We start from the raw sequence: 56,500 nt of genomic DNA, 5'->3' as shown, positions 1-56,500 counted from the left end.
CGAGGTCGTGCTCGCCACCAAGTTCTGGGGCCCGGTCGACGACGACGTGAACCACCGCGGCGCCTCTCGTCGCTGGATCATGCAGGCGGTCGAGCGCTCGCTCCGCAATCTGCAGACCGACCACATCGACCTGTACCAGCTGCACCGACCCGACCCGGAGACTGACATCGACGAGACGCTGTCCGCGCTCACCGATCTTGTGCGCCAGGGCAAGGTGCGCGCGATCGGAACCTCCTCCATGCGCGGTTCCGAGATCGTCGAAGCCCAGTGGATGTCGGAACGACGCGGCTTCGAAAGGTTCCGCACCGAGCAGCCGAACTATTCAATCCTCGACCGCGAGATTGAGCGGGAGATCCTCCCCGTGGCACAGCGCTACGGCATGGGCACTCTGGTCTACAGCCCGCTCGCCGGAGGCACCCTCACGGGCAGGTATCGTGCGGCCGGCGAGAACGACAATTTCCGCTCCACCAGAACCGGCATGAGCCACTTCCGCGATGAGCGCCGCCTCGCCGCGGTGGAGCAACTCATTGCGCTGTCGGATGAGGTCGGCGTGAAACTGACCCACCTCGCGATGGCCTTCGTGATTGCGCACCCAGGCGTGACCTCCGCCATCGCTGGGCCACGGACGATGGAGCAGCTCGAAGATACGCTCGCGGGAGTCGACGTCTCCCTCTCGGACGAGGTGCTCGACCGGATCGACGCGCTCGTGCCACCCGGGGAGAGTATCGGCGCCATGGACATGGTCTATCGCGGGCCGGAGGTCGCCGAGCCCACCATGCGACGTCGACCGGCGGCGCAGCGTTCCGCCTCGTGAGCCCTCGCGGTCGGTTGGCATGCCGGGATCGGTCTGGTTCCCTTCCAGATCCGGTCCGGGCGGCCCGCTGGCCCTCAGAATGGGGGTTCTACCCCGTAGAAGATGTGCATCTCTCGGACTACCATTAAATTCGGCCATACGACCCGAACCGTGGGCCTCTCATCCCTAACCCGAGGGGAACAACATCATGCTTTCGCATGCCCGAATCGGAACTGACCTGTTCACTGTGTCAGATCTTGAAGAGTCGGTCCGAACATTCGGAGAGCGCTACCTGAACCGCTTGTTCACCCCGATCGAGCTCCGGCAGAGCAACCTCAATCCGCAGCGGCTCGCCGCGCGTTTTGCGGGTAAGGAGGCGGTTGCAAAAGTCTTGCGACTGCCGTCGTCGGCCGCTCTGCCCTACCGCGATATCGAGATCGCTATCGCTCCGACTGGGGCGCCCCTGGTCAGGGTCCATGGCCTCGCCCGAGAGGCAGCGGCGCGTCAGGGTATCGGGAAGATTTCCATCTCGCTCAGTCATGACGCCGATCGCGTGATGGCCACCGCACTCACACTGGTCACCCGAAAGGACCGCAGAACTATGAAGAACACGATTCGCGAGGCGATCGGTGCATACGGCCACCTGATCACCCCCATCAGCGACCTCGGCGACACCGATGACCTCTATGCCGCGGGACTGACGTCGCACGCCACCGTCAATGTCATGCTCGCGATTGAGGACGAACTGGGGGTCGAATTCTCGGACGACCTACTCAGTCGGGACACCTTTAGCTCGGTGGTCTCCATCGAGGCCGCCGTTCGCAGCCTTGTCGACGCAGGGTCGGCGAACAACGGTGAGTGAGGCGGTGACAGACGCTCCCAGCGGCAGCGGTTCGCTCAACGAGCGCGCTGACCGCGTCGCGCGGATCGCGGGCGAGCATGCCGACGACGTGGATGCGAAGGCGCGCTTTCCCCATGAGGCACTCGCCGCATTGCGCGAGACCGGTCTTCTCGCAGCCGCGGTGCCAGAGGCGCTCGGTGGCGAGGGTGTCTCCGTCGCCGAATTGGGCGGCGTGGCGAGCATCCTTGCCGAGGCGTGTTCTTCCAGCGCGATGATTTTCGTGATGCACCAGATCCAGGTTCAGTGCCTGATCCGACACGGTGGCGATTCCCACACGGTGCGCGGGATTCTGGAGCAGCTCGTCACGGACGGCACGCTCTTTGCCTCCGCGACGACCGAGATCAACATCGGTGGCGACACACGCACGAGCGGCTGCGCCGTCGAGTTTGATCAGGACGGTCGGGTCATGCTGTCGAAGACGGCGCCTGTCATCTCCTATGGGGCCCACGCCGACTTTGTGCTTGCGACCGCTCGCCGCGCAGCCGATGCCGCACCGTCTGACCAGGTTCTGGTGATCTGCCCGGCCCCCGACACCACCGTGAAGCAGATCAGCCAGTGGGACACCCTCGGCTTCAGAGGGACGTGTTCGCCCGGCTTTGACCTCCGGGCCTCGGTGACCACGGATCACATTCTCCCCGTCGACTACGCCACCATCTCGGCGCAGACGATGCTGCCGGTTTCGCACTCCCTCTGGGCTGCCGTCTGGCTCGGTATCGCTCACGCTGCTGCCCGTCGCGCGACGGTCGCCACGCAGCGCGCCGCGCGCAAGACCATCGGCACGCTCCCCCCTGCCGCAACACGACTCGCGGAACTGCTGGGCGCCGTATCTGCGTTCGACTCGGTTGTGGCCGACGCCCTCCGCACCTTCGAGGACCGCAAGGATGACCCGCGTGCGCTGAGCTCCATTCCGTCTGCGATCGCCTTCAACTCGCTCAAAATCACTGCCTCGGAGTCCGTCATCGACATCGTCTCGAAGGCAATGCTCGTCGAGGGCATCGCCGGTTATCGTCAGGATTCCGACGTCAGTCTCGGCCGGCTGCTCCGCGACGCCTACGGCACGGCGGTGATGGTTAACAACGACCGCATTCTGGCGAACAACGCGCAGTTGTCGCTGTCGCAACGAAAGTAAGGGCCCTCATGACCGATGCTCACACCATCCCCGCGGAGGCGGGCGACGCTGCCGATGCCGGCGGCGCACTCGAGATCGCTCGCAGGGAGTTCCGTGCCGAGATCCTGGCGTCTGGCATGCTCGTCGACGCGGGCCTACCCGGCCTCTATGGCCGCTCGGGTCTCTTCGAGGACCTGGTCGACGCGGTCGCCGCGCATGTGGTGAGTCTCTATTCCGACCAGAACGCCAGCCGATTGCGCTTTGCCCCGGTCATCGCGCGGCCCGAGTACGAGCGAACGGATTACATCGTGTCGTTCCCGCACCTCAGCGGAACGATCAACGGGTTCTTCGGTTCAGACGCAGAGCACAAGGGCCTCGTTGCCGCTCGTGCGGAGGGGAAGACCTGGGACTCCTGGCTCAGCCCGGCTGAGACCGCCCTGGTGCCGGCCGTCTGCCACCCGCTCTATGAGCGGCTCCGCGGCACGGTGCCGGCGGCCGGTAGCGTCTTCGACCTTCTGGGCTTCTGCTTCAGGCACGAACCCTCTCACGACCCGATGCGCCTGCAGGTGTTCCGCCAGCAGGAGTTCGTCTTCGTCGGAGAGGAGGCGGCGGCAAAGGCGTTCCGCGACGAGATGTGCCAGCGCCAGCTCGAAGGACTTCGCGCGCTCGGGCTCGATGCCGAGTTGGTCCCTGCGAACGACCCCTTTTTTGGGCGAACCGGCCGCTTCCTTGCCCGCAACCAGCTTGCCGATGAGGCGAAGCTCGAAGTCGTGGTGAAGATCTACGGTGATTTGGACGAGGGCACGGCGGTTGCCTCGGGCAACCAGCACGGTGACCACTTCGGAGCCGCCTTCAGCATCCAGACGTCCGACGGGTCCGTCGCACACAGCTCCTGCCTGGGATGGGGACTCGAACGCATAGTGCTTGCCTTGCTGCGCACTCACGGTACCGACCTGGCGACGTGGCCCGACGCGGTCAGATCCGAACTCAGACTCGACCCGCGTAGTAAATAGTGTCTGTGCCGACTTCAGCCGCCCAGTCGACGCCGTCCGTCTCGGTGACGACTGTTGACACCTGGCTCGACGACGGCGCGATCCTCGCAACGCTGCACCTTCCGCACGACGCGGCGTCGGTCGGCGTTGTCGTCTGCCCGCCCATCGGTTACGACTACACGGTCGCCTATCGGACACTTCGCTACCTCGCCGACCGAATCGCGGAATCGGGGATTCCGGTCATCCGTTTCGATTACCCGGGCTTCGGTGACTCGACCGCACCGCTCTCGATGGATGCGTTCGGGCAGGGAGCGGAGCTGGCGGCGGGCGCACTGCGCAGCAGCGGCTGCGATTCCATCGTCTATCTCGGGCTCGGTAGCGGCGCTCTGGTGGCATCTCTCGCGGCAGCGGGAGACCCTGCCCCGGCCGGACTCGTGCTCTGGGATCCCGTTTCATCCGGTCGACAGTGGATGCGGCGGCAGCGCTCCATCTACTCTCTCGCGCTCGGCTCCCTGGCCGAGGAGGCCCCGGACGGTGTGGTCGAGATCGCCGGCGCCGAGATGCCGCAATGGTTCGCGGAGGGTATCGAGGCGCTCAGCTACGACGCGGGCGTCGCCTCGCGGGTGCCCACCCTCGTTGCCGTGCGCGCAGGGAAGGGCGGCGTTGTCCCCCCGTCGCTGCGGCCGGTTCAGGAACGCTGCGATGTGCTGGAGGTGACCGAACACGAGGAGAGCCTCGACGTGTCGAGTGTGGATTCCTGGATTCCTGCGGCAAGCGTGAACGTGGTTACCGGATGGCTCAACTCGCGATTCGCCACGGACCGCAGGCCACTTCCGGTTCCGCTGCCGGTTCCTGTAGACCTCGTGTACTTCAGCTACGAAGGGTCTGCCGTCGAGGAGCGCCTTCGCCGAATCGGCCCGAATGATCTCTTCGGGATCGAGACCCGGCCCGCAGGCGGTGCCGACGACCTCCCCGTGGTGATCCTGCACAACGGTTCGGCCGAGCATCGCACGGGTGCCACGCGGCATCAGGTGGATCTGGCGCGGCGGCTGGCGGTCCTCGGCTTTCGCGCCCTGCGCGTCGACAGGCGGGGGACCGGCGAGACCGGTGAGGTGCACAGCGAAGAGCCGAAGATGCTTTTTGCCAAGGAGTGGCTCGAGGATGGTGCGGACATCATCGCCGATCTGGCGATGCCGCGAGAAAAGATCGGCGTCGCCGGAATGTGTGTCGGGTCGTGGGTGGGACTCGCTGCGGCATCGGATCGCGTAGCGTTCGTTGCCGCCTCCTCGGTCAGCGACTATCGCGTTCGCCCATTGCCACCCACCTCGAAGGCTGCCCCCGTGGCCCCCACTAAATGGCACGCTCTCAGGGAGCGGGCGATTGCGGTCGCCAAGCGCAGGGCACCGTATCGGATCATGCTCGCCCTTGCCACGCGCGGGCTAGTGCAGTTCGTTGAGCCCAGCCTTCGTGGCGCACTCGCTGCGGGCACCGACGTGACGATATTGCTGAGTCCCCGGGACACCGACATCTTTAAAGCGCATCGCGGTGAGACGGCGGCTCGACGCCTCAATCGGACGCTCGGGCGCCTGACCGTGATCGAACATCCGACGGGTGATCATGCCCTGTTCAGCCCGGGAATTCGCGCTCGCGCGATCGAGGAGGCCCTCGCAATGTCGGCGCGATTCTTCAACTCCGCCTCATAGTTCGGACCGCACCGGTGCCATGGCGCGACTACGGTCTTTCGGGGTACAAAACTCGAGGAATGCCAAGGTTGAGGGTGATTCTCGTGAGCGAAACACCCCCAAAACGAGGGAGGTAGTGGCCCACAGGCGCCGCATCAGCTTGCGCCGTCGGTATCGCCCGCATACTGTTACTGACAGTAATGGCCACAGGGCGCGTGATTATCGGGGTACACGTCTGAGGCTTGGGGGTTCGGGGGAACTGTAATGAAGCGCTTCGCATTACTGACGACGATTGTCACAGCGGTGCTGACTCTGGTGCTTCCATTCGTCGGCGGCAGCGGGCCCGCTCTGGGGAACACGGTGGCCGCATACGCGGGCGACGCGACCCTTCCCGCGTTCGCCTCTCCCGCATCCGCGGAGTCCGCGATGGCATCCATCGCCTCGTACACGAACGGCGCGCCGGCGTCGATCGCTCAGAACGATGCCGCGATCAGGGCCGCGGCTTCGGCACCGGTTGTCACAACTGTTGACACTGAACACCTGGCACAGAAGCCGGTGCCGAAGCCCGTCATCGTCGTACCGCCCGCTCCGAACGGCAAGAGCGGCGGCGGTACGGCTGCCCAGCGTCGCGCTGCCTACGCGGCATCCGGTGGCGGATGCCCCGCCAACGTCGGCGGCGCCGTGAACGGCAACGCGGACCTCGCGAGCTTTGCCGCTGCCTACAACGCCATCCGGGTCGCCAACTGCCTGCAGCCGGTGCCGATGAGCCATTTCCGCTATGACACCTGCATGCAGACGCGACTGCAGTGGATGGCGAACGACCCGAGCGCGGACCCGGGCAACACGTGGGGCCACGCGGGTGTGCACAGCATCAACCCCGACCCGAGCACCGGCCTCTACTACTCGGATACGACTCCGAGCGTGGGCTGTGATGGCAACCTGGCCGGCGGCTCGGGCAACACGGGTGCCACCGTTGCCCAGAAGTGGTGGGATTCGCTGGCTCACCGCGCTTCGCTCTATCGTCCGACCTTCACGGGGACCACGGCAAACGTCTGCATCGCCTTCGCGATGACCCACGGTGGCAACGGCGATTCGGCCGGTTTCACCAGGGCCGCGGCTCGCTGGATCGGCTGCTAGCACGGATTCGGATCGCAGGCGTCGCCTGTTAGATTCGCACTGAGGATCGTCGCGCTCGCGGCCGTCCGCAGTGCGGGCGAGGGTCGTCCCGCGGCAGGGAGACGCATCGTGGCAGAGAAGATTCGCTGGGGAATCCTGGGCACCGGCTGGATCGCGCACCAGCAGACGACCGACCTGCTCGGCAACGGGTTCGTCGTGGTCGCGGTGGGCTCGAGAACGCAGGCGTCTGCGGATGCCTTCGCCGCTGAGTTCGGTATCCCCACCGCACACCCGAGCTATGAAGCTCTGGTGGCCGATCCCAACGTCGACGCGATCTACGTCTCCACACCGCATCCGATGCACGCGGCGAACGCCAGGCTCGCGCTGGACGCAGGCAAGCACGTGCTCGTCGAGAAGCCGTTCACGATGACGGCGGCAGACGCCAAGGCGCTCGTGGACCTCGCCGCGGAGAAGCACCTCGTGGTGCTCGAGGCAATGTGGACGAGGTTCCTGCCGCACATGCTGCGCATCCGCGAGATCATCGCCGCGGGCACCATCGGCGAAGTTCGCACCCTCATCGCGGATCACGATCAGAACCTGCCCACCGATCCGGCCCACCGCATCAACGCGCCAGAACTCGGCGGAGGTGCGCTGCTCGACCTCGGCATCTATCCGGTCTCGTTCGCCCACGACGTGTTCGGCGTTCCCGCGAGCATCCTGGCCCACGCCTCGAGAACCGCGACCGGCGTGGACAGGCAGACCGCGATCATCCTCGGCTATGCGGATGGACAACAGGCCGTGCTGCACACCGCGCTCGACACCCTGGGCCCCAACCGCGCCGCGATCATCGGGACGAAGGGCCGCATCGAGATCGAGTCCGTCTGGTACACGCCGACGCCCTTCACGGTCTACGACGCCAGCGGCGCGGCGATCGAGCGATTCGACCAGCCCGTGCAGAATCGCGGGATGCAGTATCAGGCTTGGGAGCTTGAGCGCCTCGTGAACGAGCGCCTGCTCGAGGGGGAGATGCTCCCGGCGATCGAGAGCGTGCGGATCATGGAGACCCTCGACGAGGTGCGCAGGCAGATCGAGCTCGTCTATCCGGGCGAGTAGCGCCCGCAAGCAGGGGTCGGTGCGACTGCTCAGGCCCGCTCGGCTCGCTGCTGCGCCCGGTATCATGACGGGGTGAGTGAGCCGCACGAGCCCCGATCGCCCGACGACGCGTCCATGAATGGAGCATCGCCGGATTCGGCGGCTTCCGGCGCGCAGGACGCGACCCAGCCACTCACTCGACGTGAGGCCCGCGAGGCCGCAGGTGTTGACGGTGCAGTGGATGCGACGCCAGCCGCTCCGCAGGAACCGGCACCGACCGTCGCCATGAACATGGACGCCCTGATCGGGGCGGAGTCGCGCGTGGGCGACGAGGCCCTCCTGAGCGCAGACCCCACCGGCGCCGCGACGGTCGCCTTCGCCGCTACCGCGGTCGGCGATGACGCGGATGGCACCGCCGCAGCGACGCCGACGGCATCGAAGGCCGGCGCGGCGTCGGCCGGCGGCGGAATCGGCGCGCTCATCGCGAAGCATCCGAATGTCTGGTTATTCTCGGCGCTCGGCGTGGCCTTCGTTCTGCTCGGCGCCGGTGCGGTGTTCGCCGGGTCGACATTCGGCCCGACGCCGGTCGCGGCCGTCCTCGCGTCCCCGAGTCCGACCCCGACCGTGGAGCCACCGCGGCCCGTGCCGTCCGCGACGACCGCGGCGACGAGGCTGCGCACCTGTTCCATCGGGGCACTCGCCGCCGATCCGCGACTCGGTACCTTCGAGGGCAGTGTGCTGAACGCCTCGACCGGTGAGGTGCTGTTCGATCGTTCGGCGGGTACACCTGCACCCACCGCGAGCGTGATGAAGACGCTCATCGCCGCCACCGCGCTTAAGGTGCTTGGGCCCGACTACCGGTTGTCGACCAAGGTCTACGCGGGCAGCGAAGACGGAACCGTCGTGCTCGTCGGCGGGGGTGACCCCACGCTGAGCGCGGGTGGCGGAAGCGTCTATCCCGACCCGCCGCAGTTGAGCGACCTCGCAGCGCAGGTGAAGGGCGCGTACGACAAGCCGATCACCGACATCATCCTCGACGCGACGATGTGGAACAACGGCGACGCCTGGGATCCCAGCTGGCCGGAGACCGAGCGAACCCACGGTTACCAGCCGAGGATCGTGCCGCTCATGGTCGACGGCGACCGCGCCAACCCGCGCGCCCAAGACAGCCCGCGCAGCACCGATCCGGTGATGGCCGCGGGCAAGGCCTTCGCCGCGGCGCTCGGCGTGCCGGACGCGAAGCTGACGCTCGGCTCGGCGATCACGACGAATCCGCAGCTCGGCGAGGTGAAATCGCAGCCGGTGAGATCACTCATCGCCAAGATGCTTCCCGTGTCAGATAACACGCTCGCCGAGATGCTCGCGCGCGTTTCCTCGAAGGTCGCGGGCAAGGATGGCTCGGCCGCCTCGCTCACCGGCGTCGTCACGAGCGCTCTCGCGAGCTACGGCGTCGTCGCCCCGAATCTCGCGATCAAGGACGGATCCGGCGAGAGCAAGAACGATGGTGTTCCGCCGCTCGTCGTGGCCCAGCTCATGGCCAAGGTGCTCGCGGGCGCGGACAACCTCAACATCATCTACGACTCGCTGCCCGTCTCCGGCAAGACGGGAACCCTGGCTGGCCGGTTCACCGGCGCGAACGCCGTGGCCAGGGGAGCGGTGAACGCCAAGACCGGCAGCATCGCCAACGTCTACACGCTCGGCGGCATCGTGCACGCGGCCGACGGAACGTCGCTCGCCTTCGCCTTCTACGCGCTCGGCAACGTGCGCAGCAGCGCGATGGCCGCCATCGACACGGTCACCACCGGCGCATTCAAGTGCGGCGATAACCTGTCCAATAACTGACCACGGCCACCCAGGCGGGAGAACACATGACGCGTGCGTTGTTCATCATCGATGTGCAGAACGACTTCACCGAGGGAGGCGCGCTCGGAGTCGAAGGCGGGTCGCGGGTGGCCGCGGGCATCACGACGCTGCTCGTGCAGCATCCCGAGCGCTACGAGCATGTCTTCGCCTCGCGCGACTGGCACGACGCCGACAGCGACAACGGCGGTCACTTCGCGACGGATGCCGCCCCGGACTTCGTGAGCACCTGGCCGGTTCACTGCGTGGCCGGCACCGTGGGCGCGGAATATCACCCCGCGCTCGACCTCTCGGATGTCGACGTGCACGTGCAGAAGGGGCAGGGCAAGCCCGCCTATTCGATCTTCGAGGGCGTGACGCAGAACGGGCACAGCGTGCTGCGCACCCTGGATGAGCTCGGCATCACCGACATCGACGTCGCCGGAATCGCGACCGACTACTGTGTGCTCGCCTCGGCGCGTGACGCGCTCGCCGCCGGTCGCTCCGTTCGCGTGCTCGAGGATCTCGTCGCGGGCGTTGCCCCGGAGTCGAGCGCCGCGGCCCTGCGCGACCTCGCCGCGGAGGGCGCCGTCGTGGAGCCGAGTACCGCGCCACTTGCTCCCTGAGCTCGTCGGACGCTTCGACGGGCTCGGCGGCCGAACCGGTCAGCTCTCCGCGCGCTCCTCGAGCCCCACGAACATGCTGCGGTGCAGGGTCGAGACGTGCGCTTCGATGATGGCCACGGCATCCACCGGATCGTGGCGTCGAAGCGCGGCGACAAGCTGCGCGTGCTCGCGGTTGACGTCGTGCAGGTACGACATCGGGTAGGGGAGGAAGTAGCGATACAGCTCGTAGAGCACCTCGCCGTACCGGGGCATTGCCCAGTTGAGGCCGCTCGCCCTCGCGACGGCGAGGTGCAGCTTCTCGTCCGCGGCGTGGTACTCGGTCCAGCTCTGCGCGCGGGATGCCTGTTCGACGTAGCCGTCCAGCTCGTCGAGTTGTTCGTCCGTCACCGCGAGGGCCGCATGGTGAGTGAGGGCGCATTCGAGCAGCACGCGGTGGTCGATGAGGGAGTGCACCGTCTGGGTGTCGGCGCGATAGGCGGTGACCGCATCCACGCGTTCCGGGGCGCTGTGCTCGGCCACGAAGGTTCCGCCGCTGCGTCCGCGACGGCGATCCAGCACGCCGTCGTCGGCGAGGCTCTTGAGCGCCCGCCGCGCCGTGATCTCGCTCACTCCGAGCGCTTCGGCGACGTCGGCGTCCGAGGGCAGCTGCTCGGTCGGAACGAGGAGGCCGAACTGGATGGCGAGGGCTATCCGCGCCCGCACCGTCTCCGTCGCGCTGAGCCGGGTGATGCCTGCGACGGCTGGATCAACCAGCGCGGGCAGCACCGGGAAATCGCCTGATTCATCCGCCGCTGTCGCCATGGACCCAAGACTATTCGTTCCACTCTGGACAAATGCGATCAATATGATCTATTTTATTCGTCGTGGACACAGCCGTCCTCAGAAGGAGCGGAAATGCCGCGAAACATTCGTATCGCCGCAGTGCAGGCCCAGCCGCTGCCGATCGGGGCGCCACTCGACGCCTTCGCTGCCGATCTTGATCGGGTACTGGAAGGCAGCGGAGGCGCCACCCTCGTGGTCTACCCCGAACTCCACCTCTTTGGCTCGGAGGAGGAGGCGCCCGACAGGCGCAACGATCTTCTCCGTCGCTCCGCTGCACCGCTCGACGGCCCGCTCGTTGCCGGGCTTGGAGCGATAGCGAGAAACGCGGGTGTGTGGCTCGTCCCCGGTAGCGTGTGCGAACTCGGTCCAGGCGGCGAGCTGTTCAACACCGCCCTGGTCTTCTCGCCCCAGGGCGACCTCGTCGCCAGCTACCGCAAGATCTTTCCCTGGCGGCCCTACGAGCCGTACGATCCGGGCGACCGCTTCGTCGTGTTCGACATCGAGGGCGTCGGCCGCTTCGGGCTCTCGATCTGCTACGACTCCTGGTTTCCCGAGGTCAGCCGGCACCTCGGCTGGATGGGCGCGGAGGCCGTGCTCAACATCGTCAAGACCACGACGCCAGACAGGGCTCAGGAGCTCGTGCTCGCCAGGGCGAACTCCATCGTCAACCAGACCTTCACCGTGAGCGTCAACTGCGCTGGCCCGGTCGGCAAGGGGCAGAGCCTGATCGTCGCACCGGACGGCGCCGTGCTGCGCGAGGTCGCCGATGACCACGCGAGCGTGATCGTCGAAACCATCGACCTGGATGCGGTCAGCCACATCCACGAGCACGGCACAGCCGGCCTCAACCGGATGTGGGACCAGTTCCTCCCCACCGACGCAGCGCTCGAGCTGCCGCTCTACGGCGGCCGCATCGAACCGGCGCGCTGGAACCCCAGCACCTCACACCAACCCAACACAAGCACCGGACAGGACACCTCGAAATGACCGATTCCCCCACGCTCGTTCGCACGCTCGGCCTCCGGTCGCTCGTGCTCTTCGGGCTCGCCTACCTCACCCCGCTCATCGTGCTCGGCATCTTCGGCGTCGTGGCCCAGGCGACCGCCGGCGCGAGCGCATCCGCCTATCTGATCGCGCTCGTCGCGATGATCTTCACCGCGTCGAGCTACGGGCGGATGGCCGCGGCCTACCCGGTCGCCGGCTCCGCCTACACCTACGTGCGGCGTACGGTCGACTCGCGCATCGGGTTCCTGGTGGGCTGGGCGGTGCTGCTCGACTACCTGTTCCTGCCCATGGTGATCTGGCTGATCGGGGCGGCCTACCTCAACGCGCAGTTCCCCGCGGTGCCGAACTGGGTGTGGATCGTCGGCTTCATTGCGATCACGACGGTGCTCAACATCCTCGGCATCAAGGTTGCCGACCGGGCGAACTACCTCCTCATGGCCTTCCAGGTGCTCGTGATCGCGCTGTTCGTCGCGCTGTCCATCGGCTCGGTCGTGTCCAACGACGGTGCGGGCGGACTGTTCAATGCGTCGCCCTTCACCGGGCCCGGCGCGAGCTTCGCGGGCATCTCGGCCGGTGCCGCCATCGCCGCGTACTCGTTCCTCGGCTTCGACGCGGTGACCACGTTCACCGAGGAGACCGTGAACCCGCGAAAGACGATGCCGCGCGCCATCCTCATGATCGCCATCATCGGTGGGGCGATCTTCATCCTCGTGTCGTACACGACGCAGCTCGTGCACCCGGGTGGCGAGTTCAAGGATGTGAACTCGGCCGCGCTCGACATCGCGCTGCACATCGGCGGCAACGTGTTCGGCGCGATCTTCCTCGCGGGTCTTGTGATCGCACAGTTCTCCTCGGGGCTCGCGGCGCAGGCATCCGCATCTCGGCTCCTGTTTGCTATGGGCCGCGACGGAGTGCTGCCGCGCAGGATCTTCGGCGAGATCAGCAAGCGGTTCCGTTCGCCCGTCATCAGCATCGTGATCATCGGCGTTGTCGGGCTGATCGCGATGTTCCTCGACGTGGCGACCTCGACATCGTTCATCAACTTCGGGGCCTTCGTGGCCTTCACGATGGTGAACGTGTCGGTGATCTTCTACTACTTCCGCCAGCGTCGCGAGGGGCGGCACCACAACGTGGTGCTCTATCTGGTCATGCCGATCATCGGCGGAATCGTCACTCTCTACCTGATGACGCAGCTCGACGTGCACGCGCTCACCCTCGGCCTCATCTGGCTCGCGGTGGGCGTGGTCGTGCTCGGCATCGTCACCCGGGGCTTCCGGCGGCAGCCGCCGGAGATCGACTACGTCGAGGCGGATGACGAAGAGATCACGAAGTCGCTGGTGCGCTAGGGCGGGCCTATGATGGCCACGGATGGCGGCATCCGTGGCCATCGAGACGTTCGAAGGGCGGCTGAGCGCGCATGAGACTCGGCCTCGCGCAACTGGACTCTGGCACCGACAAGGCCCGGAATCTCGCAACGATCGAGCGACTGGCGCGCCGCGCGGCGCACGATGGCGCCGAGCTCGTGGCCTTTCCCGAGTACTCGATGTACGAGAAGAAGGTCGTGGATGCGAGCTTCGGACCGGCGTCCGAGCCGCTCGACGGCCCATTCGTCACGGCGTTGGCTGATCTCGCCTCCTCGTTCGGTGTCGCGATCGTGGCCGGGGTGGTCGAGGCGAATCCCGACGGCCGTCGACCGTTCAACACGCTGGTTGCCCTGGATTCCTCGGGGTCGCTGCTCGGCCGCTACCGCAAGATCCACCTCTTCGATTCCTACGGCTTTCGTGAGTCGGAGTCGATCACACCATCGCCATCGCTCGAGCCGATAACGTTCGTCGTCGGTTCGACGACCGTCGGGCTGATGACCTGCTACGACCTGCGCTTCCCCGAACTGGCCCGTGAACTGGCGGACGCGGGAGCGGAGGTGATGCTGGCCTGTTCGTCGTGGGTTCCGGGTGAGGGTAAGGCGGAGCACTGGCGCGTGCTCGCGCAGGCTCGAGCGATCGAGAACTCCTGCTTCGTCGGTGCCGTCTCGCAGGTGCCACCCGTGTCGATCGGACGCAGCCTGCTCGTGGACCCCGCTGGCGGCATCCGCGGGGAGTTGGGCCTGGAGGTCGGCGTGCGCACCTTCGATCTTGATCGCGCTGACGTGGGTGCGGCGCGAGAGCGGGACCCCGCGCTGGAGAACCGGCGCTACTCCATCCGTCGCGGGCGACCGTAGCCCGTTCCTCCGGTTCGCGGCTGTTCCGTTCCTCGCCCCGGCATAACTCAGGCAGGATGCTGCGCATCCGCTTCCTGACGCCGTGTTCACGGCGATCGTCGACGGCGTGCGGGCGTTCTGCCTGAGTTATGCGCGGGCGGGACTCGGATAGCGTGGGGTCTGCCCGATTCCGCGACGAAGAGAGGTGCGGATGCCCGTGATCGAGATCGACACCCTGGACGACCCGCGCCTGGTCGACTTCGCTCACCGCACCGATGTAGCGCTCAAGAAGACCGGTGGCGGCATCTACATCGCCGAGTCCGCGCTCGTGCTGGAACGGGCGTTGCACGCGGGGCACACGCCGCGTTCGGTGCTCGCGCTGGGCGGCACCGTCGATGAGGCTGTCGCCCTCGTCGGCCCGGACGTGCCGGTGTTCTCCGGGCCGGGCGAGTTGCTGGCTGAGCTGACCGGCTACATCCTGCATCGCGGCCTGATCGCGTCGATGGATCGTCCGGCGCTGCCGAGTCCCGAGTCGTTGTTGGCGTCTGCGCGACGCGTCGTCATCCTCGAGAACGTCGCCGATCCCACCAACGTCGGCGCGATCTTCCGCTCGGTCGCGGCCATCGGTGCGGATGCCGTGCTCGTGACGCCGCGCTGCTCAGACCCGTTCTACCGCCGCGCCATTCGAGTGAGCATGGGCACCGTCCTGCAGGTGCCGTGGACGCGCGTGGGGGACTGGCCGTCGACCCGGGACCTGCTGACGACATCCGGTTTTCACATCGCGGCCCTGGCGCTCACGGATGCCGCGGTCGGCCTGCGAGAGTTCGCGGCGACCGCGCCGCCCAGGGTCGCGCTCGTGCTGGGCGCAGAGGGCGAGGGACTCACTCCCGAGGCGCTCGCCGCCGCCGACACCGTGGTGCGCATCCCGATGGCGCACGGCATCGACTCGCTCAACGTCGCGGCGACCGCGGCCGTCGCCATGTGGGCCCTCGCCTAGCCTGTCTCGCGCTGCTCGTGCTCGTGAGCGGGGAGGGGTCAGACCAGAAGCTGGTGCTTCGCGAGTTCGGCGTAGAGCGGCGTGGACTTGACGAGTTCGGAGTGGGTGCCGGTGCCGACGACGCGTCCGTGATCGAGCACCACGATCTGGTCGGAGTCGACCACGGTCGAGAGGCGGTGGGCGATCACGATGAGGGTGCGGTTCTCGGCCACCGCGTCGATCGCCTCGCGCAGCAGCTGTTCGTTGAGTCCGTCGAGCGAGGAGGTCGACTCGTCGAGCAGCAGGATGGGCGGGGCCGCGAGCAGGGCTCTCGCGATCGCGAGGCGTTGGCGTTCGCCGCCCGAGAGCATCACGCCGTCTTCACCGACCGCGGCATCCAGACCCTTCTCGTTGCGCTCGAGCACCTCGGTGAGGTTCACGTCGTGCAGCACCCGGATGCAGTCCTCGTCGCTCGCGTTCGGTGAGGCGAGCAGCAGGTTCTGGCGGATGCTGCCGGCCAGCACGGGTGCGTCCTGCTCCACGTAGCCGATCTGCGATCGCAGCTGCGCGCGATCCATAGACCGGATGTCGACCCCGTCGACCCGCACGACGCCGGCGGTCGGATCGTAGAACCGCTCGATGAGCGCCAGGATCGTGCTCTTGCCCGCTCCCGACGGTCCGACGAGCGCGGTGCGCTGGCCGCGTTCGGCACGGAAGCTCACGCCGTGGAGCACGGTGCGGTCGGCGGTGGGACGTTCACTGAGCTCGTCGAAGGGCGCTTCGACAAGCTCAGCGACCGTGGGCTCAGCGACCGTGGGACGCGCTTCGACAAGCTCAGCGACCGTGAGCTCAGCGACAGCGGCCGGCGGCACCGCCCCATCCGGATACCGGAAGTGCACGTCGTCGAAGCTGATCGCGCCGCTCGAGGCGACCGGTGGCACCGCCTTCGCGGCGGCGGCCGGGTCGCCCTCCGCCTCGCTCGGCAGCTCGATGATTTCCTGGATGCGGCCGAGCGCCCCGAGCGCCGCGTTCACCGAGGTGATCGCGCCGAACGCCTGCCCGAGCGGCAGGATCATGAGGAACAGGAACAGGATGAACGCCACGAGGTTGGCCACGCTGATCGCGCCGCTCGCCACGCGGAATCCACCGACGCCGAGCACCACGAGGAACGAGACCTGCATCGCGATTCCGGCGATCGGCACGACGAGGGCGGAAATCTTCGCGACGCTGATGCCCATCTTCCAGGCGGCCACGGCATCCTGCTGCACAGCCTCAACCTCACGCTCGGTGGCGCCCGCCGCACGGACCGTGCGCACGGCGCTGACCGCCCGCTCGACGGACGCTGCGAGGTCGCCCACGCGCTCCTGCGCCTTGCGGCTGACGACCCGGATGCGCCCGCTCAGCGTCACGACGGTGAACACCGACACAGCGATGACGAGCACCGTGAGCAGCAACAGCACGGGGTCGATGATCGCCATGGCGATGAGTGCGCCGATGAAGGTGAGCGAACCGCCGATCGCCTCGACGAGTCCCTGGGTGAGCACGGCGCGCAGCAGCGTCGTGTCTGAACCCACTCGCGAAACGAGGTCGCCCGTGCGCCGCTGGTCGAACTCGCTGATCGGCAGGTTCAGCATCCGGGAGACGAGGCGTCGGCGGCTCGAGAGCACCACGCCCTCGCCCGTGCGCTGCAACAGATAGTGCTGGTAGCCGCTGATGAGTCCGGATGCCACCACGAGCCCCACGAGCAGCCAGACCAGCCCGCTCAGCGAGTCGCCCTTCTGCACCACCGCGATGACCTGGCTGACGAGCAGTGGTTGGGCGAGCGACGCGATGGCGCCGAGAACGCTGAGGACCACGACCACGGCGAGCACCTTCTTGTGCTCGAGGATGTAGGGCAGCAGCTGGCCGAAGGTCGCGCGAGGGCCGTCATCCTTCCTGCGGCCGAAGGGCGAGCGGGACCTGGACGGGGTGGTGGTGCTCATGAGTTCTTTTCTGGTCGCCGCTCAGCGGCGACCGTACCTTTTGTGGACGGCCTGGCGAGAGACCCCGAGCGCGGTGGCGATCATCTGCCAGCCCATGCCGAGGTTGCGGGCCCTGCGCACGAGCGTAGCCTCGTGACGATCGAGTTCCGTGCGCATTTCGCTGACGGCGTGCAGAGCCTTCAGCGGGTTCTCGTCGCCCGCCTCCGCGCTCAGAGTGTGGAGCGCATCGGACATGATGTCAACCGTAGTTGACAGACGGAGGGGTGTCAACCTGGGTTGACGTCGCTCTAGAAGCCGGCGTGGAAGAAGACCTTGAACACGAAGAGTACGGCGAGGGCAATCGCGCCCAGCGCGCACACGACCAAGAGGATCCTGCTGCCGTTGATGACCATGGTTAGCAGCCTATCGCTCCCCACGGGCGGTCGCCGTCTCGTTCCCAGAGCCTGTCGAAGGGACGCGACCAACGGCCTCAGCGGATCTCGGTGAGGTACGTCACGAATCCTGCCTGCCGCATCGCGGAGCCCACTGACTCGGCCGCACCCGGCTCGGCGATCGCGATCATCGCGCCGCCCCCGCCACCACCGGTGAGCTTCGCGCCGAGCGCGCCGGCCCTCCGGGCGACGCCGACGAGCGCCTCGAGCTCCGGGCTCGATACCTGAAGCGCTCCGAGCAGCCCGTGGTTCATGTTCATGAGCTCGCCGAGTTCGGCGGCATCACCACGACGAAGCGCGTCCGCGCCCGCGAGGGCGAGTTCGTCGATCTGCGAGAAGATCGCCTCGTACCTGGCCGGATGCTTCTCCCGCGCCGCCCGCACGAGCCCCACGGTGTGCGAGGTGAGCGATCGCACGCCGGTGAGCCCGATCACCACGGGAATCGGGCGCGGGGTCACGATGTCCCGGATGTCGGAGGCGGTACCACCGTCGGCATCCGCCCTGCGGTACAGGATCGGGCGACCGAAGGTGGCGACGGTGTTGTCGATGCCGGACGGCGTGCCGTGCACGATCTGTTCGCACTCGAAGGCGAGGTTCGACACCTCCTCGTCGCTGAGGTGAACGTCGAACCCGGCGGCCATCGCGCGGATGATCGCGACGGCCAGCGCGGCCGAGGCGCCGAGCCCGCTCGCTCGAGGCAGGTGCGGGAACACGTCCACGCGCATGCCCGCGCCCCGAAGCCCGAGTCGTTCGGCGATGAGCGCCGCCACCTGCACGGCGAGTTCGGCGCCGATCGGGTCGTAGGCGGCATCCGTGTCCCAGCGGGCGATGACGAGATCGAGGCCAGCGGAACGCTTGGTGACCTCGGCCTGGATCGTGAGCCCGATGGGTGCCGCGATGGCGTGCCTGCCGTACACGACGGAGTGCTCGCCGAGCAGGATGATCTTGCCGTAGCCGAGGCTCGCGCCCGTGTCGGTTCGCACCGGTTCCTGGATCGCCGCGGCGGGCTGAACGGGAATCGCTGCGGTGCGGATCGCGTGGATGGAACCGGTGTCGGCGATGCGCCCCTCGAGCACGTCGAGGATGCGCTTGGCCTTCCACACCTTGACTTCGCCGCTGGCGACGAGCCGGTTCACGACCTCGTCGAAGTGTGCGCCGCTCGCACCGGCGGCGACCGCGACGCTGCGGGCGTGCAGCCGCATGTGTCCCGGCTGGATGCCCTCGGTCGAGAGCGCCTTGAGCGCCCCGAAGTTCTGTGCGAGACCGACGGCCGCCATCACTCTCGCGAGCTCGGCCGCCGTGGACACCTCGAGGATCGAGTAGCTGATGTGCACTGCGGGGTTGGATTCCACCTGGCCGCCGACTATGCCGACCTTGAGGGGAAGCTCGATCTCGCCGACCAGGTTGCCCTCGGCATCCGCGAACCAGCGGGTGAGGGGCGAGTAGGTGCCGGACTGGGCCGCGAAGGCATGTGCTGCGGCCTCGATCGCGCGCCAGTCGTTGCCGGTGGCGATCGCGACGGCGTCAATGCCGTTCATGATGCCCTTGTTGTGCGTGGTCGCGCGGTACGGGTCCATGGCGGCGAACTCGGCGGCGAGCACGATGCCGTCGCGCACCTGCTCGCCCGAGAACTCGCCGGAGGCGAGCCGGTCCACGGGGATGACGCAGCGCGAGCGCACCATCGCGCGGTCGGTGAGGTTGGAGAGGATGCGCAGGAACACGCGACCGCCGGTGATCTCCTCCACGAGTGGCGCAACGGCCTCGCACATCGTGTTCACGAGGTTGGCACCCATGGCGTCGCGACTGTCGACGATGAGGTGCACCACGAGCAGCTCGCCGTTGGCCGCGGTCGCGCCGCGCAGGAAGACTTCGACGTCTTTGGCCCCGCCGCCTCGAGTGACCATATTCGGATGCTGGGCATCCGCGAGTTCGAGAATGTCCTGTTTGCGGGCCAGTAGCGCCGCTCTCGCGGCCTCGGCGTCCTCGAGGTCGACCACCTGGATCTGTCCGATGAGCATGGGCTCGTCCGCCGTGGACTCGAAGCCGCCGGAGCGTCGCACGAGCCTCGCAGCGGAGCTGACGGCGGCGATGATCGAGGGCTCCTCGACCACCATCGGTACGAGGTAGTCCTTCTCGTTGACCTGGAAGTTGAGGCCGAGGCCCAGTGGCATCGAGAAGACGCCGATGACGTTCTCGGTGAGCCGATCCGCGGTGCCAGGGTCGAGGATGTAGGTGCCCGTGGCCAGCGCGCGGTAATCGGTGTCGCTGAGCACACCGCGTTCGTACAGCACGCGCAGTCGCTCTTCGACGCCGAGCTGATAGAAGCGCGGAATGCGGGAGGAGGTCATCGCGCCGTCACGCTCCCGATCTGTGTGTTTGTATCGACGCCGGCCAGCTCGAGACCGCGTTCGCCAAAGGCCAACGGTACGGCCTCGGCACCCGCTTCGGCAAAAGCCGCGACAACCCTTGACGTGACCTCTCCCTCGGGGGTGAAGAGCAGTCCGACGTCGCCGCCGCCCGCTCCGGATGTCTTGAACACCCCGCCGAGGCCGGCGGAGAGCGAGTGCAGGCGCCGGTGGTGTTCGCTCACGATGCCCGCGCCGGCATGCTCGTCGAGCGTCATGAGCGCGTCGAAGTAGTCGGAGGCGAGCCGCAGGAGGTCGCTCGGGGAGTCCAGCGCCGCCTCGGCGCCGCGGGCGAGTTCGCAAAGCGCAGCGATGTCGCGACCGCATCCCGCGGGGTCGGCGGCGCGGTACGCGCTCACTCGAGCGACGAGGTCGGTGGTGCTGCTGCCATCGCCGGTGACGACGACGGTGAGCGTGAGTGCCCTGGGCCATGGGAGGGCGACCGGCGTCGCGCCCTTCGAGTAGCTGATGAGTCCGCCGAAGGTGCTCGTGGCCACGTCGCCGCCGCTGCCCGTTCCGCCCTGGGCGGCGCGATGGGCGCTGAGGGCTCGGGCGAAAATGCTCTCGCGGTCGAGAGGCAGGGAGTGCGCTGCGGAGAGGGCGGCGGTCAGAGCCACGGCAACGGCCGCGCTCGAGCCGAGACCGAGCTTCGCGCCATCCTCGCGGTGGAACGCGGTGCTGTCGATGGTGATGTCGAGGCCCTGCGCGGGTGTGGCGGCTTCAGCGACCACCGTGCGCACAGCCTCGAAGACGCGCAGTCGCTCGAGCTCGCGTTCGCCGAGTCCTCTGGGGAGCGCGCCGCCCGCGCCGAGGGTGAAGCCCTCGCCGCTCAGACCGGGGGTGTGCAGGTGCCAGGCTGCGTCATCCGTCGGCTCGATCGTCACGGTTGCCCGGCGGTCCACCGCGGTCAGCAGCGCGGGTGCGCCGTCGAGCACGGCGTATTCGCCGAGCAGGAAGAGCTTGCCGGGCGCCGAGGCGGTGATCGCCGTCACGCCAGCAGCCTCGCGCCGTCACCGAGGCCACTGACTCGGGTCTCCAGCACACCGGAGATCGCTCGCAGCGCATCCGCCACCGTCGCCGCGTGCTCGGCCAGGCAGAGCGCCTTGAGCTGCGGGCCCGCGTCGATCGTGAAGTAGACCGGGATGCCGCTGCCGCGCAGTTCGCGCACCGCATGGATGCCCGCCACGGTCGCCGCATTCCAGTAGATGAGCGCCGGACGGGTCGACAGCATGAGCGCGTGCAGCTTGAGGCAGCTGTACTCGGTCAGGTCGCCGACTCGCTCGAAGTCGCGGGCCGCAAGGGCCGAACGCATGCCGGCGAGGTCGACCTCCGCCGTCTCGACCCAGGCCGGATAGAACGGCGAGGTGAGCGAACTGCCGCCCATACCGGCGGTGGAATCGATGCTCTTCTGACCGAAGTCGGTGATCGCCACGACCACGCTGAGCGGCCAGTCGGTGGGCGAGAGCAGAGGCTCGGCAAAGGCGTCTTCGCCGTCGTCTCGGATGCCGGCGTGCAGTTCCACGACGCCGCCGAACAGCGAGCGGGCGGCCGAGCCCGAGCCGCGCCTGGCGAGGATCGACAGCTCGAGCTCGTCGAGCCGGAGCCCTGCGGCCGCGCTCGCCGCGACAGCGAGTGCCGCGAATCCGGATGCGGAGGAGGCGAGCCCGGCACCGGTCGGGAAGTCGTTGCTCGACTCCACTCGTGCTCGGGAACTCGTGCCAGCCTGCTCGCGCACGACATCGAGGAATCGGCTCACGCGGGTGGCCTCGGCAGGCGCGCCCGCCAGAAGCAGTTCGTCGCTCGCGAGGCCGTCGTCGAAGCTCACCATGGTCTCGGTCGAGAGGGCATCGAGCGTCACGGAGATCGACCCGACCGCCGGAATGTTCAACGCCGCATCGCGCTTGCCCCAGTACTTGATGAGAGCGATATTGCTGTGCGCACGAGCCGCCGCGGTGCGGCCGTCGCGGAGGGTTTCGTCCACTGCTGCTCCGATCGCGTTCCCCACATTTTAGCGGGGTGGGCCGTACCTGCGGGCTCCTGGCTGGGCATCCGCTGTGTGCGCGCTCACTACCGGCTTTGCTAAAATCGTCTCGCACCTGGGACCCAGTTGCGGCCGAAACACGAACGAGAGTGCGAATACTGGTGCCTGGAATTAGTGGCCTGTCCCTCTACCTGCCTCACTATCGGGTTCGGCTCGAAGACTGGGCCGAATGGAACGACGACTCCTGGGGGCGCGTTCAGGGGGTTGTCGGGCGGTCATTCCGAATGCGCGGCCCTGGCCAGAGCGTCTACACGCTCGCGGCCAACGCGGTGTGGCGCCTGCTGCGCGACTACGACATCGATCCGTCGAGGGTGGGCATGCTCGCGCTCGGCACCGAATCGAGCAGCGACAACTCGGCCGGCGCCATCATCGTCAAGGGCATGATCAACGACGCGCTCGTGGCACAGGGCCGTCCGGAGCTCGCGAGGGACTGCGAGGTTCCCGAGTTCAAGCACGCCTGCCTCGGTGGCGTCTACGGCCTCAAGGCGGCGCTGCGCTACCTCTCCGCCGACGGTGCCGGCCGCCTGGCCATCGTCGTGTGCGCCGACATCGCCGAGTACGCCATCGGCTCGAGCGGAGAACCGACCCAGGGCGCCGGCGCCGTGGCGATGCTCGTCGACGGTGACGCGACGCTGCTCGAGATCGACCTGGCGGCATCCGGAAGTGACTCGGAGTACCGCACGGTCGACTTCCGCAAGCCCTTCGCGCGCTTTCACCAGCCGCCGCGCGACGACGGCCAGATCCAGGACCTGCCGGTCTTCAACGGCCGCTACTCCACGAGTTGCTACATCGACGCCACCCATCACGCGATGGCCGCGATGCTCGACAAGCGCGTCGCCCGCCGCGGCGGCGACTACCGCCAGGTCGACTACTTCGCCGACGTCGACTTCGCCTTCCTCCACCGCCCGTACCACCGGATGCCCGCCACCGGCTGGGTGATGTCGTACCTGTTCGCGCTCGCCGCCGACGATGCCGGTCGGGAACAGCTGCGCGGCTACTGCGTCGAGGCGGGCATCGATGCCGACGCGCTCCTCGCGGAGCTCACGGCACCCTCACCCTTCCGCGGCCACGGTGTCACGATCGGTGAGGACACCGAGGATGTGTTCCCGCTGTCGAAGGCGCTGCGCCAGTACCTGCGCAAGACCGAGGTGTGGACGTCGCTCGTCGACGGCAAGCTCGGGCTCGGCTCGGAGGCCATGCGCGACCTCGGCAACCTCTACACGGCGGCACTGCCGGCCTGGATCGCATCGGGGCTCCGCCAGGCCGCGGATGACGACCTCGACATCGCGGGCCAGGAATGGCTCGCACTCGGCTACGGCAGCGGCGACGCCGCGGAGGCGCTGCCCATGCGCGTGGGCCAAAACTGGAAGGATGCCGCCTCGCGCATCAACTTCGCGGCGGCGCTCGAGGGTCCGACGGATCTCACCGAGGCGCAGTACCTCGCGCTGCACGAGGGACGCACCTCGGAGGTCGAGGCCGTTCCCGTGCACGGCGAGTTCGTGGTGGACCACGTCGGTCGCCAGGACGGGCCGGACTTCCACGACCTCGGCATCGAGTACTACCGCTTCGCGGAGTAGCGCGTTCTTTCGTTCCCTGAGCTTGTCGAAGGGATGCGGCACGCGTTTCAGCGGCGTGCGGGTGTTTCGTCGGTCGAGCAGGTGTCGATACGCGTGCTCGTACCGCGCTCGCTACTCAACCGGCGGGGTGTTTCGACCTGCGGTTAGGCGCGCAGCGACTGCAGCAGCCGCGCCGTCGCCAGCGCCGCCTCAGCGGCCTCGGCGCCCTTGTCTTCCTTCGAGCCAGGAAGGCCCGCGCGATCCAGCCCCTGCTGCTCGTCGTCGAGGGTGAGCACGCCGAAGCCGACCGGCTTGCCCGTGTCGAGCGCGACGCGCACGAGTCCGTCGGTCGCTGCGTTGGAGACGAAATCGAAGTGTGGGGTGCCGCCACGGATGATCACGCCGAGGGCGACCACCGCATCCGCCCCGCGTTCTAGCGCGGCCTTGCTCACGATCGGCAGCTCGAAGCTGCCGGGAACGCGGAGCACGGTCACCCGAGCGCCCGAGGCGTCGAGCACCCGCTTCGCGCCCGCGAGCAGGCCGTCGCTGATGCGTTCATGCCATGTGCCGGCGACGATCGTGATGCTGAGGCCCGTGCCATCCGTCGTGGTTGTCGGTGCGCCTTCGCCGCTCATAGCTCCTGCTCTCTCTTGGTCTGTTCGTAGCTGTCCAGAGCCAGCGCCACGCGACCGGCCGCAACCGCCTCGTCGAGCGCAACGTCGTCGGGCAGGAGGTGCCCCATCCGGTCTCGCTTGGCCTCGAGGTAGCGCTCATTCAGCGTACCCACGCCGACGACGAGCGGCACCTGTTCGAGCACCGTGATGCCGCGGTCGCGCAGCTGGCGCAACTTCTCGGGGTTGTTCGTGATCACGCGGGCCTCGGAGATGCCGAGGTCGTCCAGGATCGCCACCGCTGCGCTGTAATCGCGTCCGTCCACCGGAAACCCGAGCGCGGTGTTCGCGTCGATGGTGTCGAGGCCGCGTTCCTGCAGCTGGTAGGCCTTGAGCTTGTTGATGAGGCCGATGCCGCGACCCTCATGGCCGCGCATGTAGATCACCACGCCGCCCTCGCGCTGGATCTCGTCGAGAGCCGCATCCAGCTGGGGCCCGCACTCGCACTTGAGCGAGCCGAAGACCTCGCCCGTGAGGCACTCGGAGTGAACCCGGATGAGCGCCCCATTCGCAGGCTCACCGGCGATGATCGCGAGGTGGTCGGCCCCGGTCATCCGGTCGCGGTACGCCCGAAAGCGGAACTCGCCGTGCACTGTGGGCACGGTCGTCTCGACCTCGAAGATCACGCGCGAGGTCTCCTGGATGTCCACGGCCGCCGGCACCTCCGCGTCGCCGTGCCGCTCGTTCAGAAACTGGATCAGCGCCTCGATCGTGATCACAAGCACGCCCTCGCGCTCACCGAACCTGATCAGTGCGGGCAGGCGCATCATCTCTCCGTCGTCCTCGACGATCTCCGAGATCGCGCCCACGGGCACGAGCCCCGCGAGCTTCATGAGGTCGACGGCGGCTTCAGTGTGGCCGTCCCGTTCGCGCACGCCACCGTCCACCGCGCGAAGCGGCAGGATGTGGCCGGGGCGGTGCAGGCTCGCCGGCACCGACTCCGGGTCGGCGAGCACGCGCAGGGTGTGCGCGCGATCGGCGGCGCTGATGCCGGTGCTGAGTCGGTCCGCCGCGTCCACCGAGATCGTGTAGTTCGTGCCGCGCGGGTCCTCATTATTCGCGACCATCACGGGCAGCTCGAGTCGGTCGGCGAGCCGGTGCGGCATCGGCGCGCAGATGTAGCCGGAGGTGTGGCGCACCATCCACGCCATCCACTCCTGGCTCGCGAGCTGGGCGCTGATGATGACGTCGCCCTCGTTCTCGCGGCTCTCGTTGTCGACGACGATCACGGGCCTGCCCTTGCGCAGTTCGGCGAGTGCCTCGGGGATGCTGGCGAGACTCATTGCTCGCTCCTTTCGTTGGCGCTCCGCGACCGTGTCTGCTCGGCCGACTGGATCGCGAGCATGCGCTCCACCTGGCGCGCGAGGATGTCCGTCTCGATGTTCACGGCGTCGCCCACGGCAGCGGCGCCGAGCGTGGTGGCACTGAGGGTCTCGGGAATCAGCGATACCTCGAACCAGGCGGATGCGGCATCCGGCTCACTCACGGCACTCACGGTGAGCGAGACACCGTCCACCGCGATCGATCCCTTGCGGGCCACGAGGCCCGCGAGCTCCTCGTCAAGGCTGAATCGAAGCACGCGCCAGGCACTCCCCTCGGCGATGGAGAGCAGGGTGCTGGTGCCGTCGATGTGACCCTGCACGATGTGGCCGCCGAGGCGGTCGCCGAGCGCTGCGGCGCGCTCCAGGTTGACGCGGTCGCCGGGTGCCGGCGTCTTCAGGGTGCTCATGGCGATCGTTTCGCCCATGACATCCGCGGTGAACCAGTCGGGCCCCTGGTCGACGACCGTGAGGCAGACGCCGCTCACCGAGATCGAGTCGCCATGCGACGCATCGGATGCGGCGAGCGGTGCACGCACCGTGAGGCGGGCCGCGTCGCCCGACAGCTGCCAGTCGACCACCTCGCCGAGTTCTTCGATGATTCCGGTGAACATGGTTACTTCTCCTCTTGCAGGGTATTGCTGGTGCTCGCGGGCGAGCTGGCTTCGGGCCGTGCGACGATCCGTACGTCCTCGCCGATGCGATCGATGGACTGGATTCTCAGGCGCCTGGCGTCGGCAATCGTGGCGACCCCGACATCCGTGAGCGCCGCGCGGTCGCCGCCGAGCAGTGCGGGCGCGAGGTACACGAGGTACTCGTCGACGAGGCCTGCGGCCACAAAAGCGCTCGCGAGAGTGGGGCCGCCCTCGACGAAGACGTGACGGATGTCGCGAGCGAACAGTCGCTCGAGCACGGCACGCAGATCCCGGCTTCCAGTCACGATGACCGGTTCGGGGTGGTCGAACAGCCGCGCGTTCCGTGGCAGCTCGCGCTCACCGATCACGACGGGGGTCGGCTGGTGCGGCAGCAACTCGCCGGCATCGTCGCGCGCGGTGAGCGAGGGGTCATCGGCGAGCACGGTGCCGGTGCCGATAACGATCGCATCGGCGGCAGCACGTCGCGCGTGCACGTCTCGGCGCGCTTCGGAGCCGGTGATCCACTGGCTGGTGCCGTCCGCCGCGGCGACGCGGCCATCAAGGCTGGATGCCCACTTGAGGGTCACGTAGGGGCGGCCGAGTCGGGTTGCGGCGAGCCAGGGGTGCATAACCTCAGACACCTCGTCGGCCAGCACGCCGCCCTCCACCTCGACCCCCGCGGCGCGCAGCCGTTCGGCGCCGCCGCTCGCCCGAGGATTCGGATCACTGACGGCGTATGCGACCTGCGCGACGCCCGCCGCGATGAGCGCTTCGCTGCACGGGCCGGTGCGCCCGGTGTGATTGCAGGGTTCGAGGGTGACGACGGCGATCGCGCCGCGTGCCGCACCGGGAGCGAGCTTCGAGAGCGCATCGACCTCGGCGTGCGCGGTGCCTGCGCCCCGGTGCCACCCCTCGGCGAGGATTGTGCCGTCGGGCGACAGGATCACGCAGCCGACCTGCGGGTTGACTCCGTAGACGGGTCCGCGGCCGGCGAGGTTGAGGGCGTAGCGCATCGCCGACTCGACGCGAGGGCGCGGCGTTCCGCTGAGGCCGGCAGTCATGCCTGCGTCGGTCATCCGGTTCCTCCGTCCCTAATCGAGACGAACTCCGGGGGGAACGTGCACCACGTCGGGTGCGCGAACCCGCGGAACCGGTGCCAGAGGCGCCACTTCCGCGCGTGCTTCCTTCCATCCGGACTGAGAGACCTTGCGATCTCATAACCGTCGGTGCCGGAATTTCACCGGCTCAACCACACCCTGGCTTTCGTCAGGATGCGGGTCGCGGACTATCACCGCCGGTTCGGATTTTCACCGACCCCGGAGCACGTTCTTGCCTTACGAGTGTATCAACGCGCCATGGCCCGCAGTATTCCGCCGTCACACAAGTGGTCGCGGCGGCTCATCTGACGGCGCAAGAGCACTCGTGGCGGGAACCCTCTTCCCTCTCTCTTTTCGTAACTCAGGCAATCTGAGCCAGCAACCCCGTCCCGCGCAGCACACTCGCTCGTCATCCCCTCCCCCCGCCGTTGCGTAACTCAGGCAGATGGTCGCGAGACGCAGGAACACCCGCGCATGTCACCTGCATGCCCTCTCGCACCACCGCGAATTGCAGGAGTTATGCCGCGGATGCTGCCTTCGGCACGCGCGACCCGCCACGTCGACCTCGCGACGCTTCGCGTCACGTGCAGGAGTTATGCACAAGAAGCACTCGCCCGGATGTCTCCACAGATCTCCGAGACGACCCCAGCTGGGTGCGCGACGGCCTCCACACTCGTGCGATGGACGTGAACCGCGCCTTCCCAATGGGCACCCGCATCACAACTCGACGACAGCTACTGCGTCGCGGCATGACGCCCGCTGACCTCACCGTCGCCGTTCGATCCGGCCAGCTTCTTCGAGCGAGGCGTGATCGCTACGCGCTGCCCGACACCGAGCGCGCCATCCTGGAAGCTGTGCGCATCGGCGGCCTGGTCACGTGCATCTCCGCCGCCGATCTGTACGGCATCTGGGTACCCGACCAACCGTTCACTCACGTGGCGATGGCGCGCGAGGCATCGAGAATGCGCAGCCCCCACGACCGATTCGTCCGCCTCACTGTGGACAATCGCGACGGCTGCGAACTCCATTGGTCGCCACTCATCGAGCCCGCCACCGCGCGCCTTCACAGCGTCGGCCGTGCCGACTCGCTGGCCCACATCATCCGGTGTCAGCCGCGCGTGGTCGCTGTTGCGGCTCTCGACAGCGCACTCCACGAGAGGGTGATTTCGCCCGCAGATCTTGACCGCATTTTTGCCGCAGTCCCGGCGAAATACGCGGCGTTGCGGGATGAGATCGACTCTCGATGCATGTCCGGCATCGAAACCATCGTGCGGCTCCTCTGCCTCGACGCCGGTGTGCGCTGCGTTCCGCAGGTGCACTTTCCCGGCATCGGCACCGTCGACTTCGTGCTCGAAGGGTGCGTCGTGGTCGAGACGGATGGTCACAAGGGCCACGCATCCGACAGCGACCAGAAGCGCGACTACGATCGCGACGCGGCGCTTGCTGCGCGCGGCTACATCGTTCTGCGCTTCAACTATCGGCAGGTCATGTTCCAGTCAGAGGTCGTCATGGCCGCCATCCGCGGTGCGCTCCGCTCGCACCGCGCAGCCCACTGAACGCTTGTCGGCATCCCCCACGGACTTCACACGGGCGTTGTCACAATTCAGGCAATTCGCGCGCACTGCGCGCGCCGATACCCGTGATCACTGCGGTCAAGCAGGATCGCACCGCGTATTGCCTGAGTTATGCAGGGAGCGGCCCGCTCAGGCGCGCACGCCGATGGCGGCGGGCAGTTCCTCGAGCGTGCGGATGATCGGCACGCCAGACACGCGCGCCGCCATGATCTCGGTGATGGTTGCGCTTCCACGACGGTCGAGCCAGACGCCGATGAGGCCGGCTCCCGCGGCGCCGATGGCGTCCGTGCGCAGCCGGTCCCCGACGTACGCGGCCTGCGAAGGCTCCACTCCGAAGCGGCGACAGGCGTCTCCGAAGATGCGGGCATCCGGCTTGGCGTAGCCGAGCTCGCCCGAGGTGATCACGTGCTCAAACAGCGGCACGAGGCCGAGGCGCTCGATCTTGCTCGTCTGAAAAGCGAGGTCACCGTTCGTGATGATGCCCATGCGCACGCCTGCGGCCGCGAGCGTGTTCAGGCATCCGAGGGCGTCGCCGTGCAGCATCCACGCCTTGACGTACTCGCGAAAATATGCGTCGAACCACGCGTCGGCCTCGTGATCCTCGAGCGATAGTCCGTGCGGCTCGGCGAAGCCCCGGGCGCGTGCCCGGCGCTGGTCGGCGTAGGTCAGTTCGCCCGTGAGGTAGCGGTGGTAATGCGTCTCCTCGAGCTGGTGCCAGCGATGGGCGGCCGCGTGTTCGTCTTCGTCGGCGTAGGAGTCACCGAGTGCGGCGCGATAGTTTCCGATGGCCGTGGTCACGGCGCTGCGGTGCGCGAAGAGCGTGTCATCCAGGTCGAACAGCACCACGGAAAGAGCTGGTGTTTCGCGCGAAAAAGCGGCTGGGGTGTCGACTACGGACGTCATGGCGGGAATCTCCTGCGTTTTCGGATAACGCGGGTGGGGACTGTGAGGGTAAGCGAGCTCGGGTGGAGCGGGGTTGAGCGCCTCCGATCGTATGCCCTCGAAGGCATTCCGCAACCGATTTCCGCGGCGCGCTCCCGTTTGGGGGCGCAGCGCTCCCGATCAGCGGTTTCGCTCCGCCACACTCAGTGGAGCGCGAAGCAGTGCTCGAAGATCGTCGCGATGCCACCGCGGCCGGTTGGTCGAGGTGAAGCCTCGAGAACGATGGGCCGGATCACCGCACGCGCGGCAGCAGGCCCATGCGGTCGTAGACCTTCGCGAGGGTCACGTTCGCGATCTCGGCCGCGCGATCGGCGTTGCCCGCCAGCATCCGATCGAGTTCGGCCGGGTCGTCGAGCAGTTCCTGCACGCGAGCACGGATGGGGGAGAAGGTCTCGACGACCACCTCGGCGAGATCCTTCTTGAGGTCACCGTAGCCGTGACCCTCGTACTCGCGCTCGAGCTCCGCGATGCTCTTGCCCGCCATCACCGAGTAGATCGTGAGCAGGTTGGAGACGCCCGGCTTGGTCGCTCGGTCGAAGCGCACCTCGCGGTCGTCATCTGTCACCGCCGACTTGATCTTCTTGAGCGTGAGCTTCGGGTCGTCGAGCAGCCACACGATGCCCGACTCGGATGCCGCGGACTTGCTCATCTTGTTTGACGGTTCCTGCAGGTCGTAGATGCGCGCGGTCTCCTTGAGGATCATCGCCTCGGGAATCACGAAGGTCTCGCCGTAGCGCGAATTGAACCGGTTGGCGAGGTCGCGCGTGAGCTCGACGTGCTGTCGCTGGTCGTCGCCCACGGGCACGGCCACGGCGTCATAGAGCAGGATGTCGGCTGCCATAAGAATGGGATAGGCGAACAGCCCGACCGAGGTCGAGTCGGCACCCTGCTTCTGCGACTTGTCTTTGAACTGGGTCATCCGGCTTGCTTCGCCGAAGCCGGTGATCGTGTTGAGCACCCAGGCAAGCTCTGGATGCGCGGCCACGTGAGACTGCACGAACAGGGTCGAGGCGGTCGGGTCGATTCCCGCGGCGATGTACTGCGCGGCGGTGCGCCTCGTGTTCTGACGCAGCGACTCAGGATCCTGCGGCAGGGTGAGAGCGTGCAGGTCGACGATGCAGAAGATCGCGTCGTGGGTGGACTGCAGCTCCTTCCACTGCATGAGCGCGCCGATGTAGTTGCCCGCGTGAAGCGAGTTGGCGGAGGGCTGCATGCCCGAGAACAGGCGCGGTTTCGAACTCATACAACAATTCTTCCAGTAAAAGTAAACCCCAACCGGCGGTCGTGGTTGATCACCGGACTTCCAGCACCTGTTTTTGGTGGATGGGCGGAGCGGCGGGGGTGTGGTGGGCCTCTATGGGCGGAGCCGCTGCGCCCATTCGCCAAAAATCCACGCGATTACACCAGGTAGTCGACAACCACCGGCGCGTGATCCGACCAACGGGCCTCGTGCGACTCCGCCCGATCGATCGTGTAGTTCTGCACGGTCGCGGCGAGGGCGGGAGCGGCCACGTGGTAGTCGAGTCGCCATCCGGTGTCGGTGTCGAAGGCACGTCCGCGCTGGCTCCACCAGGTGTAGGGGCCCTCGACCTCGCCGGCCCACTTGCGGCCGACGTCGACCCAGCCGAGGCCAGCGCCATCGTTGTAGTCCTCTTCGTCTTCCGCGCCGAAGAAGCGGTCGAAGTATGCGCGCTCCTGCGGCAGGAATCCCGCGTTCTTGACATTGCCGCGCCAGTTCTTGATGTCGAGCGTGCGGTGGCCCACGTTCAGGTCGCCCACGACCAGGGAGAGCTCGTTGTGCGCCCGCAGTTCCGGCAGGCGCTCGGTCATCGCGTCGAGGAACTTGTACTTCTCGACCTGCTTCGGGGTGTCCACCATGCCGGAGTGCACGTAGGTGCTCACGACGGTGACGAGCGCGTCGCCCACCTCGTAGTCGGCCTCGAGCCAACGGCCGGCGCTGTCGAAGTCGTCCGCGCCGAAGGTGACGCGGTGGATGCTCGCCTTGTTGCGGCTCGCGAGCGCGACACCAGCGCGACCCTTGGCGGTCGCGGCGTCGTGCAGGATGTCCCACTCGGGGCCGAGCAGATTCTCGAGATCCTCGGTGGCCGCTCGAACCTCCTGAATGGCGAGGATGTCGACGTTGCGCGCATCGAGCCAGTCGCCCATTCCCTTGCGGTAGGCGGCGCGCACGCCGTTCGTGTTGACAGAGGCGATTCGCAGCTTGGGCATGCCCTTAATCCTAGGGAGCACCGCCGTCATCCGGTGCTCGCGTAACGCTCGGGCGAGGAGCCGCGCGGCACCCTAGGCTGTGCGCATGGCGGAGAGCGAGTGGATCGAGCACCGCCGCGGTCGTGATGGCGAACTGCTCGGCTGGATCGCGCCGGAGGGCGACGGCTTCGTCGTCATCGACCTGCTGGGGCGCAGGCGCTCGGATGCTGTGGACTGGTTCACCGCGGAGGCCACGCTCGAGGACCTCGGCATCGGCTATCTCGCCGACCCCTACGAGCTGCGGCTGGACGATGGCCGTTGGCTGCGCGTGCGGCTCACCGAGGTGTCGCCGGAGGGCATCCGGGTGAAGCAGGACGACTGGGGTGCGATCGACCTGCCTCAGGTCAACTTTTCGCTACCGTTCCCGATGCCGGAGAACCTGCGGGTCTACGCCTCAAGACGCTGAGTGACCCCTGTGCGGATGCCGTCGGAACAGCCTCACGAACCATGGCCGTTTGCGAGCCGCGGCCTCGGCATCCGCCTGTGCCTCGGCCAGGTCTGCGCGCTCCCGTTCCAGCCGCGCCGCCTCCGCCACCGGATCGAGCACAATGTCGCGGTCCGCGACGCTCTCCGCGATCCAGGCACCCGACAGGAGGATCACCTGGCAGATGAAGTTGAACCAGATGAGCAGTCCGATGATCACGGCGAAGGATGCGAGCAGCGGGTTCTTGCTCGCCCCTCCGAGCAGCGAACTTCCGAGCACCTTCAGCACACCGAGGCCGACGGCACCGATGAGCGAACCGACCAGCAGTTGCTTGAGCGGGATCGCGAGCCCCGAGAGAAGGCGGAACAGCGCCGCGAGCACGGCCGTGTCGAGAATGAGCATGAGGAGCAGGCCGACTACGCGTCCGACGATCTCGGCGGCAACGGAATGCTGGTCGATGCCGAGCAGGTCAAACGCGGCGCCGAGCGCCTGCGTGCTGAAGATGGAGAGCGTGGCGGAGACGATCAGGGCGACACCGAAGGCGATCGCAAGACCGAGATCCTTGAGCTTCAGCAGCAGGAAGTTGAGCTTCTCGCCCGGTAGCTCGAACATCACCCGTACGGCGTCACGGCACGACGCCAGCCAGCCGAGCGCCGTGAACAGCAGGCCGACGAGCGCGATGGCGCCGGTCCAGCTGAGGGTGCGCGCCTCGAGCAGGTCGTGCGGGTTGATCGCACCCTTGCTCCCGCCGCTGTCGAACAGGCCCGGCACGTAGGTGCCGATCATGTCAAAGACGGCGTTCTGCAGGTCGGGCTGCGACCGCAGCACCAGACCGACGACGGCGAAACCCACCCACAGTCCCGCGAAGACGGCGAAGATCGACTGATACGACAGCCCGGCCGCAAGCAGCGGCCCCCGCTTGCCGGTGTAGAGCGTGAAGACGCGCACCGGCTTCAGCGACTGCACCCATGCGATGAGCGCGGTGATCCTGGCTGTGATCCCCTGCTTGTCCGCCATTTTTCCAGCCTAACCGGGCACTCCGATTCGGCGGGAGCGGTAGCGGAACCGCGAGCCAGGTGTTAGGCGCCGCCGCGTGAGGCTTGGTTCAGGCGCCGCCGCGTGAGGCTTGATTTCAGGCGCCGCCGCGTGAGGCTTGATTTCAGGCGCCGCCGCGTGAGGCTTGATTTCAGGCGCCGCCGCGCAGGATGGCCTGCTTGACCTCTGCGATCGCCTGCGTGACCTGGATTCCTCGTGGGCAGGCATCCGTGCAGTTGAAGGTCGTGCGGCAGCGCCACACACCCTCCATGTCGTTCAGGATGTCGAGCCGCACCTGGGTGGCCTCGTCGCGCGAGTCGAAGATGAAGCGGTGTGCGTTCACGATGGCCGCCGGACCGAAGTACTGGCCGTCGGTCCAGAAGACGGGGCAGCTCGAGGTGCACGCGGCACACAGGATGCACTTGGTGGTGTCGTCGAAGCGGGCGCGCTCCGCAGGGCTCTGCAGCCGCTCCTTGCCGTCCTTCGGCTTGTTCGCGTTCTGCAGGAAGGGCTGCATCGCCCTGAAGCTGTCGAAGAACGGCTCCATGTCGACGATGAGGTCCTTCTCCAGCGGAAGTCCCTTGAGCGCCTCGATGTAGATCGGCTTCGTGATGTCGAGATCCTTGATCAGGGTCTTGCAGGCGAGCCGGTTGCGGCCGTTGATGCGCATGGCGTCCGAGCCGCAGACGCCGTGGGCGCAGGAGCGCCGGAACGACAGCGAGCCGTCCTGTTCCCACTTGATCTTGTGCAGCGCGTCGAGCACGCGGTCGGTGCCGTGAAGTTCGACGTCGTAGTCGACCCAGCGGGGTTCTTCATCAACATCCGGGTCGAAGCGGCGGATGATCAGGGTGGCGGTGAACGTCGGTACGACCGCGTGCTCGCGCGGCCCCTTCTGCTCGAGGACTGCGTTGCTCATTAGTACTTTCTTTCGGTCGGCGGGTAGTTGGTGACGACCACCGGTTTCCAGTCAAGCGTGATGTGGTTCCCGGCGCCTGACTCCGGGTCTCCCGTGAGGTACGCCATGGTGTGCACCATCAGGTTCTCGTCGTCGCGCAGTGGGTAGTCCTCGCGCATGTGGGCGCCGCGGCTCTCCTTGCGGTTACGCGCGGAGTAGACGAGCACCTCGGCGAGGTCGAGCAGGAAGCCGAGCTCGACCGCCTCGAGCAGGTCGGTGTTGAACCGCTTGCCCTTGTCTTGAACCTGGATGTTTTTGTACCTGGCCCGCAGCGTCTCGATCAGGTCGCCGACCTCGGTCAGGCTCTCTTCGGTGCGGAAGACCTGCGCATTGCGGTCCATCGCATCCTGCAGTTCCTTGCGTAGCACGGCGATGCGCTCGGTGCCGTCCCCCTCGCGCACGCCGGCGAGCAGTGAACGGATGCCCCCGGCCGGGTCAGCGGGCAGCGGCACCCACTCCGCGGTCTTCACGTACTCGACGGCGTTGTTGCCGGCGCGCTTGCCGAAGACGTTGATGTCGAGCAGGGAGTTAGTGCCGAGGCGATTGGAGCCGTGGACACTCACGCAGGCGCACTCGCCGGCGGCGTAAAGGCCGGGCACGGTCTCGGTGTTGCTGCGCAGCACCTCGGCGTTGTTGTTGGTCGGGATGCCGCCCATCGCGTAGTGCGCAGTCGGCAGCACGGGCACCGGCTCGGTGTACGGCTCGACACCGAGGTAAGTGCGCGCGAACTCGGTGATGTCGGGCAGCTTGGCGTCGATGACCGCGGGTTCGAGGTGGGTGATGTCGAGGTAGACGTAGTCCTTGTACGGCCCGGCGCCGCGCCCCTCGCGGATTTCGGTGGCCATCGAGCGGGCGACGATGTCGCGCGGGGCGAGGTCCTTGATAGTCGGCGCGTAGCGCTCCATGAAGCGCTCGCCGTCGCTGTTGCGCAGGATCGCGCCCTCGCCTCGGGCTGCCTCAGACAAGAGGATGCCGAGCCCGGCCAATCCGGTCGGGTGGAACTGGAAGAACTCCATGTCTTCGAGTGGCAGACCCTTGCGCCAGATGATGCCGACGCCGTCACCGGTGAGGGTGTGCGCGTTCGAGGTGGTCTTGAAGATCTTGCCGAAGCCGCCGGTGGCGAAGATGACGGCCTTGCCCTGGAAGACGTGCAGCTCGCCGGTGGCCAGCTCGTAGGCGACGACGCCGGCGGGACGCTGCACTCCGTCGACCTCGTTCATGAGCAGGTCGAGCACGTAGAACTCGTTGAAGAAGTTGATGCCGAACTTGACGCAGTTCTGGTACAGCGTCTGCAGGATCATGTGGCCGGTGCGGTCCGCGGCGTAGCAGGCACGGCGAACCGCGCTCTTGCCGTGGTCGCGGGTATGGCCGCCGAACCGGCGCTGGTCGATGCGACCCTCCGGCGTGCGGTTGAAGGGAAGTCCCATGTTCTCGAGGTCCATGATCGCGTCGATGGCCTCTTTCGCGAGGATCTCCGCCGCATCCTGATCTACGAGGTAGTCGCCGCCCTTGACGGTGTCGTAGGTGTGCCACTCCCAGTTGTCTTCCTCGACGTTGCCGAGCGCCGCGGCCATGCCGCCCTGCGCAGCACCCGTGTGGGAGCGAGTGGGATAGAGCTTGGAGATGACCGCCGTGTTGGCGTTCGGACCTGCCTCGATGGCCGCCCGCATCCCGGCACCACCGGCACCGACGATCACGATGTCGTGGCGGTGATAGTGCACGCCGTCGATGATGTCGCCGTCTTCGAATTCCACGCTGTCTGCCTTCTCTGTCGCCATTACGGTGCCGGGCAGAAGCTCGGGAGGTCCGCGAGTGCGGCGCCTGATGGGCACGGGTCAAAGGTAAAGATCACGAGGGTTCCCAGAATGAGTAGAACGACGGTGGCGGCGATGAGCGCCCCCTTGAAGATGACGGCGAGCAGTCGGTTGTGCGCGTAGTCGTTGACGATCGTGCGCATGCCGTTGGCACCGTGGATGAGGGCGAGCCAGAGCAGCAGCGCATCCCAGATCTGCCAGAACAGCGAGGACCACTTGCCCCCGACGAAAGCGAAGTCGATCGCCTTGACGCCGGTGCCGAGGAACAGGTTGACGAAGAGGTGGCCGAAGATGAGCACGACGAGCACCACACCGCTCGCGCGCATGTAGACCCAGCCCCACTTCTCCACGTTCGTGCGGCTTGCCTTGCGGTAGGAGCGGGGGGTTTCGATGGTGACGGTCATGGCTACTCGCTAAAGACGTTGATCAGCTGGCGTGGCACGAAGCCGACCAGGAGGAGGATCCAGAGCACGATGACGATCCAGAACATCAGCTTCTGGTGCTTGGTGCCCACGCTCCAGAAGTCGATCAGGATGATGCGCAGGCCGTTGAGGGCGTGGAATCCGATCGCGGCGACCAGTGCGGTCTCGCCGAGGCCCATGATCACCGTCTTATAGGTGCCGATCACGGCGTTGTATGCGCCGGGGCTCACGCGAACGAGCGAGGTGTCCAGGATGTGCACCAGGAGGAAGAAGAAGATGCCGACGCCGGTGATGCGATGCAGCACCCACGACCACATGCCTTCTCGCCCTCGGTACAGCGTGCCGCGCAGGGGACGCGGTGGACGGATTTTCGGAAGTGGATACTTCTTTGGTTCTGGCGGTGAGACCAGGGCCCCCGCCGATACGTCTGGCACGAGCAACCCTCCTTGCGGTGGTTCAGCCCCGGCAGTGGGGCATGTGGCAGTTCTGAACGAACTCGATCCAGTCTATTCCCGGCTGTGCGGGCATCCTCGCCATCCCGGAGTGAAATAGCTCGATATCGAGATACTTTTCTTAAGTTCTGCATGTTTTACTCGTTCCCCCGAGCTCGTCGAAGGGATCGCGCTTCGACGCGTCGAGCGATCGTGTCCACCCCTCCCGTCTACAGTGGTCGCATGACAGAACGTGAGGCCCCGACGACGCGCACCGACGGACTCGACCGCCTGTACAGCATCATCCCGGCGGGTGGAATCGGCTCCCGGCTCTGGCCCCTCTCGAGGGCGGACGCACCGAAGTTTCTGCACGACCTCACCGGCTCTGGCACGACCCTCCTGCGTGGTACCTGGGACCGGCTCGTCCCGCTGTCCGGCGCCGACCGGATCATGGTGGTCACGGGCCGCGCGCACCGGGCGGCTGTCGAGGCGCAGGTTCCCGACCTCGCCGACCTCAACGTGGTGCTCGAGAGTGAGCCCAAGGACTCCTCGGCCGCCATCGGACTCGCCGCCGCGATCCTGCTTCACCGCGAACCAGACGTGATCGTCGGATCGTTCGCCGCCGACCACGTGATCACCGACATCCGCGGTTTCAAGCGCGCGGTCGTTCAGGCCGTGGCGGCCGCAGACGCCGGCTACATCGCCACCATCGGCATCACGCCGACGGAGCCCGCCGTGGGCTTCGGTTACATCCACTGCGACGGCAAGCTCGACATCGCGGGTGCCCCGGCGGCCGTGCGCGCGGACTCCTTCGTGGAAAAGCCGGACGCCGCTACGGCGAACAAGTATCTCGCCGACGGCAACTACCTCTGGAACGGCGGCATGTTCATCTCTCGCGCCGACGTGCTGCTGAAGCAGCTCGGTGAGTCCGAGCCGGAACTGCTCGCGGGCCTCACCGAACTCGCCGAGGCCTGGGACACTCCCACGCGCGGGGCCGTGGTGGACAGGGTGTGGCCGGGGCTCAAGAAGATCGCCATCGACTACACGGTGGCCGAGCCCGCCGCCGCCGCCGGCCGCCTCGCCGTGGTGCCGGGCGACTTCGACTGGGACGACGTCGGCGACTTCGCCTCCATCGCCAAACTGCACTCGCACGGCCGCAAGTCGGACCTCGCGATCCTCGGTGAGAACGCGAGGGTGCTCGCCGACGCCTCAAGCGGCGTGGTGATCAGCCAGAGCGGTCGGCTGATCTCCCTGATCGGGGTCGACGACATCGTCGTGGTCGACACTCCGGATGCGCTGCTCGTCACGACCACGGCGAACGCGCAGCGGGTCAAGTCGGTCGTCGACGCGCTCAAGCTCTCGGGTCGAGGCGACATCCTCTGATCTCGCCGCCCTGAGATCTCGCCGTCGTCTGATCTGGGCGACCTGCGCGGGGTCACGAAGAGGTAACGAATCGGCCCACGGGGCCGAGTAGAGCCGTTCCGGCCGGTGTTGAACGGCTCGACTCGCTTAAGTTCGCAGTATGCCTTTGTTTTCAGCACTCCGTCCCATCGCCCTGATCGGCGTCGCTCTGCTCGCCCTCTCCGGCTGCGCATCCGCTCCCGAACAGAGCGCGAAACCCGGCGCATCCGCATTCTGTGCGCGCATGGTCACCAACTCCGGCGGGCTTCACGACCGCTCGTTCAACGAATCGAGCTGGGCCGGCCTGCAGGACGCAGAGAAGAAGTACTCCATCTCGGCCAAGGTGCTCGTCTCCACGGGCGAGACCGACCTGGCACCCAACGTCGATCAGGCGGTCGCGAGCGGCTGCGGCTTTGTACTCACCGTGGGCTACGAGCTGGCACCGGCCACCGAGAAGGCCGCGAAGGCCAATCCGAAGATCGATTTCGCCCTCGTGGATGAGACCGTGGATGCTCCGAATGTGAAGCCGATCGTGTTCGATACCGCGCAGGCGGCCTATCTGGCCGGCTACCTCGCGGCCGGTGTCACCAAGACCGGCAAGGTCGGTACCTTCGGCGGTGGCAATCAGCCGCCGGTCACCCTCTTCATGGACGGTTTCGCCGACGGCGTGAGCAAGTACAACGAGGTGCACGGCACGAAGGTCGAGACCCTGGGCTGGTCGAAGGCCACGCAAGACGGATCGTTCACCGGTGACTTCGAAGACACCACGAAGGGCGTGAACACCACGAACACCCTGCTCGAGCAGGGTGCCGACGTCATCCTTCCGGTCGCGGGCCAGGTAGGCGAGGGCGCGGCGGCGGCTATCTCAGCAGCGGGCCACGGATCGCTGATCTGGGTGGACAACGACGGCTACGACACCCTGCCCGCGAAATATCGCGGCATCCTGCTCACCTCGGTGCTCAAGAACACGCGGCAGGCCGTGGCCTCCATCGCGAAGTCGAGCAAGGACAAGAGCTTCACGAACGCCCCCTACGTGGGCACGTTGAAGAACGGCGGGGTCGGCATCGCGGCGTTCCACGACATGGCCTCGAAGGTCAGCGCACAGCTGGCCTCCGAAGTCAAGGGACTGCAGTCGGACATCGAGTCGGGGGCGCTCGTCGTGACCTCTCCCAGCACGCCGAAGTAGCAGCACATTTCCTGAACATTTCGCTGTAGTCGCGGCTCTATAACGCTTGTGTTGCGCCGTGAAAGTGGAATCGTTCGGCGCTCGTAACATTGGGTAACGTGTACGGAACCAAGTCCCAGCTTTCCCGCTGGGCAGCATCCTGGAGGACACCTTGAGAATCACTTCTCGCAGCCGCATCATGGGCGGCCTTGCCATTGTCGGCATCGCAACGATGCTTGCCGGCTGTGCATCAGCACCAACGAAGCCGGCCGACAGCGGCGCCAAGGCTTCGAACTTCAAGGCCTGCATGGTCTCCGACGCGGGCGGCTTCGACGACAAGTCGTTCAACCAGCTGGGTCTCGAGGGACTGCAGAGCGCGGCGAAGAAGCTGAACATCAAGGAGGTGCACGTGCAGTCGACCGGTGACAACGACTACGTGCCGAACATCACCCAGATGGTGGACCAGGGCTGCAACCTGATCGTCACCGTCGGATTCAACCTCGCGAACGCCACGCGTGACGCGGCCAAGGCGAACCCCAAGGTCAACTTCGCGCTCATCGACTCCGGCGTCTCGAACGACGACCAGTCGCCGCTCACCCTTCCGAACGTGAAGCCGATCATGTCTGACACCGCACAGGCGGCGTTCCTCGTCGGCTACGCGGCGGCCAGCTACAGCAAGACCGGCGTCATCGGTACCTTCGGCGGAATGCAGATTCCGCCCGTCACCATCTTCATGGATGGCTACGCAGACGGCGCCGCGTACTACAACCAGCAGAAGAGCAAGAACGTGCAGGTCAAGGGCTGGGACGTAAAGGCGCAGAACGGCTCCTTCACCGGTGGCTTCGACGCCGGCATTGACGCCGAGAAGGCGGCTCAGACGCTGATCGACGCGAACGCGGATGTCATCCTGCCGGTCGGTGGACCGATCTTCCAGAGCGCGGGCGCCGCGATCGTGAGCTCGGGCAAGGACATCGCACTCATCGGCTGTGACGCCGACGTCTTCGAGACCTTCCCGAAGTACGACGACCTCTACTTCTCGTCGATCATGAAGAGCGTCGGAAGCGACGTCGAGGACGTTGTCACGAAGGCCGCCGGCGGCAACTTCGACAACTCCACGTTCGTGGGCACGCTCGAGAACGGTGGCGTGGGCATGGCCCCGTTCCACAAGTTCGAGTCGAAGGTTGACCCGGGCCTGCAGAAGGAACTCGACTCGATCAAGGCTGACATCATCAGCGGCAAGATCAAGGTCGTTTCGCCCTCCACCCCTAAGTAACTCACCACACGCGGTCGGGGAGGCCAGCATCGCTGGTCTCCCCGACCCCTGTCTTTTGTACGCCCCACCCATCCGTTCAACGACGTGCGGATAGATTGTGAATCATGAAGCTCGAACTTCGTGGAATTACGAAGAGGTTTGGCAGCCTCGTCGCCAACGACCACATCGATCTGACCGTCGAACCCGGTGAGATCCACTGCCTCCTCGGCGAGAACGGGGCGGGCAAGTCCACCCTGATGAACGTGCTCTACGGTCTCTACCAGGCCGACGAGGGCGAGATCCTCCTCGACGATGTCGTGCAGCACTTCTCCGGCCCGGGAGACGCTATGGCTGCGGGCATCGGTATGGTGCACCAGCACTTCATGCTCATCCCCGTATTCACCGTTGCCGAGAACGTGATGCTCGGCCACGAGCAGACCACCTTCGGCGGCCGGCTCGACCTCAAGGCCGCTCGCGCTCAGGTCAACCGCATCTCGGCACAGTTCGGTTTCCACATCGACCCGGATGCCCTCGTCGAAGACCTTCCCGTCGGCCTGCAGCAGCGGGTCGAGATCATCAAGGCGCTGTCGCGCGAAGCCAAGGTGCTCGTCTTCGATGAGCCCACCGCCGTGCTCACGCCGCAGGAGACCGACGAGCTCATGGTCATCATGAGGCAGCTCAAGGAGGCCGGCACCTCCATCGTCTTCATCACGCACAAGCTGCGTGAGGTGCGCGAGGTCGCCGACCGCATCACGGTCATTCGTCTCGGAAAGGTCGTCGGTGAGGCCTCGCCCACCGCGACAAACACCGAGCTCGCCTCGCTCATGGTCGGCCGCCCCATTGATCTCGTGCTCGAGAAGGGGCCGGAGAAGCCCGGCGCCGATGCACTCGTGGTGCGCAACCTCTCTGTCATCGACCAGCACTCCCAACTCGTCGTCAACGACGTGAGCTTCGAGGTGAAGGCCGGCGAGGTTCTCGCCATCGCGGGGGTGCAGGGCAACGGCCAGACCGAGCTCACCGAGGCGATCATGGGCCTGCAGGAGCGCGTGACCGGCGAGATCACCCTCGATGGCAAGCCGCTGCTCGGCCTCAGCGTTCGCAAGGTCCTGGATGCCGGCGTCGGCTTCGTACCCGAAGACCGGCAGGAAGACGGCCTGGTCGGCGACTTCACGGTGGCAGAGAACCTCATGCTCGACCGCACGAATGGTGCGCCGTTCGTCAGATGGGGCGGACTGCAGCTCGGCTACCTCGCCGACTTCGCCGAGAACAAGGTCGACGAGTTCGACATCCGCGCGCAGAGCATCGACAGCCTTGCAGGGCAGCTCTCAGGAGGCAACCAGCAGAAGGTCGTGCTCGCGCGCGAACTGAGCAGGGATCTCCGCCTCTTCCTCGCGGCCCAGCCGACCCGCGGTCTCGACGTCGGGTCGATCGAGTTCGTGCACAAGCGCATCATCGCCACGCGCGATGCCGGCATTCCCGTCATCGTGGTCTCGACCGAGCTCGACGAGGTCGCCGCGCTCGCCGATCGGATAGCCGTGATGTACCGCGGCGGAATCGTGGGAATTGTGCCGGGTGACACCCCGAGGGACGTGCTCGGCCTCATGATGGCCGGCGAAGTGCCCGCTGGAACGCCTGGCCCATCAGCACCGAAGGGAGTCGCCGCGTGAGCGACGAACAACTGCCAGGCCAGGGCCAGGAAAAGGTAGCGGCAGAGCCGCTCGAGCCCGGGCAGGTTCCAGAGCAACAGGAACCCGAGAACGCGCCGGCGGAAGCAAGCACGCCGGAGAGCCGGGACGGCGGCTCCCGCTGGAACGGCGTGCTGCGCGAGATCGTCTCCGGCAGCGCCATGATCTCGGTGCTCGCCGTCGTGCTCGCGATGGTGGCTGGCGCGGTGCTGATCGCACTGACCAACGAGAACGTGCACACCGCCGCCGGCTACTTCTTCGCGCGGCCGGCAGACACCTTCTCGGCCATCTGGGATGCGGTGGCCGGTGCGTACAGCTCCCTGTTCCAGGGGTCGATCTACAACTTCAACCGGCCGGACTTCGCCTCGGGCATCCGGCCGCTGACGGAGACGCTGAACTTCGCGACGCCACTCGTCGCCGCGGGCCTCGGCGTCGCACTCGGCTTCAGAGCCGGGATGTTCAACATCGGTGGTCGTGGACAGATGCTGTTCGGTGCCGCGGCAGCCGGGTGGGTGGGTTTCTCGTTTGACCTGCCGCCGGGCATCCACCTCGTCCTGGCGCTCGCCGCCGGCATCATCGCGGGTGCGATCTGGGGTGGTCTGGCCGGACTGCTGAAGGCCCGCACCGGCGCGCACGAGGTGATCGTCACGATCATGCTCAACTACGTGGCCTTCTACCTGATCAGCTACATGCTGCGCACGCCGGGCCTGCTGCAGGCTCCCGGCTCCAACAACCCTAAGTCCGCGGCGATGCACGTGAACTCGGTGTTCCCGAGGCTGCTCGGACCGCAGTACAACCTAACCATCGGATTCCTTCTCGTGATCGTGGCGACGGTGGTGGTCTGGTGGATCCTCAACCGCTCGAGCCTCGGGTTCCAGTTCCGTGCGGTCGGTGAGAATCCGAATGCCGCCAGGGTTGCGGGCATCAACGTCAAGAGCGTCTACATCCTCGCGATGCTGATCTCGGGTGCGCTCGTCGGCATGGCCGGCGCCAACCAGGTGCAGGGCGTGATCACGAGCGGCTTCACCTCCGGCATCGACGCGGGCATCGGATTCGACGCCATCACGGTGGCTCTGCTCGGCCGCTCCCGGCCGTGGGGCACGTTCTGGGCCGCCATCCTGTTCGGTGCGTTCAAGGCCGGTGGCTTCACGATGCAAGCGGCAGAGTCCATTCCGATCGACATCGTGCTCGTCGTGCAGTCGCTCATCGTGCTGTTCATCGCCGCGCCGCCCCTCGTGCGGGCCGTGTTCCGGCTGCCCAAACCGCTCGAGGTGCAGAAGCTCAGAAAGCCCTCGAATGCTTCGAAGAAGAGGACGGTGACCTCATGACCGCTGTGACCACCGAATCGGCGGCCGCGCCGACGAACGTCGCGCTGGCCAAGGCCGTCGTGCGCAGTTGGAAAGCACCCATTGCGCTCGGCATCTTCGCCCTCATCTCGCTCGTGGCCTTCGCGATCATCGGTCGAGGCGGCTCCGCCATGAGCACGTTCCGGCTGTCCACGAGCAAGGACTTCATCCAGCTGCCCGATCTGCAACTGCCGGTGCGGGCGACCGGGATTACCGTCTCGATCCTGCTCATCCTGATCACGCTGCTCTCGGTCTACCTGGTGCGGCAGAACCGCAGGGTGCCGATCTGGCTGGTGTCGGTGTACGCCATCCTGTTCATGGTCGGATTCCTGTCCTGGGCGGCAGCGAACGGCACGATCCCGCTGCCAGGCCTCCTGATCGGCACGGTCGGACTCGCTACGCCGCTCATCTTCGGAGCGCTCAGCGGTGTGATCTCGGAGCACGTTGGCGTGGTCAACATCGCGATCGAGGGGCAATTGCTCGCCGGCGCGTTCGTCGCGGCGCTCGTGGGGTCCATCACGCAGCAGCCCTTCGTGGGGCTGCTGGCTGCGATGGTCGCCGGGGTGCTCGTGTCTTTCGTGCTCGCGGCGTTCTCGATCAAGTACTTCGTCGACCAGATCATCGTCGGTGTCGTGCTGAACGTACTCGTGGCCGGGCTGACGAGCTTCCTCTACTCCACGCTGCTCAGCCCGAACGCCCTGGCGCTGAACAACCCGCCGCAGTTCCACCGGTTCAACATCCCGGCGCTCAGCCAGATTCCGATCATCGGGCCGGTGCTGTTCCAGCAGACCGTCATCAGCTACCTGATGTACATCACGGTCGGGCTCGTCTATTGGGGACTGTTCCACACCAAGTGGGGCCTCCGGCTGCGCTCATCCGGTGAGCACCCGCAGGCGGCGGACACCGTGGGCATCAACGTGAACCGCACCCGGTTCTGGAACGTGTCGCTCGCCGGCGCCATCGCCGGAATGGGCGGTGCGTTCTACACGCTCGTCGTGGTGGGCGCGTTCAACAAGGAAATGACGAACGGCGCCGGGTTCATCGCGCTGGCCGCGGTGATCTTCGGTCGCTGGGATCCGATCCGAGCAACCCTCGCGGCGCTCCTGTTCGGCTTCGCGACCAACCTGCAGAACGTGCTCGGCGTGATCGGTTCTCCGGTGCCGAGCGAGTTCATGCTCATGCTGCCGTACATCGTCACGATCTTTGCCGTGGCGGGGCTCGTGGGCAAGGTGCGACCGCCAGCGGCCGAGGGAAAGCCGTACATCAAGTCATGACCGACATCGACTGGGGCCTCCTGCGCGGCGTCGCGGGCGACGCCATGAGCCACGCCTACGTGCCGTATTCGAAGTTCCCCGTGGGCGTGGCCGCCCTCGTCGACGACGGGCGCGTCATCTCGGGCTGCAACGTCGAGAACGCCTCGTACGGGCTCACCCTGTGCGCCGAGTGCGGCCTCGTGTCCACCCTGCACGCGAGCGGAGGTGGACGCCTCGTGGCCTTCACCTGCGTTGACGGGCACGGCAACATCCTCATGCCCTGCGGTCGGTGCAGGCAGCTGCTCTACGAACACTCCGCTCCGGGAATGCTGCTCGAGACCGTGTCGGGAATCAAAACGATCGACGAGGTCATTCCGGATGCCTTCGGGCCGAGGCAACTCGAGGAGTACGCCGCGCAGCCGCACGGCTGAGCGTCTCGCCCGTCGACAAGCTCAGGGAACGAGTGTTCGGTCGCTGAGCCCGTCGAAGCGCACAACCACAAGGAGCATCACCATGGCCGTTGAACAATTCGACGTCGTCGACCTCATCCACACCAAGCGGGATCACGGCACGCTGTCGACGGAGCAGATCAACTGGCTCGTCGATGCCTATACGCGCGGCTATGTGGCGGACGAGCAGATGGCCGCCATGGCGATGGCGATCTACCTCAACGGCATGGAGCGCGAGGAGATCCGGGATCTCACCCTCGCCATGATCGCGAGCGGCGAGACCATGAACTTCGGCTCGCTATCGAAGAAGACCACAGACAAGCACTCCACCGGCGGTGTCGGGGACAAGATCACGCTGCCGCTCGCCCCGCTCGTCGCCTCTTTCGGTGTTGCCGTTCCGCAGCTCTCCGGCCGCGGACTCGGCCACACCGGCGGAACCCTCGACAAGCTCGAGAGCATCCCGGGCTGGCGTGCGGCGATCAGCAATGAGGAATTTCTCGCCCAGCTCGAGGAGGTCGGCGCGGTGATCTGCGCAGCCGGTTCGGGGCTCGCTCCGGCCGACGGCAAGCTGTATGCGCTGCGCGACATTACGGGCACAGTCGAGTCGATCCCGCTCATCGCGTCGTCGATCATGAGCAAGAAGATTGCGGAAGGGACATCCGCCCTCGTGCTCGACGTGAAGTTCGGCTCGGGCGCGTTCCTCAAAGACATCGAGCAGTCGCGCAAGCTCGCCGAGACCATGGTGGCCCTCGGGCAGGATGCCGGGGTGTCGACGCGCGCACTGCTGACTGACATGAACGTGCCGCTCGGTCTCACGATCGGCAACGCACTCGAGGTGCGCGAGTCCGTCGAGGTGCTCGCGGGCGGTGGTCCCGCCGACGTCGTTGAGCTGACCGTCGAGCTCGCGCGGGAGATGCTCGCGCTCGCGGGCAAACCCGATGTGGACGTTGCCGCCGCGCTCGCCGACGGCAGCGCCATGGACGTCTGGAACCGCATGATCTCGGCTCAGGGCGGTGACTCGTCTGCGGCGCTGCCCGTGGCGAGGGAGACCCTCGTCGTGAAGGCCGATCGGGATGGCGTGCTCGCCACCCAGGAGGCGCTGCCCTTCGGCATCGCGGCCTGGCGACTCGGCGCGGGCCGCGCACGCAAGCAGGACCCGGTGCAGGCCGCCGCGGGTGTCGAGCTCTACGCAAAGCCGGGCGACCCCGTCTCCGCGGGCCAGCCGCTGTTCAGGCTGCACACGGATGAGCCCGACCGCTTCGAGCGCGCGCTCGAAGCACTCGACGGCGCGTGGTCCATTGCCGACACTGCTCCCGAGCGCGGGCCTCTCATCGCCGACCGCATCGGCTAAATATTCGCTCGTCGACGAGCGGTCAGACTTCAGGGTCGCCGATGCGGCGCAGCGCGTCGACGATGAGACCCCAGAACTTGGCGTGGTCGAGGTCGGTCGCTGCATGAGTCGTGCAGTCCGCGGGCGCCGGCGCTCGGAAGTCGGCCACGGTCATGCCGAGCGTGAGCGTGCCGGTGAGCTCGACATCCAGCGGCACTTTCACGACGTTCATCACGCTCGGGTCGATCACGAGCGCGACAGCGCAGGGGTCGTGCACGGGCGGGTAGTCGAAGCCCTGCGCCTCCTTGTAGCTCTCGCCGAAGAACTCCAGCAGCTCGAGCACGAACCGCGCGGGTGCCGTGTCGACCTCGCCGATCGCGGCCACGACATCCGGTGTTGCGAGCGCCTGATGGGTGAGATCGAGCCCCACCATGGTGAGCTTCCACGGCTCGTTGAAGACGATGTGGGCCGCCTCCGGGTCGATCACGATGTTGAATTCGGCCGCGGCGCTCCAGTTGCCCGCGTGGTAACCGCCGCCCATGAGCACCACCTCCTTCACCCTGGATGCGATGCGCGGCTCCTTGCGCACCGCCAGCGCGATGTTGGTGAGGGCCCCGGTCGGCACGAGGGTGATGGACCCTGGCTCCGACGCCATGATCGTGTCGATGATGAGGTCGACCGCGTGACGGCCGTCGAGGGTCGTGGTCGGTTCCGGCAGAACCGGGCCATCCATTCCCGAGTCGCCGTGGATGGATTCGGCCACCTCGGCGACGCGCACGAGAGGGCGGTGCGCGCCCGCCGCGAAGGGAACGCCGGTGATGCCCGCGATGCGAGCAACGGCGAGCGCGTTGCGTGTGACCTTCTCGATCGTCTGGTTGCCGTGCACCGTCGTCACGGCGACGAGTTCGACCTCGGGATTGCCGTGCGCGAGCAGGAGCGCGATCGCATCGTCGTGTCCTGGATCACAGTCCAGAATTATCTTGCTCGACATCCCTGTCCGCCCTTCGCTTTCCCGAATGCCAAGGTTAGCCGAGGGCGCCAGCGGGTAGATTTGTCGTATGAATCCTGTGTCCACGGACTACCTGCTGCCCGGCGGCGGCGCGAGCATCACCGCGCTGCCCAAGGTCTCGCTTCATGACCACCTCGACGGTGGGCTGCGCCCGCAGACCATCATCGAGCTGGCAGAGAGCCACGACCTCGAATTGCCCGAGACGGAAGCCGTGGCGCTCGGCGAGTGGTTCGCCGAGAAGAGCGATTCCGGTTCGCTCGTGGAGTACCTGAAGACCTTCGACATCACCACCGGTGTGATGCAGACCCAGGAGGGGCTCGCCAGGGTGGCGCGCGAATTCGTGCAGGATCTCGCTGACGACGGCGTGATCTACGGCGAGATTCGCTGGGCTCCCGAGCAGCACCTCACGCGCGGGCTGACGCTCGACGAGACCGTGGAGGCCGTGCAGGAAGGCCTGGATGCCGGAGTCGACGATGTGCAGAACAGCGGTCGACGCATCCGGGTCGGTCAGTTGGTCAGCGCCATGCGGCACAACACCCGCGGACTCGAGATCGCCGAGCTCGCCGTGCGCCACCGGGGCAACGGAGTCGTCGGCTTCGACATCGCCGGCGCCGAGGCGGGCTTCCCCGCCGGTAACCTGCGCGACGCCTTCGACTACCTCGCGCGGCACTTCCTTCCCGCGACGGTGCACGCGGGCGAGGCGGACGGGCTGGACAGCATCCGCGGTGCCCTGTTCGACGGTCGCGCACTGCGTCTCGGTCACGGGGTGCGGCTCGCGGAGGGCGTCACGATCGAACGCGAAGACGACGAGAACAGCTACGTGACGCTCGGGCCGGTCGCCCAGTGGGTGAAGGACCGCGAGATCGCGCTCGAGCTCGCACCGCAGTCGAACCTCCAGACCGGTGCGATCGCGCAGTGGGGAGACGAGCTCATCGATCACCCCTTCGACCTGCTCTACCAGCTCGGCTTCCGCGTCACGGTGAACACCGACAACCGGCTCATGAGCAACACCTCCCTGAGCAAGGAGCTCGCGCTGCTGAGCGAGACCTTCGGCTACGACCTGGGCGACCTCGAGGTGTTCCAGCTCAACGCCGCCGCGGCGAGTTTCCTGCCGCTCGAAGACCGCGAGGAACTCGCCGACTACATCAGCGCCGCGTTCGCGGAGGCCTGAGGATGCCGCTTCCGCCGCTCCCGGCATCGTCGATAGTGCTCGGTGCAGAGGCTGCCGACTGGCGCGCGGCGGTGCGACTCGCGGGAGACGCGCTCGCGGCATCCGGTGCGGCCGAGCCGGCCTACGCGGACGAGATGATCCGGATGATCGAGGAGCACGGACCATACGTCGTGATCGCGCCCGGGCTCGCTCTGGCGCACGCTCGGCCCGGTCCCGAGGTGCTGGCCGACGGCCTCGCGGTCGTGACCCTGTCCACTCCGGTCGCCTTCGGGCATCCGCACAATGACCCCGTGAGCGTCGTGCTCGGGCTTGCGATCACGCACGCGGATGCGCACCTCGCCTCCGTGGCGGAACTTGCCAACGTCTTCAACGATTCGAGTGCCATTCCGGCGCTCGCGGCCGCGACGAGCGCCGCCGAAGTCCAGCGCATCTTGGGAGTGACCGCGTGAAGATCGTGACCATCTGTGGCGCCGGCATCGGCAGCTCGGGAATCCTCAAGGTCAACGCCGAGCGCGTGCTCGCGCGGCTCGGCATCGAGGCGGACGTGGTGGCAGCCGACGTGTCGTCCGTGTCGTCTGTCGCGGCGGATGCGCAGGTGATCCTCACCTCAGCCGAGTTCGTAGATGCCATCGGCAAGACCTTCGCCGAGGTGATCGTGGTGGAGAACTTCTTCGACACCGCCGAGCTCAGCCGCCGCCTGGAGGAGGCGCTGGGCTAGTCCGCGGCGGCGTTACGCCAGCAGTTCGCGCATCGCGGCGTCGAGTTCGGCCACGGTTCGCTCCGCGGCGGCCCGGCGCTCGTGCCCGGTGCCGACCTCGCTCGACGCGTCGATGTACACCTTGAGCTTCGGCTCGGTGCCGCTCGGCCGCAGGATCACGCGGGAACCGTCGATGAGCCAGATGCGCAGGATGTCGCCGGCGGGGAATCTCTCGAAGCCGTCGATGAAGTCGTCGATGTGGTCGACCCGCACGGTTCCGATCGCGGCGGGAAGGTTCTGCCGCAGCCGGTTCATCGTGCTGGAGATCTGGCTCAGGTTCTCCACCCGGATCGAAATCTGCGACGACGCATACGCACCGAACTTCTCCGCGAACTCGATCTCGTGGTCGAGGAGGGTCTTGCCCGCGGCCTTCAGCTCGGTCATGAGCGCCAGGAATTCCACGGCGGCAGAGATGCCATCCTTGTCCCTGACCTTCTCCGGGTCGACGAGGTAGCCGAGCGCCTCCTCGAAACCGAAGGCGAGACGTGGCGCGCGCGACACCCACTTGAAGCCGGTGAGCGTATCGACATAGTCGAGGCGGTAGTGCTCGGCGACGCGCTTCAGTGCGGGTGAGCTGACGATCGACGCCGCAAGCGTTCCCTCACGACCGGAGCGAGCGAGCCGCGCCGCGATGCGCCAGCCGAGCAGGTAGCCGACCTCGTTGCCGCTGAGACGTCGCCAGCTGGCCACCGCGTGCGCCGGGCCATCGGGAATGGCGACGGCGAGCCGGTCCGCATCCGGGTCATTGGCGATCACGAACTCCGCACCCGTCTCCGCGGCGCGGGCGAAGGCGAGGTCCATGGCGCCGGGCTCCTCGGGGTTGGGGAATGCGACCGTGGGGAACGTCGCATCCGGTTCTATTTGTTCCCTGACCACCAGCGCCTTGCCGAAGCCCGCGGCCTCGAACACTCGTTGGGCCGTCTCCCAGCCGACGCCGTGCATCGCCGTGTAGACGAAGCGCAATCCGCCGGCACCGGATGTCGCGAGCGCGGCCGTGTAGCGCACGTACTCGTCGACGACTTCCTCATCCGCGATCTCGTACTCGCCCTTCGGCAATTGCAACACGTTTCGCTCGGCGGCGACCCGGAGGATGTGCGCCGCGATCTCCGCGTCCGCCGGCGGCACGATCTGAGACCCCTCGTCGGCCTCGCCGAGGTAGACCTTGTATCCGTTGTCCTGCGGTGGATTGTGGCTCGCGGTCACCATGACGCCGGCGGTCGTGTCGAGGTGGCGCACGGCGAAAGCGAGTATCGGCGTTGGCAGCAGGCGTGGCAGCAGGATGGCGCGCACGCCCGCGCCCGCCATCAGCTCGGCCGTGTCCTCGGCGAAGACACGCGAATTCTTGCGACCGTCGTATCCGATGACGATCGAGGGCTGTTCGTCGCCGGCCTTCTCGAGCAGGTAGGCGGCGAGACCCGCGGCGGCCTGCGAGACGAGCACGCGGTTCATGCGGTTGGGGCCGGCCTCGATTCGGCCTCGGAGGCCAGCGGTGCCGAACTCCAGGCGGTCGTCGAAGCGCTCGTGGAGGCTCGCGGTGGCGGCGTCATCACCCGCCGTCGCGCCCTCGATCAGGGACTGCAATTCGGCGCGGGTCTCCGCGTCGGGGTCTTGCGCGAGCCAGGCCTCCGCCTGCTGGATCACGCCGTCGGTCACAGCGTCGCTCACAGCACGGCCACGATTCGAGCGAGAAGGGCGCTGATGACGGGCTCGGCGGCCTTGCCCGCGTCAATGACCTCGGCGTGGCTGAGGGGCGTCTTTTGGATGCCCGCCGCGAGGTTCGTGATGAGCGACAGCCCCAGGATCTCCATGCCCGCCTGCCGCGCCGCGATCGCCTCGAGCGCGGTCGACATCCCGACGATGTGCCCCCCGATCGTCTTCGCCATCTGCACCTCTGCCGGAGTCTCGTAGTGCGGACCGCGGTTCTGCACGTACACGCCCTCGTCGAGGCCCGGTTCGATGCTCCGCGCGATCGCGCGGAGTCTCGCGCTGTAGAGATCGGTGAGGTCGATGAAGGTGGCGCCCTCGAGTGGCGAATCGCCGGTGAGGTTGATGTGGTCGCTGATCAGCACGGGCGTGCCGGGTTTCCAGCTCTCGCGGATGCCCCCGGCCCCGTTGGTGAGGATCATGGTCGTCGCGCCCGTGGCGGCCGCCGTTCGCACCGAGTGCACGACGCGTCGCACGCCGTGGTTCTCGTAGTAGTGCGTGCGTGCACCGATCACGAGCGCGCGCTTGCCGCTCGGCAGCAGGATGGAACGCAGCGATCCGACGTGCCCCTCAAGGGCGGGCTTGCTGAAGCCGGAGATCTCGGTCGCCGGGATCGTCGCGATGGTCTCGCCGATCAGGTCGGCGGCCTTCGCCCAGCCGCTGCCCAGAGTGAGGGCGATGTCGTGGCGTTCGACGCCGGTCTTCTCGGCGATCTGCGCCGCCGCATCCCGAGCGATCTGGAAGGGGTCCACCGAGAGATCGTCGAGCGGATTGAGTGCGTTTGTGGGCATCAGACCACTCTATTGGCCGGGGAGGCCGCAGCCCAGACCGTGCCCCTTGTCCGGGCCGCGCGCCCTACTTGTCCGGCTGCTCCGGTGCGCCGCCGGAGGCCGTGTCCTCCTCCGTCTCCGGGTCGTCGTGAGACGGCCGATCGTGCGAGGTCACATCGGCGGCCTCCTGCCGCGCACGGTCCTTCTCCTGCTCCATCGAGCGCTTGTCGTCATCCATCAGCTTCTCCTCTCCTTAGTCGCCGGCCGCTACGGGCTCGGTGTTCCACCGTTCACATTGAGCGTCTCGCCGAGCACGTAACTCGACTCGGGGGAGGCGAGGAACACGTATGCCGGGGCGAGCTCGGCCGGCTGCCCGGGCCTCGCGAGCGGCGTCGACTTCCCGAATTCGGGCAGGGCCTCCGTCGGTTGCCCCTCGGAGACCTGCAGCACCGTCCACACCGGCCCGGGTGCGACGGCGTTCACGCGGATGCCGCGCGGCGCGAGCTGCTGCGCCAGTCCCTTGGTGAAGGTGTTGATCGCGCCCTTCGTCGTGGCGTAGTCGATGAGACCCGCCGACGGTTTGTAGGCCTGAATCGACGTGGTGTTGATGATCGAGGAGCCCGCGGGGAGGTGCGGCAGCGCGGCCTTCGTGAGCCAAAACATCCCGAAGACGTTCGTCTTGAGCGTGGCTTCGAACTGCTCGTCGCTGAGGTCTTCGAGCTTCTCGCAGTAGATCTGGCGACCGGCGTTGTTGACGAGGATGTCGAGGCCGCCGAGCCCGTCCACCGCGCCCTGTGCGAGCTCGCGACAGTATGCCGGGTCGCTCAGGTCGCCGGGGAGCGCGACGGCCTTGCGCCCCGCATCCTCGATCAGGCCGACGATGCGCTGCGCATCCGGCTCCTCAGAGGGCAGGTAGGAGAGTGCGACATCTGCGCCCTCGCGAGCGAAGGCGATCGCGACCGCCGCGCCGATCCCGGAATCCGCACCCGTCACGAGAGCCTTGCGGCCCTCGAGCCGACCGCTGCCGCGGTACGTGTTCTCGCCGAGATCGGGTGTCGGGGTCATGTCGCGCTCGAGCCCCGGCTCCTCCTGGTGCTGCTCGGGCGGGTCGATCGACGGGTATCGCGTCACCGGGTTGTCGAAGGTGTACTGGTCCGTCGTCACGATGCCACTGCCTCGCTGACCGCCGTCGGCCCGTCGTACTCGCGGTCGGGAATGGCGCCGAGGGCGCTGAGCACTCCGTCATCGGCACCGGCGTCTCTCGCCGCGCTGACGATGTCATCCTTGCTCGCCGGATAGTCGATTCCGCCGAGGAACTTCTGCACCTGAATGGGGTTTGGGCTGTCGCTCATCATCTCGCCTTCCGTGTGATGTACCCCCTTATGGGGGCCAGATGCCGCCACGCTAACACCGTGACCTGTGCGTCGGTCAGCCCCTTGCGGCATCCGGTTTTCTGACCTATACCTCGCCTGCCCAGGTGCGTTCACGACCACTCGAAACGGCGTCGGCTCGGTGCGCGGCGCCCCCGTCGTGCGTGCGGGCGCGCCGCGCTGCGAGAATGGACCCATGGCTTATGAATTCGAGCGAAAACAGCGCATCGCGGTCCTCGGCGGGGGGCCGGGCGGTTACGAGGCCGCGCTCGCCGGCGCCCAGCTCGGCGCCGACGTCACCATCGTCGAGCGGCTCGGTGTCGGCGGTTCGGCCGTGCTGACGGATGTCGTGCCCTCGAAGACCCTCATCGCCACCGCCGAGGCCGCCAACGCGATCGGCGAGGCGACCGACCTGGGGGTGCAGTTCTTTACGCGCGGGGAGTCCGGCCGGCCCGTGCGCCCGGAGGTCACCGTGAACCTCGCCGCAGTGAACCAGCGGCTGCTCCGGCTCGCCAGGCAGCAGTCGGAAGACATGAAATCGCAGCTGATCAAGTCGGGCGTCAAGGTCGTGCAGGGCGACGGCCGCCTCGATGGGCCCACCAGAATCATTGTCTCGACCGGTCGAGGCAAGAGTGCCACCGACTTCGACGAGATCAACGCTGACACCATCGTGGTCTCGGTCGGTGCGAGCCCGCGCATCCTCAAGACTGCGAAGCCGGACGGTGAGCGCATCCTCACCTGGACCCAGCTCTACACGCTCGCCACCATTCCCGAGCACCTCATCGTCGTCGGATCGGGCGTCACAGGAGCCGAGTTCGCCTCCGCGTATACCGCGCTCGGCTCGAAGGTCACGCTGATCTCCAGCCGCGACCAGGTGCTGCCCGGTGAAGACGCGGATGCCGCGAGGGTGATCGAAGACGTCTTCAAGCGCAACGGCATGAACGTTCTGTCCAAGTCAAGGGCGGAGTCGATCGAGCGCACCGCCGATGGCGTCATCGCCACGCTCAGCGACGGTCGCACGGTCGAGGGCAGCCACTGCCTCATGGCCGTGGGGTCCATTCCGAACACCGCGGGCATCGGCCTCGAGGATGCGGGGGTGCAGCTGACAGAGTCCGGCCACATCCGCGTGAACCGGGTCGCCCGCACGTCGATGCCGTCGATCTACGCGGCCGGCGACTGCTCGGACTTCCTGCCTCTGGCATCCGTCGCCTCGATGCAGGGGCGCACCGCCGTGTTCCATGCCATGGGCGACGCGGTGAACCCGACAGAGCTGCGCAACGTCACCTCGAACATCTTCACGCAGCCCGAGATCGCCACGGTCGGCTGGTCGCAGAAGCAGATCGAGGATGGCATCGCGCAGGGCGATATCTACAAACTGCCGCTCGCCTCCAACCCGCGCGCCAAGATGATGGGCATCAAGGATGGCTTCGTGAAGCTGTTCGCGCGCACGGGCTCAGGCACCGTCATCGGCGGCGTGATCGTCGCACCTCGGGCCTCTGAGCTCATCCTGCCGATCGCGATCGCCGTGGAGCACCGCCTCACGGTCGACGAGGTCGCCCGCGCCTTCACGGTCTACCCCTCCCTCTCCGACAGCATCACCGCCGCCGCCCGCGCCCTGCACATAGTCCACTGACCCGCTAGATTCGCGCGAGGGCGGCCGTTTGTCGCGACGGCGGTCGTTCAGCAGCAGCCCTCGCGACACATGACAGCCCTCGAGCGGGCGGCGCGGCGCGCTAGACGATATTGAGCAGCAGGTGCCCGGATGAGACGGTCGCCCCGACCGAGGCGTTGACGCCCGTGATCGTCCCGTCCTTGTGTGCCGTGATCGGCTGCTCCATCTTCATCGCCTCGAGCACCAGGATCAGGTCACCCTTCACCACGGTGTCGCCCTCGGCAACCGCGAGCTTCACGACGGTCGCCTGCATGGGGGCCTTCACCGAGTCCCCGGTCGCCGTGCTGACCGCGGTGCCGGCGTCGCGGCGGCGCGGCGGGACGACCGACGCGGTGGCGGCAGGCCCGGCGGAGAGCCGTGCGGGCAGCGAGACCTCGATGCGCTTGCCGTCGACCTCGACGACCACGCTCTGGCGGGCCGGCGCGGCAGCGGGAGCTTCGAGCGAGCCACTCCACGGTTCGATGTCGTTCACGAACTCGGTCTCGATCCAGCGCGTGTAGATCGAGAAGGGCTCGCTCGTGAACGCCGGGTCGCGCACGATCTTGCGGTGGAACGGCAGCACTGTGGGCAGGCCGGCCACCTCGAATTCGTCGAGGGCGCGGCGCGCTCGTTCCAGGGCATCCTGGCGCGAAGAGCCGGTGACGATGAGCTTGGCGAGCAGCGAATCGAACGCGCCGCTGATGACGTCGCCGGTCGTGACGCCACTGTCGACGCGCACGCCGGGTCCGCCCGGCATCCGCAGCACGTGCACCGGACCGGGGGAAGGCAGGAAGTTCAGGCCCGGGTCTTCGCCGTTGATACGGAATTCGAAGGAGTGCCCGGTCGGCTCCGGGTCGTCGTAGTCGAGGATGCCGCCCTCGGCGATGCGGAACTGCTCGCGCACGAGGTCGATGCCGGTGACCTCCTCGGACACCGGATGTTCCACCTGCAGTCGCGTGTTCACCTCGAGGAACGAGATGGTGCCGTCCTTCGCGACGAGGAACTCGCAGGTGCCCGCGCCCTCGTAGCCGACCTC

Annotated in this window: 53 protein-coding genes and 1 riboswitch (2 of these 54 cut by a window edge); of the genes, 28 read left to right on the top strand and 25 right to left on the bottom strand. The window is 67.1% G+C overall.

What is annotated here, in order from left to right; translation table 11 throughout:
• The 9 genes from ABUA37_RS12650 to ABUA37_RS12610 form a co-directional block, all read left to right on the top strand.
• On the top strand, positions 1–814 hold the 3' portion of the coding sequence (locus ABUA37_RS12650) for an aldo/keto reductase (RefSeq protein WP_349899566.1). The gene continues 212 nt to the left of window position 1, outside the view; 814 of the gene's 1,026 nt are visible here — the last part of the coding sequence; its start codon lies beyond the left edge, outside the window; the stop codon is at positions 812–814.
• 187 nt (positions 815–1,001) lie between these two features.
• Positions 1,002–1,655 (top strand): acyl carrier protein, encoded by a 654-nt coding sequence (locus ABUA37_RS12645; RefSeq protein WP_349899565.1) that lies wholly within the window; start codon positions 1,002–1,004, stop codon positions 1,653–1,655.
• Positions 1,656–1,659: 4 nt separating this feature from the next.
• Positions 1,660–2,823, top strand: a complete 1,164-nt coding sequence (locus ABUA37_RS12640; RefSeq protein ID WP_349899564.1) for an acyl-CoA dehydrogenase family protein — start codon at positions 1,660–1,662, stop codon at positions 2,821–2,823.
• A gap of 8 nt (positions 2,824–2,831) precedes the next feature.
• Complete coding sequence (locus ABUA37_RS12635) at positions 2,832–3,815, top strand: amino acid--[acyl-carrier-protein] ligase (protein WP_349899563.1); 984 nt, start codon at positions 2,832–2,834, stop codon at positions 3,813–3,815.
• Between the two features lie 5 nt (positions 3,816–3,820).
• Positions 3,821–5,497, top strand: a complete 1,677-nt coding sequence (locus tag ABUA37_RS12630) for a hypothetical protein (RefSeq protein ID WP_349899562.1) — start codon at positions 3,821–3,823, stop codon at positions 5,495–5,497.
• A 243-nt stretch (positions 5,498–5,740) separates the two neighbouring features.
• Entirely contained in the window at positions 5,741–6,613 is an 873-nt protein-coding gene (locus tag ABUA37_RS12625) for a hypothetical protein (protein WP_349899561.1), read from the top strand.
• A gap of 108 nt (positions 6,614–6,721) precedes the next feature.
• Positions 6,722–7,705, top strand: a complete 984-nt coding sequence (locus ABUA37_RS12620; protein WP_349899560.1) for a Gfo/Idh/MocA family protein — start codon at positions 6,722–6,724, stop codon at positions 7,703–7,705.
• 72 nt (positions 7,706–7,777) lie between these two features.
• The gene (locus ABUA37_RS12615; protein WP_349899559.1) at positions 7,778–9,526 is read left to right on the top strand and encodes a D-alanyl-D-alanine carboxypeptidase/D-alanyl-D-alanine-endopeptidase; all 1,749 of its coding nucleotides are present in this window, start codon (positions 7,778–7,780) and stop codon (positions 9,524–9,526) included.
• Between the two features lie 26 nt (positions 9,527–9,552).
• Positions 9,553–10,149, top strand: a complete 597-nt coding sequence (locus ABUA37_RS12610; RefSeq protein WP_349899558.1) for an isochorismatase family protein — start codon at positions 9,553–9,555, stop codon at positions 10,147–10,149.
• A 39-nt stretch (positions 10,150–10,188) separates the two neighbouring features.
• Here the strand turns inward: ABUA37_RS12610 and ABUA37_RS12605 are convergent, their stop codons facing one another.
• Positions 10,189–10,950 carry a FadR/GntR family transcriptional regulator gene (locus tag ABUA37_RS12605; RefSeq protein WP_349899557.1) on the bottom strand — a complete coding sequence of 254 codons (762 nt, stop codon included), beginning with the start codon at positions 10,948–10,950 and terminating at the stop codon, positions 10,189–10,191.
• A 93-nt stretch (positions 10,951–11,043) separates the two neighbouring features.
• Here ABUA37_RS12605 and ABUA37_RS12600 point away from each other — a divergent pair, with 93 nt between their 5' ends.
• From ABUA37_RS12600 to ABUA37_RS12585, 4 genes are all read left to right on the top strand, one after another.
• Entirely contained in the window at positions 11,044–11,958 is a 915-nt protein-coding gene (locus tag ABUA37_RS12600; RefSeq protein ID WP_349899556.1) for a carbon-nitrogen hydrolase family protein, read from the top strand.
• On the top strand, positions 11,955–13,322 hold the full coding sequence (locus ABUA37_RS12595; RefSeq protein WP_349899555.1) for an APC family permease: 1,368 nt from the start codon (positions 11,955–11,957) through the stop codon (positions 13,320–13,322). The genes ABUA37_RS12600 and ABUA37_RS12595 overlap by 4 nt, the downstream gene beginning before the upstream one ends.
• A 71-nt stretch (positions 13,323–13,393) precedes the next feature.
• Positions 13,394–14,194 carry a carbon-nitrogen hydrolase family protein gene (locus ABUA37_RS12590; RefSeq protein ID WP_349899554.1) on the top strand — a complete coding sequence of 267 codons (801 nt, stop codon included), beginning with the start codon at positions 13,394–13,396 and terminating at the stop codon, positions 14,192–14,194.
• Positions 14,195–14,384: 190 nt separating this feature from the next.
• Entirely contained in the window at positions 14,385–15,170 is a 786-nt protein-coding gene (locus tag ABUA37_RS12585; protein WP_349899553.1) for a TrmH family RNA methyltransferase, read from the top strand.
• A gap of 38 nt (positions 15,171–15,208) precedes the next feature.
• On the opposite strand, the gene ABUA37_RS12580 is transcribed toward ABUA37_RS12585, so the two are convergent.
• The 5 genes from ABUA37_RS12580 to mvaD form a co-directional block, all read right to left on the bottom strand.
• Complete coding sequence (locus ABUA37_RS12580; RefSeq protein WP_349899552.1) at positions 15,209–17,131, bottom strand: ABC transporter ATP-binding protein; 1,923 nt, start codon at positions 17,129–17,131, stop codon at positions 15,209–15,211.
• Positions 17,132–17,152: 21 nt separating this feature from the next.
• On the bottom strand, positions 17,153–17,365 hold the full coding sequence (locus ABUA37_RS12575) for a hypothetical protein (RefSeq protein WP_349899551.1): 213 nt from the start codon (positions 17,363–17,365) through the stop codon (positions 17,153–17,155).
• Between the two features lie 235 nt (positions 17,366–17,600).
• Entirely contained in the window at positions 17,601–19,910 is a 2,310-nt protein-coding gene (locus ABUA37_RS12570) for a hydroxymethylglutaryl-CoA reductase, degradative (RefSeq protein ID WP_349899550.1), read from the bottom strand.
• The gene (locus tag ABUA37_RS12565; protein ID WP_349899549.1) at positions 19,907–20,959 is read right to left on the bottom strand and encodes a mevalonate kinase family protein; all 1,053 of its coding nucleotides are present in this window, start codon (positions 20,957–20,959) and stop codon (positions 19,907–19,909) included. Before ABUA37_RS12565 ends, ABUA37_RS12570 begins: the two co-directional genes overlap by 4 nt.
• Complete coding sequence (gene mvaD, locus ABUA37_RS12560; protein WP_349899548.1) at positions 20,956–21,948, bottom strand: diphosphomevalonate decarboxylase; 993 nt, start codon at positions 21,946–21,948, stop codon at positions 20,956–20,958. Before mvaD ends, ABUA37_RS12565 begins: the two co-directional genes overlap by 4 nt.
• A 161-nt stretch (positions 21,949–22,109) precedes the next feature.
• Between mvaD and ABUA37_RS12555 the strand changes: the two genes are divergently transcribed.
• On the top strand, positions 22,110–23,585 hold the full coding sequence (locus ABUA37_RS12555; RefSeq protein ID WP_349899547.1) for a hydroxymethylglutaryl-CoA synthase: 1,476 nt from the start codon (positions 22,110–22,112) through the stop codon (positions 23,583–23,585).
• Positions 23,586–23,728: 143 nt separating this feature from the next.
• On the opposite strand, the gene ribH is transcribed toward ABUA37_RS12555, so the two are convergent.
• Genes ribH through ribD form a run of 4 tightly spaced genes read right to left on the bottom strand, consistent with a single transcriptional unit; the run spans position 23,729 to position 27,265 of the window.
• Positions 23,729–24,199 (bottom strand): 6,7-dimethyl-8-ribityllumazine synthase, encoded by a 471-nt coding sequence (ribH, locus tag ABUA37_RS12550; RefSeq protein ID WP_349899546.1) that lies wholly within the window; start codon positions 24,197–24,199, stop codon positions 23,729–23,731.
• Entirely contained in the window at positions 24,196–25,518 is a 1,323-nt protein-coding gene (gene ribA / locus ABUA37_RS12545; RefSeq protein ID WP_349899545.1) for a GTP cyclohydrolase II, read from the bottom strand. The genes ribH and ribA overlap by 4 nt, the downstream gene beginning before the upstream one ends.
• Positions 25,515–26,168: a riboflavin synthase gene (locus ABUA37_RS12540; RefSeq protein ID WP_349899544.1), complete on the bottom strand. Its 654-nt coding sequence runs from the start codon at positions 26,166–26,168 to the stop codon at positions 25,515–25,517. Before ABUA37_RS12540 ends, ribA begins: the two co-directional genes overlap by 4 nt.
• Positions 26,169–26,170: 2 nt before the next feature.
• Positions 26,171–27,265 carry a bifunctional diaminohydroxyphosphoribosylaminopyrimidine deaminase/5-amino-6-(5-phosphoribosylamino)uracil reductase RibD gene (gene ribD, locus ABUA37_RS12535; protein ID WP_349899543.1) on the bottom strand — a complete coding sequence of 365 codons (1,095 nt, stop codon included), beginning with the start codon at positions 27,263–27,265 and terminating at the stop codon, positions 26,171–26,173.
• A gap of 98 nt (positions 27,266–27,363) precedes the next feature.
• Positions 27,364–27,517, bottom strand: a riboswitch (FMN riboswitch).
• Between the two features lie 449 nt (positions 27,518–27,966).
• Here ribD and ABUA37_RS12530 point away from each other — a divergent pair.
• Positions 27,967–28,842, top strand: coding sequence for an endonuclease domain-containing protein (locus tag ABUA37_RS12530; protein WP_349899542.1), 876 nt, complete (start codon positions 27,967–27,969; stop codon positions 28,840–28,842).
• A gap of 147 nt (positions 28,843–28,989) precedes the next feature.
• On the opposite strand, the gene ABUA37_RS12525 is transcribed toward ABUA37_RS12530, so the two are convergent.
• The 3 genes from ABUA37_RS12525 to ABUA37_RS12515 all read right to left on the bottom strand — a co-directional run bounded on the left by ABUA37_RS12525 (position 28,990) and on the right by ABUA37_RS12515 (position 32,031).
• Positions 28,990–29,763, bottom strand: a complete 774-nt coding sequence (locus ABUA37_RS12525) for an HAD family hydrolase (RefSeq protein ID WP_349899541.1) — start codon at positions 29,761–29,763, stop codon at positions 28,990–28,992.
• Positions 29,764–30,034: 271 nt separating this feature from the next.
• The gene (gene trpS, locus ABUA37_RS12520) at positions 30,035–31,045 is read right to left on the bottom strand and encodes a tryptophan--tRNA ligase (protein ID WP_349899540.1); all 1,011 of its coding nucleotides are present in this window, start codon (positions 31,043–31,045) and stop codon (positions 30,035–30,037) included.
• 155 nt (positions 31,046–31,200) lie between these two features.
• The gene (locus tag ABUA37_RS12515) at positions 31,201–32,031 is read right to left on the bottom strand and encodes an exodeoxyribonuclease III (RefSeq protein ID WP_349899539.1); all 831 of its coding nucleotides are present in this window, start codon (positions 32,029–32,031) and stop codon (positions 31,201–31,203) included.
• 85 nt (positions 32,032–32,116) lie between these two features.
• Between ABUA37_RS12515 and ABUA37_RS12510 the strand changes: the two genes are divergently transcribed.
• Positions 32,117–32,476 (top strand): hypothetical protein, encoded by a 360-nt coding sequence (locus tag ABUA37_RS12510; RefSeq protein ID WP_349899538.1) that lies wholly within the window; start codon positions 32,117–32,119, stop codon positions 32,474–32,476.
• On the opposite strand, the gene ABUA37_RS12505 is transcribed toward ABUA37_RS12510, so the two are convergent.
• The 5 genes from ABUA37_RS12505 to sdhC form a co-directional block, all read right to left on the bottom strand.
• A complete protein-coding gene (locus ABUA37_RS12505) occupies positions 32,465–33,511 on the bottom strand; it encodes a YihY/virulence factor BrkB family protein (protein ID WP_349899537.1) in 1,047 nt (348 codons plus the stop codon). The genes ABUA37_RS12510 and ABUA37_RS12505 overlap by 12 nt on opposite strands.
• Before the next feature lie 169 nt (positions 33,512–33,680).
• Positions 33,681–34,445: a succinate dehydrogenase iron-sulfur subunit gene (locus tag ABUA37_RS12500; RefSeq protein ID WP_349899536.1), complete on the bottom strand. Its 765-nt coding sequence runs from the start codon at positions 34,443–34,445 to the stop codon at positions 33,681–33,683.
• A complete protein-coding gene (sdhA, locus tag ABUA37_RS12495) occupies positions 34,445–36,262 on the bottom strand; it encodes a succinate dehydrogenase flavoprotein subunit (protein ID WP_349899535.1) in 1,818 nt (605 codons plus the stop codon). Before sdhA ends, ABUA37_RS12500 begins: the two co-directional genes overlap by 1 nt.
• Positions 36,262–36,702, bottom strand: a complete 441-nt coding sequence (locus ABUA37_RS12490; RefSeq protein WP_349899534.1) for a succinate dehydrogenase hydrophobic membrane anchor subunit — start codon at positions 36,700–36,702, stop codon at positions 36,262–36,264. Before ABUA37_RS12490 ends, sdhA begins: the two co-directional genes overlap by 1 nt.
• Positions 36,703–36,704: 2 nt before the next feature.
• The gene (gene sdhC, locus ABUA37_RS12485; RefSeq protein WP_349899871.1) at positions 36,705–37,088 is read right to left on the bottom strand and encodes a succinate dehydrogenase, cytochrome b556 subunit; all 384 of its coding nucleotides are present in this window, start codon (positions 37,086–37,088) and stop codon (positions 36,705–36,707) included.
• A 306-nt stretch (positions 37,089–37,394) separates the two neighbouring features.
• Here sdhC and ABUA37_RS12480 point away from each other — a divergent pair, with 306 nt between their 5' ends.
• From ABUA37_RS12480 to ABUA37_RS12445, 8 genes are all read left to right on the top strand, one after another.
• Complete coding sequence (locus ABUA37_RS12480) at positions 37,395–38,534, top strand: mannose-1-phosphate guanylyltransferase (protein WP_349899533.1); 1,140 nt, start codon at positions 37,395–37,397, stop codon at positions 38,532–38,534.
• 139 nt (positions 38,535–38,673) lie between these two features.
• Entirely contained in the window at positions 38,674–39,738 is a 1,065-nt protein-coding gene (locus tag ABUA37_RS12475) for a BMP family lipoprotein (RefSeq protein WP_349899532.1), read from the top strand.
• A gap of 151 nt (positions 39,739–39,889) precedes the next feature.
• On the top strand, positions 39,890–40,990 hold the full coding sequence (locus ABUA37_RS12470) for a BMP family lipoprotein (RefSeq protein WP_349899531.1): 1,101 nt from the start codon (positions 39,890–39,892) through the stop codon (positions 40,988–40,990).
• 104 nt (positions 40,991–41,094) lie between these two features.
• A complete protein-coding gene (locus tag ABUA37_RS12465) occupies positions 41,095–42,636 on the top strand; it encodes an ABC transporter ATP-binding protein (RefSeq protein ID WP_349899530.1) in 1,542 nt (513 codons plus the stop codon).
• On the top strand, positions 42,633–43,982 hold the full coding sequence (locus ABUA37_RS12460) for an ABC transporter permease (RefSeq protein WP_349899529.1): 1,350 nt from the start codon (positions 42,633–42,635) through the stop codon (positions 43,980–43,982). The genes ABUA37_RS12465 and ABUA37_RS12460 overlap by 4 nt, the downstream gene beginning before the upstream one ends.
• Entirely contained in the window at positions 43,979–45,274 is a 1,296-nt protein-coding gene (locus ABUA37_RS12455) for an ABC transporter permease (protein WP_349899528.1), read from the top strand. Before ABUA37_RS12460 ends, ABUA37_RS12455 begins: the two co-directional genes overlap by 4 nt.
• Positions 45,271–45,684, top strand: a complete 414-nt coding sequence (locus ABUA37_RS12450) for a cytidine deaminase (RefSeq protein ID WP_349899527.1) — start codon at positions 45,271–45,273, stop codon at positions 45,682–45,684. Before ABUA37_RS12455 ends, ABUA37_RS12450 begins: the two co-directional genes overlap by 4 nt.
• Positions 45,685–45,766: 82 nt before the next feature.
• Positions 45,767–47,053 carry a thymidine phosphorylase gene (locus ABUA37_RS12445; protein ID WP_349899526.1) on the top strand — a complete coding sequence of 429 codons (1,287 nt, stop codon included), beginning with the start codon at positions 45,767–45,769 and terminating at the stop codon, positions 47,051–47,053.
• A 22-nt stretch (positions 47,054–47,075) separates the two neighbouring features.
• On the opposite strand, the gene uriH is transcribed toward ABUA37_RS12445, so the two are convergent.
• On the bottom strand, positions 47,076–48,023 hold the full coding sequence (gene uriH / locus ABUA37_RS12440) for a uridine-preferring nucleoside hydrolase UriH (protein WP_349899525.1): 948 nt from the start codon (positions 48,021–48,023) through the stop codon (positions 47,076–47,078).
• 67 nt (positions 48,024–48,090) lie between these two features.
• Here uriH and ABUA37_RS12435 point away from each other — a divergent pair, with 67 nt between their 5' ends.
• The 3 genes from ABUA37_RS12435 to ABUA37_RS12425 are packed head-to-tail and all read left to right on the top strand — an operon-like array spanning position 48,091 to position 49,930.
• Positions 48,091–49,212 (top strand): adenosine deaminase, encoded by a 1,122-nt coding sequence (locus tag ABUA37_RS12435; protein ID WP_349899524.1) that lies wholly within the window; start codon positions 48,091–48,093, stop codon positions 49,210–49,212.
• Positions 49,213–49,214: 2 nt separating this feature from the next.
• Entirely contained in the window at positions 49,215–49,661 is a 447-nt protein-coding gene (locus tag ABUA37_RS12430) for a PTS sugar transporter subunit IIA (protein ID WP_349899523.1), read from the top strand.
• Positions 49,658–49,930: a PTS sugar transporter subunit IIB gene (locus ABUA37_RS12425; protein WP_349899522.1), complete on the top strand. Its 273-nt coding sequence runs from the start codon at positions 49,658–49,660 to the stop codon at positions 49,928–49,930. The genes ABUA37_RS12430 and ABUA37_RS12425 overlap by 4 nt, the downstream gene beginning before the upstream one ends.
• Before the next feature lie 12 nt (positions 49,931–49,942).
• Here the strand turns inward: ABUA37_RS12425 and ABUA37_RS12420 are convergent, their stop codons facing one another.
• The 5 genes from ABUA37_RS12420 to ABUA37_RS12400 form a co-directional block, all read right to left on the bottom strand.
• Entirely contained in the window at positions 49,943–51,634 is a 1,692-nt protein-coding gene (locus tag ABUA37_RS12420) for a phospho-sugar mutase (protein ID WP_349899521.1), read from the bottom strand.
• Positions 51,631–52,464 carry a purine-nucleoside phosphorylase gene (locus ABUA37_RS12415; RefSeq protein ID WP_349899520.1) on the bottom strand — a complete coding sequence of 278 codons (834 nt, stop codon included), beginning with the start codon at positions 52,462–52,464 and terminating at the stop codon, positions 51,631–51,633. The genes ABUA37_RS12420 and ABUA37_RS12415 overlap by 4 nt, the downstream gene beginning before the upstream one ends.
• A gap of 64 nt (positions 52,465–52,528) precedes the next feature.
• Positions 52,529–52,681: a hypothetical protein gene (locus ABUA37_RS12410; RefSeq protein ID WP_349899519.1), complete on the bottom strand. Its 153-nt coding sequence runs from the start codon at positions 52,679–52,681 to the stop codon at positions 52,529–52,531.
• 29 nt (positions 52,682–52,710) lie between these two features.
• Positions 52,711–53,607: an SDR family oxidoreductase gene (locus ABUA37_RS12405; protein ID WP_349899518.1), complete on the bottom strand. Its 897-nt coding sequence runs from the start codon at positions 53,605–53,607 to the stop codon at positions 52,711–52,713.
• Positions 53,604–53,795, bottom strand: coding sequence for a DUF2795 domain-containing protein (locus tag ABUA37_RS12400; RefSeq protein ID WP_349899517.1), 192 nt, complete (start codon positions 53,793–53,795; stop codon positions 53,604–53,606). Before ABUA37_RS12400 ends, ABUA37_RS12405 begins: the two co-directional genes overlap by 4 nt.
• Positions 53,796–54,009: 214 nt before the next feature.
• Here ABUA37_RS12400 and ABUA37_RS12395 point away from each other — a divergent pair, with 214 nt between their 5' ends.
• Entirely contained in the window at positions 54,010–55,446 is a 1,437-nt protein-coding gene (locus ABUA37_RS12395; protein WP_349899516.1) for an NAD(P)H-quinone dehydrogenase, read from the top strand.
• Between the two features lie 100 nt (positions 55,447–55,546).
• Here the strand turns inward: ABUA37_RS12395 and ABUA37_RS12390 are convergent, their stop codons facing one another.
• Positions 55,547–56,500, bottom strand: the 3' portion of a protein-coding gene (locus ABUA37_RS12390) for an acetyl/propionyl/methylcrotonyl-CoA carboxylase subunit alpha (RefSeq protein ID WP_349899515.1). It continues 798 nt past the right edge of the window; only the last 954 of its 1,752 coding nucleotides appear in the window; its start codon lies off the right edge, out of view — the gene reads right to left on this strand; its stop codon occupies positions 55,547–55,549.

The sequence above is a fragment of the Parafrigoribacterium soli genome (genome assembly GCF_040227235.1).
GTDB lineage: Bacteria > Actinomycetota > Actinomycetes > Actinomycetales > Microbacteriaceae > Parafrigoribacterium_A > Parafrigoribacterium_A soli.
The sequence above is the reverse complement of the archived record's forward strand: the minus strand, read 5'-3'. Positions and strand labels throughout refer to the sequence as shown.

Bases quoted from the DNA above. Each gene is read 5' to 3' on its own strand.
- ABUA37_RS12645 (WP_349899565.1), top strand. From the start codon at position 1,002: ATGCTTTCGCATGCCCGAATCGGAACTGACCTGTTCACTGTGTCAGAT.
- ribH (WP_349899546.1), bottom strand. From the start codon at position 24,199: ATGAGCGGCGAAGGCGCACCGACAACCACGACGGATGGCACGGGCCTC.
- trpS (WP_349899540.1), bottom strand. From the start codon at position 31,045: ATGAGTTCGAAACCGCGCCTGTTCTCGGGCATGCAGCCCTCCGCCAAC.
- ABUA37_RS12410 (WP_349899519.1), bottom strand. From the start codon at position 52,681: ATGGATGACGACAAGCGCTCGATGGAGCAGGAGAAGGACCGTGCGCGG.
- ABUA37_RS12515 (WP_349899539.1), bottom strand. From the start codon at position 32,031: ATGCCCAAGCTGCGAATCGCCTCTGTCAACACGAACGGCGTGCGCGCC.
- ABUA37_RS12435 (WP_349899524.1), top strand. From the start codon at position 48,091: ATGAATCCTGTGTCCACGGACTACCTGCTGCCCGGCGGCGGCGCGAGC.
- ABUA37_RS12455 (WP_349899528.1), top strand. From the start codon at position 43,979: ATGACCGCTGTGACCACCGAATCGGCGGCCGCGCCGACGAACGTCGCG.
- ABUA37_RS12610 (WP_349899558.1), top strand. From the start codon at position 9,553: ATGACGCGTGCGTTGTTCATCATCGATGTGCAGAACGACTTCACCGAG.
- ABUA37_RS12465 (WP_349899530.1), top strand. From the start codon at position 41,095: ATGAAGCTCGAACTTCGTGGAATTACGAAGAGGTTTGGCAGCCTCGTC.
- ABUA37_RS12635 (WP_349899563.1), top strand. From the start codon at position 2,832: ATGACCGATGCTCACACCATCCCCGCGGAGGCGGGCGACGCTGCCGAT.
- ABUA37_RS12570 (WP_349899550.1), bottom strand. From the start codon at position 19,910: ATGACCTCCTCCCGCATTCCGCGCTTCTATCAGCTCGGCGTCGAAGAG.
- ABUA37_RS12580 (WP_349899552.1), bottom strand. From the start codon at position 17,131: ATGAGCACCACCACCCCGTCCAGGTCCCGCTCGCCCTTCGGCCGCAGG.
- ABUA37_RS12625 (WP_349899561.1), top strand. From the start codon at position 5,741: ATGAAGCGCTTCGCATTACTGACGACGATTGTCACAGCGGTGCTGACT.
- ABUA37_RS12505 (WP_349899537.1), bottom strand. From the start codon at position 33,511: ATGGCGGACAAGCAGGGGATCACAGCCAGGATCACCGCGCTCATCGCA.
- ABUA37_RS12430 (WP_349899523.1), top strand. From the start codon at position 49,215: ATGCCGCTTCCGCCGCTCCCGGCATCGTCGATAGTGCTCGGTGCAGAG.
- uriH (WP_349899525.1), bottom strand. From the start codon at position 48,023: ATGTCGAGCAAGATAATTCTGGACTGTGATCCAGGACACGACGATGCG.
- sdhA (WP_349899535.1), bottom strand. From the start codon at position 36,262: ATGGCGACAGAGAAGGCAGACAGCGTGGAATTCGAAGACGGCGACATC.
- ribD (WP_349899543.1), bottom strand. From the start codon at position 27,265: ATGACCGACGCAGGCATGACTGCCGGCCTCAGCGGAACGCCGCGCCCT.
- ABUA37_RS12575 (WP_349899551.1), bottom strand. From the start codon at position 17,365: ATGTCCGATGCGCTCCACACTCTGAGCGCGGAGGCGGGCGACGAGAAC.
- ABUA37_RS12600 (WP_349899556.1), top strand. From the start codon at position 11,044: ATGCCGCGAAACATTCGTATCGCCGCAGTGCAGGCCCAGCCGCTGCCG.
- ABUA37_RS12480 (WP_349899533.1), top strand. From the start codon at position 37,395: ATGACAGAACGTGAGGCCCCGACGACGCGCACCGACGGACTCGACCGC.
- ABUA37_RS12475 (WP_349899532.1), top strand. From the start codon at position 38,674: ATGCCTTTGTTTTCAGCACTCCGTCCCATCGCCCTGATCGGCGTCGCT.
- ABUA37_RS12415 (WP_349899520.1), bottom strand. From the start codon at position 52,464: ATGCCCACAAACGCACTCAATCCGCTCGACGATCTCTCGGTGGACCCC.
- ABUA37_RS12400 (WP_349899517.1), bottom strand. From the start codon at position 53,795: ATGAGCGACAGCCCAAACCCCATTCAGGTGCAGAAGTTCCTCGGCGGA.
- ABUA37_RS12605 (WP_349899557.1), bottom strand. From the start codon at position 10,950: ATGGCGACAGCGGCGGATGAATCAGGCGATTTCCCGGTGCTGCCCGCG.
- ABUA37_RS12500 (WP_349899536.1), bottom strand. From the start codon at position 34,445: ATGAGCAACGCAGTCCTCGAGCAGAAGGGGCCGCGCGAGCACGCGGTC.
- ABUA37_RS12445 (WP_349899526.1), top strand. From the start codon at position 45,767: ATGGCCGTTGAACAATTCGACGTCGTCGACCTCATCCACACCAAGCGG.
- ABUA37_RS12590 (WP_349899554.1), top strand. From the start codon at position 13,394: ATGAGACTCGGCCTCGCGCAACTGGACTCTGGCACCGACAAGGCCCGG.
- ribA (WP_349899545.1), bottom strand. From the start codon at position 25,518: ATGAGTCTCGCCAGCATCCCCGAGGCACTCGCCGAACTGCGCAAGGGC.
- ABUA37_RS12585 (WP_349899553.1), top strand. From the start codon at position 14,385: ATGCCCGTGATCGAGATCGACACCCTGGACGACCCGCGCCTGGTCGAC.
- ABUA37_RS12525 (WP_349899541.1), bottom strand. From the start codon at position 29,763: ATGACGTCCGTAGTCGACACCCCAGCCGCTTTTTCGCGCGAAACACCA.
- ABUA37_RS12395 (WP_349899516.1), top strand. From the start codon at position 54,010: ATGGCTTATGAATTCGAGCGAAAACAGCGCATCGCGGTCCTCGGCGGG.
- ABUA37_RS12540 (WP_349899544.1), bottom strand. From the start codon at position 26,168: ATGTTCACCGGAATCATCGAAGAACTCGGCGAGGTGGTCGACTGGCAG.
- ABUA37_RS12450 (WP_349899527.1), top strand. From the start codon at position 45,271: ATGACCGACATCGACTGGGGCCTCCTGCGCGGCGTCGCGGGCGACGCC.
- ABUA37_RS12490 (WP_349899534.1), bottom strand. From the start codon at position 36,702: ATGACCGTCACCATCGAAACCCCCCGCTCCTACCGCAAGGCAAGCCGC.
- ABUA37_RS12595 (WP_349899555.1), top strand. From the start codon at position 11,955: ATGACCGATTCCCCCACGCTCGTTCGCACGCTCGGCCTCCGGTCGCTC.
- ABUA37_RS12510 (WP_349899538.1), top strand. From the start codon at position 32,117: ATGGCGGAGAGCGAGTGGATCGAGCACCGCCGCGGTCGTGATGGCGAA.
- ABUA37_RS12530 (WP_349899542.1), top strand. From the start codon at position 27,967: ATGGACGTGAACCGCGCCTTCCCAATGGGCACCCGCATCACAACTCGA.